This window comes from Pseudoalteromonas sp. NZS11 (assembly GCF_015864765.1).
Taxonomy (GTDB): domain Bacteria; phylum Pseudomonadota; class Gammaproteobacteria; order Enterobacterales; family Alteromonadaceae; genus Pseudoalteromonas; species Pseudoalteromonas arctica.
Map to the genome: position 1 here is coordinate 1 of NZ_JADYWP010000002.1, position 57,671 is coordinate 57,671.

Genomic DNA, 57,671 nt, shown 5'->3' on the forward strand with positions numbered 1-57,671 from the left:
AATTTGTTTGCCTCGCTACCTAAGTAGGTTGGCTGTTAGAACTCAATCTGTACGAGTGCCCACACAGATGATTGCTTTATATTGTTAAAGAACGTTTTGAGTCGCTTTAGCGTCTCAAGGGGTGCGAATAATACACCCTTTATTTTTCGAGTCAACACTTAGTTTTAAACTTTCTTTCGACAATTTAAAACCGAAGTTTTATTTAACTCTCTGAGTAGTTCGTGCCTCGCTATGCGTTGTCCGCTGCGCGTCGCCATATCCTGTCTCAGTGGGGTCGCATTATAGGGAGATTCGAGCGGGGGTCAATGTTTTATTTCAGCTTTTTGACAATTAAATGAATTTAGTATGAAAGCTATACAAATAAAGGGCTGCAGAGCTTTTTCTGCCTATTAAACAACCAACATATGAGCAGTTAAACTACGTGCATAGATAAAACTACAATATTAGGTGCTGTTAGGCTAAGCCAACTACATTTTTTAGTTGGCGTTTAATAAAGTATTACGTATGCAGTTAATTAAAAACTATAATTAAAGCCTGCGTAATAGCGTCGCCCTGAATAGCTTGAATTAAGTAACCGTGCATCTGTATCATCACCTAAACGCGTTACCGATTCCGACTTAGTTAAATTAATAACAGCAGCTGTTAAGCTTAGCCCTTCATACAAATTAACCGATGCATTAACATCAACCTGTTCGTATGGATCTTGATATACATTTAACCCACTATTAATGCCTAATACTGTCTCCCCTCGTTTGTTATATGAAGCGCGCACATTAAAAGCGTCACCTTCATAATAAACAGAGGTGTTGTACTGATACTTTGCACTGCCTATTAATGCCGACTGACCAAACTCTTCACCATTTACTGTTACATCTGCTTTATTGGTTTTGTTATAGGTGTAGTTTGCATAAAAACCAAAACCATTAACAAACGCATGCTGGACAAATACTTCCGCGCCTTTAGATACTGCATCGGTACCATTACCTACAGTACTGTACGGAGCTATATTAATGGTTCCTGCATCTACTATATTATTTTTACCGGCAAAGTTTTGCTCTACATCAATTACCAGTGGCACAACAAAGTTATCTACTTTCTTATGAAAAAGTGCCAATCCAACCGCAGAACCCTTTGCATAATAATACTCAATAGATAAGTCAGCCTGCACCGATTCAAATGGCTTCAAGTTTTTATTACCACCACTGCCGCTAAAACCTGGCTGTTCATTAAATGCAGCTCTATCATTTGCCCATTCATCCGATACGAACGTAATACGCTGCTGCGCACCTAAGTCGCTGTAATCAGGACGAGACATTACTTTTGCTATTGCCCCACGAATAACTAAATCGTCAGTTGCATCCCACGCTATATTAAAGCTTGGTAGTATTTGAGTGTCTTTGTTTTGCTGAGTGACTAATTGATAGTCTTCTACAAAGCGTGCGTCACCAGTTACTGGCTCGCCTGTTTCGTCATTTGTGTGATCTAATTGGTAGGTATATAAGTCAGTAGATGAAGTAAGTGTTTTTGTTTGCACAACACGCACGCCCAAATTACCTCTTACTTCACTAAACTCAAAATCGCCTTGAATATAAAAAGCAGATATTTTTTCTTCAATGTCGTAAACAAAGTTATCTTCAATACGTGTATAAGGTACATAGCTAGTAGTAACCATATCGCGATATTTATCCCAGTCGATACTTGGCATTTGGTTTATATCAAAACCCCCTACTATATTACTCTCACTAGTAAATACATTTTGAGCTAATGGCATTCCACCATTCCATTGGTAGCTGTCAAAACGCGTAATACCTTGCTCGCTTGCTTCGCCCGCAGCAATATCAAAATTAGGATCTAAAAAGAATGTATTGCCAGTTTCACGATGAAGCGTGGAGTTACGGTATTTAACACCGGTTCTAATTGTTTTTAAAAAGCCCCAATCAACATAAAAATCCACATCAGCTTGGTAATAATCTTCTTCTAACTCACTGCGTACAAAACTTGAGTTTGAAGAGCCCGCATCACGACCGCCTCCAATTCCATTTTGCAAGTTAGCTAGTGTATTTGGGTCAATATTAAGTGACACATTATTTTGGTTGAGTGACCAGCCTGCCATTTGAGCAGCATTTTGAATAGCAGTGGCGTTTTCGCCCGCGTTTGAGCTTTTATATGCAGCTTCCCAGCTTTCTTCCGGCCCCCCTTCTGATTTTGTATTACCCACGACAAAACGCGCTTTAAAATTATCGCCTTCATAAGTTAAATTAAAATCAAAGGTATCGGAGGTGGATTCTTCACGTACATAACTGCCGCGCATCCACGGAAACTGCATATCACTCTCAATACCGCTTGCCATCGCATTGTATTGCATACCAGTAACAATAGTTCCCGACTCATCAAAATTTACATCAGTTAAAAAATCAGAATTTAAAGACCACTCAGGTATATCAATCACAGATTCAGTTCTGTCTTGCCCAAGTGTAAAGCCAAAGTAATTAAATCCAAGCTCTAAACGATTTGTTGGTCGCCACTGTGTACTAACTTGAATTCCTTCGCGCTCACGTTTTTCGTTAAGAACTGAGCCTCGCACAACTTGTGGAAACCAAACGCCATCGTAACTGTTGCCGTTTGCATCATTAATAGTATCCCAACCATTATTGTTATTAACTGCGTTACCGTTTATATCTGTAGGTTGTCCACCGCCAGTATAGCGCCATACATTTGCATCAGTTCCTCCCGAAAGTGTCCTGTTTGTTCGTTCCTGATACGTATAGCCAACTAATACACCAAAGTCTTCGTCGTCGTTTTTCCATGAATATAAACCCGTAAACTGCGGTTCGTACTCTTTTGTAACATCAGCGTAAGTACTCTCTACATTAAATACACCTGAGTTTGCATCCATACTCAAAGGCTTTCGGCTGTGCATTAATACAGTACCACCAACCCCTCCTTCATCTAAGCTTGCCTCTGGCGATTTATAAACCTCAACACTTTCAATCATTGAAGACGGTAACAAAGCATAATCAAACGAACGCGAAGGCTCCCCTGGAGAAGACGCAATAAAATTACCATTAAGCTGTGTAAAAGTAAGTTCTGACGATAAACCACGAATACTGACTGATGAACCTTCTCCGCCATCACGCTCAATTACCACACCAGGTACACGCTGAAGAGAGTCGGCAACGTTTTTATCAGGGAATTTTCCAATATCTTCAGCGGTAATTGCATCAACCACAGAGCCTGACATACGTTTTACATCTAAGTTTTCGGCCATGCTTGAACGGATACCACGTACTTCTATTACTTCTATATCTTTTTTTATTTTTGCTTCCTCGGTTATTTCTGCACTAAATGCATTGGCGCAACCTATCGCCGATAAAATAGAAAGACACAATATTGATTTTGAAAGTTTAGACGAAGCGTGTACTGAGTTATTATTATAGCTAAGTGCTGTCATAGGAAGTGCTATTCCGTTTAAAGCTGCTTATGTTGATTCAAGCAAGTTAGTTAATCATTCTGCAGCAATCAAATTGACGCAAAGAAAAAAATTTTGCTAATTTTATACAACCAAACTTAATCTTTTATTAACGAGAGCTTAAAATTAGATGAGCTGCTTTCAGGCAACAGTGAATAAAAAGCTCATGTAGACAGCACCTTTAATACCTAAGCTAATATTTATTTTTAAGGTGTATTAGGTAGATTTTCAAAGAATATAGACTAAAATTATTTAAAGAACTTTATAACTATAAAAAAAATTAACGCAACCCTAAAGAATTGGTTTATGACAGAGGGAGATATTTACTTTTAATTATCGTCTAAATCCAGTCATATGCTAAAACACCACTAAATATAACTGGTTTATATATCGTTGTTTATTCAATATTTTGTATTTTAATACTCGCTTGGATGAATATTCCTAATAAATTAACCTTGAATAGGAGCTTATTTATGAAAAGTAATATTAAATTAATCATTGCTGTATGTTTTATTATTTGGTTTATCAATGACAGCAACGCCCACAGTGCAAAATCTAACTTTGATCTAGATGACAATGGCTTATATGATGACTACGAACGTAAATTGTTACTTGATTTTCTTGGGGGAAAATACCCAGAAATCAACGCTAATTACGACACTAATGATGATGGTAAGGTAACAGTACTAGAGCAAACCACTGGTCGACTCCCATTATCGCTGCGTATTCCCAAACGCGCAATTGATAGCACAACCAAAGTTCCTTGGGCTTTAAACCTTTTTCCTGAGTGGCTTATGTCTGCTTATTTTCAAGAAGACACTGTAATAGGTAATGTAATAAATCATTCTTCTCGCGGAACTATTATAGCTAATGCAACACAAGCAAATCTCTCCCTTCAACCAGCCAAAACAAGAAAAAATAATGGTATTGAATTTACGGAGAATTCTGGGCAATATTTAATAATGCCTGGTCAGCGCGATGCTAGATGGAATTACAGATGGATGCTTTTTACTTTTAGGATCGATGCTAATACAGGTAATAATTCTGAAACGGTTTTATTAGATATTAACCATGGTAAAGGTTCAAATAAGTCATCTCCTAAAATCTGGTATAACAAAACAAACGGTCTAAGTATTCAGTATGTCGGTCTAAATAATAATGGTCTTGATAAACGAATTATGACCACTAAAAATGGCGTGGTCGCAGATGGTAAAACATGGAATGTTATTGTTGCCGGGATCCGCTATGGTCAGATGTTCGCCTCCGTAAATGGTACATTAATATCTAGTGAAACAGTCCAACCAGATCGCTTTTCAGGCGAGTGGATTAGTAATACTTCCTCATACATTGGCGATAAAGATATTGGTAATATGGCTTGGGCATATGATTCATTAGTATTTGGTTTAACTGAACCATCAGAAGCTATGGTTCAAAAAATGACTGGCTGGGCTGCTTATCGTCTTAGTACTAATAAAGCGTTATTTAGTAATGGAAAATCTTCAATTGATCTGCCAAACAAGCATCCATATAAAAATATTAGACCTGTAATGGATGCTGAAGACTTCCCTTATCGTTATATTCATAATGAAAAAGAATGGACGGCTTGGGGGAGCTCTATTAATAGCTCTGAAGTACGCATTAATGGTGGTGGGGAACGTGTACCTACAGACGACTTTGAAAGAGTATTTTATGATGACTTTCGTAATAATCGAGTAAAAGCGAGTTTTAGTGGTGAATCTGACCTTTGGTCTGCCCCTGGGTTTAATCCGGCAGTTGGCGCGAGTGCTCAGCTGATGCCTCCTAGTGAAACATTTAATGTTTATCCCCATGATGAAGATGAAAAAAAACAATCTCTTTTGCTACGAAAACAAAACGAAAGATGGAAAGCGAGTGCTTTTTATAGCGTGAATGATCTTGGACATGGATATACTTGGACTGGGCCAAAAATTTTTCGAATTCGTAGTATGCTTCCTAAAATAAACAAAAATGATTTGCCTGGGGGGTTATTTCCAGCATTTTGGTCTTATAATCCTGATTTTTTGTTTTGGCGAACAGCAAACCGCATCGAAGTAGATTGGTTTGAATTCGATGGGAAAAATGGAGCTTGGTTGAACGGGCTTTCTTCTCATTACCACTATGCTCATGTACCAAACATATTTGCAAAAGATGACTCTAGTTATAAAAGTTACAAAGCATATTGGGGAGAACTGACGGAGCAAAAAAGCAAAATTGAAGGTGGTCTTGAATTTTGGGATGGGCAATACCACACCTGGGAATTTGTTATTGATAATGACATGACTTATATAAATGTGACTATTAAAGATGAAGCAGGGAATGATAAGTGGGTTGAAGTTGGTCGTGTACCAACCGCACCAACTTATCTTGAAAGGCTTGATTTGCAACTTGACTATGCGCTCAGATCTTACGATGGCAATCCGACGAGCGATCAAGAAAGCTTCACCATAGACTCTATTGAAGTACTACAAAAAACATCAAACATAATAAAAATCCCAAAATCCTTTATCAGTAAACCAATTATTACAGGAGAAAAAGTAGTTGGTGGCACCATAACCTGCCAAGCTAATTTACAAGATATTACAGATATTCGTTATTATTGGTTTGCTGATGGTTATCCGTTAACATACACCGCAACTAATACCTACGATATTACGAGTGAAGAATCTGGGAAAGAAATTCGCTGTATGGTAAAAGCGGTTGGCGCACTTAACATGCCAGAAGCTTGGACTGAGAAAGTAGCTATAGCAGAATAATATAGATGATCTATGGGTTATAACGGAGCTTGTATATTTACTTACACAAAATAAACAGCTATTTACTGCGTAATTTAAAATCTACATAGCTCCTTCAGTAAAATTTAACCATTAAAGAACTGCTATTCTTTAATGGTTAAATTTTTCAAACTGGGGATAATTTAATCTCTGTAAAAAGTAGAAATCGCCCCAAAAAAGTTTGTACTGCAGCTATTCAGTATTTATATAGTTATAATTTTCTGATCATTTGTTTAAAGCACATATCCACGCTTAGCATCCTTAGTATTGTGCAAAAAAAGTACTTTACTGAAAATTAACTTATATGAGGTCAACAACCAACGAACTTTATACTACTTCTCTAATTTATTAATAACATCAGAGAGTTCTAAGAGTGTAGGCTTTCCACCATAATAATTGGTATCTATATGATAGCTATTACCCACCCAGAAAGGTGCTTTAGTTGAGTTATGTCCATGTATTGAAAAGTCGACTCCATGACTTTTAACTACCTTATTTTGTTTAACTACTTCGCGATCCCACAATAGAGATTGCACAATCACCGATTTATCATCAGGATAATTTTCCCAATCCCACGATTGTGCAAATGTATGAGACAACCCAACTTTATAACCGCGATATTCAAGTACTATTGAAAGAGGTTTAGTTAGTAACTCATCGCACATAACATTGAGCTTTTCACTCGATACCGACTTGTGCCAATTGCCACCATTGTCAGTCCATAATTTAAAAGCCGCTTTATCATTACTTAATAATGATTCCAACATTAAATGCTCATGATTACCTAATATCATACATGCCCTAATGGCTTGTAAGTATGTAAATAAGTCATATGTTTTATCCCCGCGATCAACAAAATCGCCTAGGCAAAACAAAGTATCTCTTTCAGGGTTAAAATTTACGTTATTAAGTGCGTTTTTTAAGGCAGGTAAATCACCATCAAGATCGCCAATTACAAATACTCGGCACTCATCATTAATAAATATGGCTTGTTTTGAAGATACAGCCTGAATAGCGTTAATACCTATATCCAAAATAGACTCCTATAGAATGCAATCTAAAACTTAGATTAATACTTGAGTTTATAAAGCCTTAAGGTAACACAATATAGTTTATAATTAATGAAGGTAATAAGATTTGATTGAAACTAAAAATGTATGACAGCGGACTTTAACTACAAGTTAAATAAGTAATGTAGATAGTGTTTTTAGCCAATAGTAAAAGCGGCTTAGCAAAATACCTGACCAGTTATTTGCCAGTTAACCGCACAAATTTTTCTGCTAGTTCGTCCAAGGTTTCACGCTTATTCGGATCGGGCTTTATGCAGTCAATAGGGCAAACACTCACGCAAGTAGGTTTATCATAATGCCCTACACACTCAGTACATTTACTAGCATCTATTTGGTATATTTTAGCGCCCATATAAATAGCCTCATTAGGGCACTCTGGGTCACACATATCGCAGTTAATGCATTTGTTATTTATGAGTAGAGGCATTTTTTAGCCTCGTTAATTAAAATTCATATAAAACAAGAACTGAAGAAAAATAGAGCATTTACTGCTTTATTTTAAATTATATGATTAACAGCGTTAAATTATGCATTTTATTGACTTTTTCTTTGTTGATCTTTATCAATAAAAACTTCTGGCTTCTCTAATGAAATTTTAAAGTGCCGCTGTTAATATTGTCTACATCCTAAACAATAAAGTAGTTCTGATGGCAGCTAGTTATTCTCTCGATGATTTACGTTACTTTTGCACCATAGTAAAACTAGGTAGCTTTAAAAAAGCATCAATAAGCCTTGATATGTCACTATCAACTTTGAGCCGTAGAATACGTTTATTAGAGCAAGCTCTGCAATTAACGTTACTAAATCGAGATGCTCATCGGGTAACACTAACGCATACTGGCGAGTTATATTACGATCGCTATCGTAAACTGTTCGATGAAGTAGAGTGTATAGAGCAAGCACTTTGTGATGAGAAAGACCAACCTAAAGGGAAAATTAGGATCTGTGCACCCATTTACATGGGTAAACATTTTTTAAGTGCTATTTTTTGTGATTTTTTACTGCAGTATCCCGATATTCAACTAGATTTACGCTTTTCAAATAACCTTATTGATATTGAAAAAGAAGGGATTGATATAGCGTTTAGAGTAAGAAATCCTGCCATTGATAATTGGGTTATTAGGGAGCTTAAGCTTACTCACAATATATTATGTACTCATTTAGACTATGATTATCAATCCATCACTCATCCTGAGCAATTAGAAGAGCAACCAAAAGTTACGTGCGTTGGGTTGGTACCGTGGCAATTAAAAAATCAGCAAACGAGTGAAGAGTACAGTTTTAATCCAAACAAACATGTTCGATTAGAAGTTGATGAAATTCAAATGATGAAACAAGCCGTTGAGTTCGGTGTGGGTATTAGTTACATCCCTGATTATATAGCATTACCACTTATTAAAGCCGGAAAGATTAAACGTATTCTTCCTGATTGGCAAAGCAAAGGGCAGCCATTTTCTATGCTTTATCGCGACAGAAAACAAATCCCTTATCGAGTGCGATTACTTATAGAGTATACACTGCAACACTTTACTAAAATGTAGCAGTGTAGGCTTTTCACAGCAAAGTAATTAAGCTAATTCGTCTTTTAAAAACTAAGCCTTAGTACAATTACACCTAAAAATGCCGTTGTTAATCCTATAACTTCTTGGCGTGTAAAAGACTCTTTTAGAATGATGCGTGAGTACAGCAAAATAATTAAAATATTCATACCTGAAATTGCCGAAACGAGCCCTGTATTACCAATAGCAAAAGCCGATATTATTGCAACCATGCCAGCCACATTAGTTAAACCAATAAGTAACCCGCATGAAAATGTTTTACCGGCAGACCAATACGCTTGAGAAGAGCCTTGCTCTGCTAGCATTTTTTTACGCTTTACTAACCAACTAACGGCAAAAAGAAAGCTACCAAAACCAAACATAGACGTTAAAGTTGCAAACGTATCCGCCTCAAGAAGCGTTGATTGCTTACCCATTAAATCATTAAATGCAAAGGACAGTGCCGCGAGTAATCCCCATTGCGCGCCTTGTAAATTACTTAATGAGATATCGCTGGAGTAGCGAATAATATAAAGGCCGCCAAAAATAATAAAAAAGCCGATTAATTGAATAACAGTTAAGGTTTCTTGCCATAATAAAAAGGCAAATAAAAGTACAAATAAAGGCGTTAACCCCGACAAGATGCTAATTAAAGACGCTTTCCCAACCGAAAACCCTTTGTGCAAAAACCCATTAGCCGCAAAAGATCCAAAACCTAAAGCGAGCCCAACCGTAATATCAGCCCAGCCGTACCATGTGTGCTCAAACACCACAGTACCTAGCGCACTAATTATAAATCCCACAAAAAAAACACCGAATAATAATAGATTACGATTAATCTTTTTTTGTGACGTCCATTGGTACATTATTCCTCGCGCACCAAAAAAAACGGTTGCGAGTAATGCAAAAATTATCCACATATAAATGAGACCCTTTATAATTTACTTTGATAAACCCGAATAAAAAGTGGTTATTTAACATTGTTGAATGCAATGACTATTACATAAAGGTTCAGCTGTAAAACACGTAGCCACTACAAAAGCGTTACCCGATACCTAGCTTCTACTCTATAAAATAAGCAGCTTAAGCTTCACATAATAAAATACTAGTCACACAATTACACTTTAATAAACAACAACACCAGTATATTTAATCTATAAATATTATAAATAGCCATAAGTGGCACTATAGATCCCATAAATAGCACTTAACTATTTAGTCGCTTAACTTAATCACATAGTGAGCAACTAACACACAGAAATAACAACAATTTAGTGAAAAAAACGAATTTATAAAAACATAAAAAACAGTTTTAAACTGTCATTTTATCGACAATATATTTTTAACCTAAAACTCAATTGACTTTATTTTTAAACTCAATATGATTGATTTAAACAAAGAGGATAATATGTTTAATTTAATCACATACCTGCTAAAAACAAATACCACCTTCGGAATTTAAGCCGAGTGTAACCCTTACACTCGGCAGTTACACTGTACCTTTATATATTTAAATTCGATTTAGTTTTTGTGGGGATTAGTCCGTGCTTTCTTTTCTGTTCGAGCGTAAAAAACCTTTCCTGTCTAAAAATGACTTCACAGACGCAGCGGTACTATTACAACCGCTGAAGCTTGCGTATTTACTACAAGAAGTCGAGTATTCACAGCGGCCTTGGTCAAAATTCAATCCGCATGTACAAATTAATAGCACGGTGGTTATTAAAAATATAACCACCGGTTTTAAGCGCCGTATAACTTTAGTGCCTCCAAACCAACGAAGGCACTTTATTAATGACGTATCATTTCACTCTCCTCTTGGGGTCGCTCTTTTAGGGCATAAAATAAATCATATTATTGAATATAAAGAAGCTGGGGAATCCCACCTTTGGGAAATAATAGCCATTAATATTAAGGAGGAAATATAGAGTAAATTATTTCAATTTTTATTTATTAATTTTATATATTTAATTGGAGTTATTTGTAATGAGTAAAGAAAAACCTAAAAAACATGCAAGCAAAACATTAAAACAAAAACGTAAAGAGCGAAGAGATAAGCTAAAGCAACTTGAAAAATAATTAATATTATTTTAAATAAAGTCGTAAACTCGGGGTTTTATAACCCCGAGTTTTTTGAAAAAACTATATTCAGCTGTAGCTAAACAGCTTGTTTAAATGGATTACGAGTATCTTGATGCTCATCAAGATTACGCATTAAAATAGCGTGCGCTAAGTTAATTGCTTCATTTAGCAGTATTTTTACAATGTGACCGGAGCCTTTAGCATCGCTAATACTTTCGCCCTTTTTGTTTTCCATATATTCAAGCTTAAAAGTAAAGTTACCTTGTGGTGTCATAAGCTCTAAAGAGTGGCCTGTACAAAATTTATTTTTAACGTCTATTTCAACTAATCCATTTTCGCAGCGCCCAAGTACTTCACCCACAAATTGCTGTTTAGTTGATACAGAATGACCGTACTCATAGTTTTGATAATCTTGATGAGCGTGGCGTTTTAAAAAGCCTTCGGTATAACCACGATGCGCTAAATTCTCAAGCGTTTTAAATAAGTTAGTATCAAATGGTTTACCCGCAGCTGCGTCGTCTATTGCTTTGCGATAAACTTGTGCTGTGCGCGCTACATAATAAAATGACTTAGTACGCCCTTCTATTTTTAAACTATGTACCCCCATTTTTGTTAACTGCTCTACGTATTGCACTGCGCGTAAATCTTTTGAGTTCATAATATACGTGCCGTGTTCATCCTCAAACGCAGGCATATACTCACCAGGGCGACCTTGTTCCTCTAGCATAAATACATCGTTACTTGGCGCGCCTTCACCCAGAGTAGGAATCACCTGTTTGGGGTCAATTTTATGCACCATTTCGCCAGTTTCGTTCTCAACACCAGGCTTTACATCGTAATCCCAGCGACATGCATTAGTACATGTGCCTTGATTTGGATCGCGCTTGTTTATATAACCAGAGAGTAAACAACGCCCCGAATACGCCATACACAGTGCGCCATGTACAAACACTTCAAGTTGGGTGTCTGGGCAGAGTGTGCGTATTTCAGTTATTTCTTCGAGCGACAGCTCCCGCGATAAAATAACGCGTTCAATTCCCTGCTTTGCCCAAAATTGTACACTCGCGTAATTTACCGCATTTGCTTGTACCGATAAGTGAATTGGCATGGCAGGCCACTTTTCACGAACAAGCATAATCAAACCAGGGTCTGACATAATCAGCGCATCGGGCTGCATCGCAATAACAGGTTCTATATCACGTAAATACGATTTAACTTTGGCATTATGCGGCGCAATATTAGACACCACATAAAACTTTTTATTTTGCGCATGGGCTTCACTAATGCCGACTTGCAGAGTGTCTAGGTCAAACTCATTATTACGCACACGCAAACTATAACGAGGCTGCCCCGCATAAACCGCATCTGCGCCATAAGCAAACGCGTAGCGCATGTTTTTTAAACTGCCTGCGGGGCATAACAGTTCAGGTATAAAAGAAGTTAAAGAAGAAACAGTTGGCATGTGCGCTCCATACATCGAACCGAGTATAAGTCGGTTGCATGATTAATTAATTTACAAGCGCGGCATTATAAGAGGCTTTTTATTAACTATTTTGATCAAAGTCAATATTGTCCATTTTTTCAAGATAGAAAAAAGGATAGGTTGCCTACTGAACTAATCGTTAGACCTTCTTAAAAATACCTGCCGGTCTTTTCTAGTAATGGTTGATTTCAACTAATTTATTAGCCATACTTGCGCTTATTACCAACTGTAGACAACAGTATTCGGTAACTATAGGAGAGTTAAAATGTTAATTTCAAAACATAACCCTGAAGAAGAGAAGTGGACTTAAATCCCACATAGCGATTAAAAATAAGAGGCTTAGCCTCTTATTTTGCCTTAAACGGAGCAACTGTAGCTGATGGTCAGGCCTTTTTATATATTTTCATTTGCCCTAGCTTCCTTAATTCTACTAACATATATATTCACAATACCCGCTCCGATTATAGCTTCTATAATCGCCTCAATAGTTGCTATATTAGGCTTCACGCTTCAAAAACATATCTCAAGAGAGAAGAACTCTTTGGATTTTGAGGCATCTTATAAGCACAATAAAAAAATAGTCAAAGCTTTCCGTGCCACCAAGGAGCTGAGAACAGCAAAAAAGCTACCTATAAGCAAATACATTCAACTTTCAGACAATCTAGACTTATTACTAAACGAGTGGGAAAGTGTAGCAAATGGTATTTTAGCCAAAACTTTTGATGAAAAACTCTTATACCGAGCATACGGTTCAACCATCATAAACATGTATGACTCATTTCAACCTTACATAATATATTCGCAACAAGAAAATCCAAAATACTTTATTATGTTTACTAGATTGGCCATAAAATGGAAAGTTAGGAGGTTAAAAGAAAAGGCAATTCAATCAAACTTATTGCACTCAAGTTTAAAAGAACTACACACTGCAGCTACAAACTTGAACCTGACATTAAATAAAAACTATCCTTACAATCCCTGTAAGAAACAAGCCATAAAAGAGCTACAAAAAAGAGAACAAGAACTAATTAAAACAATTAAGACTTTGAATTAAAGTTCTAAATGCCCGCTTTAGGATTCTTAATTGGTGTCTTACAAAGCTTTATTTAAAACCGGCATGTACCTACATCACAAAACGGCAACCAAACTGGTTTTTAATAAAATTAGGATTTTTCACTTAAAACGCGTATAATTCGCGCCCGTTAATATTCACACTTTTACTTAAAATTATTGGAGCATAAAGATGGCTTTAGAACGTACTTTTTCAATCGTAAAACCTGATGCAGTTGCTAAAAACCACATTGGCGCTATCTACAACCGTTTCGAATCTGCTGGCCTTAAAATCGTTGCAGCTAAAATGGTTCACCTTTCACAAGAGAAAGCTGAAGGTTTCTACGCTGAACATAGCGAACGTCCTTTCTTCGGTGCTTTAGTATCTTTCATGACATCTGGTCCAGTAATGGTTACAGTTCTTGAAGGCGAAAACGCTGTTCTTAAAAACCGTGAAATCATGGGTGCTACTAACCCTGCTGAAGCACTAGCTGGTACTTTACGTGCAGACTACGCTGATAGCATCGACGAAAATGCTGTTCACGGTTCTGACGCTGTTGAATCTGCTGCTCGCGAAATCGCGTACTTCTTCGCTGACGAAGAGCTTTGTTCACGTACTCGTTAATTCGAATTCGTTAACATATTGAAAAGGGCTTTCGGGCCCTTTTTTAGTCATTACGTAAAGTATTAATCAGAAACTCATGATGTTTTACTTAATGATTAAAGTGAGTGAATTGTGTACAATTCGTCCTCGTAAATTTTATCTCCACCGTCACCGATTGAGGTTGTTTCATGACCGAGCAAAAAAAGATTAACTTATTAGATTTAAACCGAGAAGCAATGCGCGAGCTATTTGCATCGTTCGGTGAAAAGCCGTTTCGTAGTGACCAGGTGATGAAATGGATTTATCATTTTGGCGTAGATAACTTCGACGATATGAGCAACGTAAACAAAAAGCTTAAAGAAAAACTTAAAGCTGAGTGCGAAATTGTAGCGCCGGAAATCACTGTGCGCCAACAAGCAAGCGACGGTACTATTAAGTACGCACTTATTCTGGAAGGCGGCCAAGAAGTAGAAGCCGTTTGGATCCCTGAAAAAGAGCGCGCTACGTTATGTGTATCATCACAAGTGGGTTGTGCTCTTGAATGTACTTTTTGTTCTACTGCTCAACAAGGCTTTAACCGTAACTTAAAAGTATCTGAAATTATTGGTCAAGTTTGGCGTGTAGCTAAAGATATAGGCCTTGATGGTCATAGCGAAAAGCGCCCAGTAACTAACGTTGTAATGATGGGTATGGGCGAGCCTTTACTTAATCTTAAAAACGTAGTGCCAGCAATGGAACTAATGATGGACGATTGGGGCTTTGGTTTATCTAAGCGCCGCGTAACATTAAGTACTTCAGGCGTTGTACCTGCTCTTGATTTACTAAAAGAGAAAATTGACGTAGCACTGGCTATTTCACTTCACGCACCCGATAACGCACTGCGTGACATTTTAGTGCCAGTTAATAAAAAGTACCCTATTGAAGAATTTTTAGCCTCGTGTCGTCGTTATATCGATGGCTCAAAAGCAAATAAAGATGTAACGGTTGAATACGTTATGCTTAACGGTATTAACGACAGCACCGATCAGGCGCATGCATTAGTGCAAACGTTAAAAGGCACACCTTGTAAGGTAAACCTTATTCCGTTTAACCCATTCCCGGGTAATGAATACACGCGCTCAAGCAATAGCCGTATTGACCGTTTTTCAAAAGTATTACAAGCAGCAGGCGTTACCTGTATTGTTCGTCGTACTCGCGGTGACGATATTGACGCTGCTTGCGGACAGTTAGTAGGTGACGTAGTTGACCGTACTAAACGTTTAGCTAAAAAGAAAATGCGTGACGATAACGCAATTAGCGTTAATATCCACCAAGCATAATCTGTAGCCACCCTATGTGAATTAGTCATGTAGGGTGGTTAAGTTGTTTATTTTTAAATAAATGATGCAAGACTAAAGGTTTTAGGTAAGATAGGCGCCATGGACTAAAAATAAAGAGATAAGGTAATGCGATCTATACTTGCTATAACACTATCAACACTTGCCTTAAGTGGCTGTGTTAGCGAAAGTAGTTATAACGGCAGTAATAAGCCCGTCGTCGAAAATAAAATTAATAATACTGGCGCAGCACGAACACGAATTGCTTTAGCCTTACAGTATTTAAAAACGGGTAATAACTCTCAAGCCAAATACAATTTAGAACGTGCAGCTGCATTCGCTCCTGACCTACCTGAAGTACATTACTCTCTTGCTTATTACTATCAACAAGTAGGCGAAAACCCGCTAGCTGATAAAGCCTACCAAAAAGCACTCGAAATAAAGCCTGACGACCCTAATACCCTTAATAACTACGGTGTGTTTTTATGTGGCATTGATGAATACGATCGTGCAACTGATCAATTTTTAAAAGCCATTGAAGTACCAAGCTATATTCGCGTTGCCGAAAGTTACGAAAATTTAGCCTTGTGTGCTATTGAATTTGATGATTTTGAAAATGCAGAAAGTTACTTTCAACAGGCACTTAATCACAGCTCTCAGCGTACATCTACGTTAATTAGTTTAGCAGCGCTGTATTACGCAAAAAGTGACTTATACAAAGCCAGTGAACTTTTAAAACGCTACGAAAGCACAGGTCGAGTATCTTCTCGCGCATTAATGCTTAGCTACCTTGTAAAAAACAGAATGGGCAGAATAGAAGAGGCTGAAAAAATTTCCAGCACTATTTTACAAACTTACTCTAGCAGTAACGAAGCCTATGCATTAAAAGAGAAAAGAACACGTTTTAATGAGTTTGAAATACTGCGAGAAAAATACCGTAAAGCGCAGTTAAAAGAACTAAAAAATGACGAAAGCGGCGCGCACGTTAGTTCAAAACCAAAAATAAAAGTAATCAGAAAGAAACGTTCACCACAAGACGGTTCAACAAGCTTGGTAACAAACGACGAGCAAAAAACAGATAAAAAGATCGCAATAGCAAATAACCAAGATGTAAATCCAGTTATAGTAAGAGAAAAGCAAGCTAAGGCGGTACAAAACACGGTCAGTAAGCAAGCCGATGAAACAGCCGTAATAGCAAAACAAATAACAACTCAAAAAGAAGAAGTTCCTAAAGTCGTAGCGCCAAGCAACCCTACCGATACATCGGCTGTTATGCTTGCACTTACTACTGAGCACGACTCTGCAGATTCCGTAGTAGCTGCACCTAAAAAAGCTAAGCCCGTTTACGAACCTCAAAAAGAAGCTATAGCAGCAAAGCAACCAACTAAAGCTGATGACGAAGTTACAATAATTTCGTTTGGCGCACCTAAAACAGGCCAGTTTAATTCGCAGCAAACTAGTAACTATAGTAATTCAGTTCCTGCAGTTACCGCTCAAAAAAATAGTAGTGACGTGGTATTCTACGAAGCGACTAAAAATACAACTGTATTTGAAAATAGCAGCTATCAAAATGATGCAGATATTGAATTTAAAAGTTACGAAGCAGTACAAAAAACAGAGCTCCCAATGCTTAACCCTAAAGTATCGCCTTTACGCGTGCCATTTCACGTAATTGCTGTTGGCGAAAACCTATTTAGCATTTCGGTGCGATACAATGTTAAACTACAAAAGCTCCTGCAATGGAATGGTCTAAAAGAGTCGGATCGGGTAATGAATGGAAGTAAAATATACCTAAACGATCCAAATATTTATTACGAAATTAAAGCTGGTGATTCCCTTTACGATATAGCTACCCAGCGGCATGTATTAATTGATGAATTAATGCGATGGAATAAATTAAGTCCTGATATAGCACTAAAACCAGGGCACAAACTTTTACTAGTGGATCCAGACTCATACACATTATGAATGAAGAAAATACGCAAACACAGAGCGAACAGCCAACTGTAGGCCAGATATTAAAAAATCACAGAGAACAAGCGAACGTTAGCATAGCGACTATTGCTGCACCGTTAAAGCTGTCTGAACTTCAAATTAAACGCCTTGAAAATGATGAATTTACATTACTCGGCCCTATTACTTTTGTTAAAGGCTATATAAAAAACTATTGCCGTGAATTAAAAGTAGATAGCGCACCTATTTTAGCAATGATGCCAGCCCCACCAGAGCCGGCTAAACCCGCTAATATGCAGAGTTTTTCACGCCGTACAGAAAAAGAAGCAAACGACAGTCGTTTAATGTTTTTTAGCTATTTAATTTTAGCGATTGTTATTGGCTCATCTGCTTTATGGTTTTGGCAAAACGCGACACCTATTGAAGAGCAAACGAGTAACATAAACGTTGCCAACTCAAAAATGAGCGAGCGCCAAGCCGCTCAACCCAGTATTTCAGAGCAACAGCAACAAGCCGAAATTGACGATGAATCATTATTAGAATCACAAAGCACGTCTAGTGAAACATCAACAAGCCCAGAAATAGTTAAAGAAACGGCTCCTATTGCTTCTAACAGCGCAAGTCAAGAAGATGCTAGCAGTACAATTGTCATGAACTTTAATGGCGAAAGTTGGGTTGAAATTTACGACGGCGAAGGCGAAAAAATAGCATTCGGCGTTAAAAAAGCAGGCTACATTATGACCGTAAGCGGTACGCCTCCTTTTTCAGTTGTGCTTGGTAAGCATGACGCTGTAGACATTACTTTAAACGGTGAACCTGTAGATGTTTCTGCATTTCCTCAAAACCGTTTAGCCAAATTTACATTACCACTAGCAGAGTAGTCGCTATGTTTTCAGAATCTCCAATTAAACGCAGAAAATCCACCCGAATCAATGTAGGTAACGTCCCTATTGGTGATGGTGCCCCTATTGCAGTGCAATCAATGACCAACACCGACACCATGGATGTTGATGCAACTGTTGCACAAATACAGGCAATACAAGATGCAGGTGCCGACATAGTCCGTGTATCAGTACCAACAATGGATGCAGCCGAAGCGTTTAAAAGTATAAAAGAGCAAGTAACGATTCCGCTAGTTGCCGATATTCATTTTGATTATCGTATTGCCTTAAAAGTAGCAAAATACGGTGTAGATTGCCTGCGTATAAACCCGGGTAATATAGGTAGTGAAGAGCGTATTAGAGCCGTAGTAGACTCAGCACGCGAGCACAACATTCCTATTCGTATTGGTGTAAATGGCGGTTCACTAGAGCGCGACTTACAAGAAAAATACGGCGAACCAACACCAGAAGCCTTATTAGAATCAGCAATGCGCCATGTAGATATATTGCGCCGCCTTGATTTTGACCAATTTAAAATATCAGTAAAAGCGTCTGACGTATTTTTAGCTGTAGGTGCATATCGCTTACTCGCTAAAGAAATAGACCAACCACTGCATTTAGGTATTACCGAAGCGGGCGGCATGCGCTCAGGCTCTGTTAAATCTGCAGTAGGTTTAGGTATGTTATTAGCCGAAGGTATTGGCGATACCCTGCGTGTATCACTTGCTGCCGATCCTGTTCAAGAAATTAAAGTCGGCTTTGATATCTTAAATTCATTGCGCATTCGTTCGCGTGGAATTAACTTTATTGCCTGCCCTAGCTGCTCACGCCAAGAGTTTGATGTAGTAAGCACCATGAACCAACTTGAAGAGCGTTTAGAGGATATTATTGAACCGGTATCGGTTTCGGTAATTGGCTGTGTTGTTAATGGACCAGGTGAAGCGCTTGTGAGTGATATAGGGCTTGCCGGTGCAAATCGTCGTTCTGGTTTGTATATAAATGGCGAACGCCAAAAGGCGCGCATTGATAACAACAACATTGTTGACCAGCTTGAAGGTTATGTACGCGACTTTATAGAGAAAAAGCAGAACCAAACACCGATTGACATAAAAATAGTCGAATAAATACCGCATAAAGCGCCAAACAGCGGTGTTTGGCGTTTACCTTTATAGCTAAAACGCTATAATGGCGGGTCAATTTTTAGCATTCTTGTTGTGTAAGCATTTTTCATTACACAAAAAAACAGCATTTAGGATTTATCAGTGGCAAAACAAATTCAGGCAGTTCGCGGTATGAACGATTGTCTGCCGGGCGATACACAAGTTTGGCAGAAAGTAGAAAACATTTTACGCGAGACAGTAGCATCGTTCGGTTATCAAGAAATTCGTTTTCCTATTGTAGAATCAACCGACTTATTTAAACGCTCTATTGGTGAAGTTACCGATATAGTAGAAAAAGAAATGTACACCTTTGCCGATCGCAATGGCGACTTATTAACACTTCGCCCAGAAGGCACCGCAGTATGCGTACGTGCTGGCAACCAAAATGGCTTACTATATAATCAAGAACAACGCCTTTGGTACATGGGTCCAATGTTTCGTCACGAGCGTCCGCAAAAAGGTCGTTACCGTCAGTTTCACCAATTTGGTTTAGAAACATTTGGTATTGCTACAGCAGATATAGACGCAGAAGTTATTTTATTAACAGCGCAACTATGGGAAGCCTTTGGTATTACTGACCACGTTCGTTTAGAGCTAAATTCTTTAGGATCTAACGAAGCGCGTGCAGATTACCGTGATGCGTTAGTAGCCTACCTTGAGCAACACATTGATGTGCTTGATGAAGACTCAAAACGTCGTATGTATTCAAACCCATTACGCGTACTTGATAGCAAAAACCCAGACGTACAAGCAATTTTAACTGATGCGCCTAAATTGTCTGAAAATTTAGATGCTGAATCAAAAGAACATTTTGCAAATTTATGTGAACGTTTAGACGCTGCTGGCGTCTCATATACGGTTAATGAAAAGTTAGTACGTGGTTTAGACTACTACAACCGCACTGTATTTGAATGGGTAACCGACAGTTTAGGTGCACAAGGCACTGTATGTGCTGGCGGACGTTACGATGGCTTAGTTGAACAACTTGGCGGCAAAGCAACGCCAGCAGTTGGTTTTGCAATGGGTCTAGAGCGCTTAGTATTATTACTACAAGCACTTGAGTGTGTAGGTGACATTCGTCGTAATGCTGATGTATATTTAGCAGCAATGGGCGACAAAGCAAGCATTCAAGCTCCTGCAATTGCAGCGCAACTACGTAAAGACGTATCGGGTTTACGCGTTATGGTACATGCGGGCGGCGGCAACTTTAAAAAACAATTAAAACGTGCTGATAAAAGCGATGCACTTGTTGCAGTGATTATTGGTGAAGATGAATTAGAAAAAGGCGTTGTGACCATCAAGTATTTACGCGAGCGTAAAGAACAAGTCACATTAGAATTAGAACAAGCTAAAGCGCTATTAGCTGAGCTTATTAACGGCTAAGCGAACATTAGAGGTAAGAATGGATATTTATTCAACAGAAGAACAACAAGCAGAAGCCATTAAACGCTTTTTCCGTGAAAACGGCATTTCACTTGCGCTAGGTATACTTGTTGGCCTAGGTGGCTTATATGGCTGGAAAGCATATAACCAAAACCAAATTACTACCGCTGAAAAAGCATCAGATTCATATACAGCGCTTGTTGAAAGCGACGATGTATTATCTTCAGCTGATGCGTTTATTAGCGAAAATAAAGACACAAACTACGCAACACTTGCTGCATTCGTTGCTGCAAAAGACGCAGTAGAAGCGAAAAAACTAGACGTAGCAAGCGAAAAGCTAAGCTGGGTTGTGTCTAATACGCCAAATAAAGAATTAAAAGCAATTGCGATTACACGTTTAGCACGTGTTCAAATTGCGCAAACTAAATATGACGATGCATTAACAACATTAAATGCACCATTACCTGAAGCGTTCAATGCAAACGTGGCCGAGCTTAAAGGCGATATTTACACTGAGCAAGGTAATAAAGATCAAGCACGTACTGCATACCAAGCAGCAATAGATGCGGGTGGATTAACAAGTAACCCACTATTACAAATTAAGTTAGATGACCTAGCAGTAACTAGCCCAGCGGCATAAGGTTTTAGGCATGAAAAAATTTACAACAGCAGCCCTTGCCCTATGTATGGCAACATTGATGGGTTGTTCATCAAGTGATGATGAAGATGAACTAGTACTTCCTGAAATTGTAAACCAATTTGAAACTGACGTTGTTTGGCAAGAATCTGTAGGTGATGGCGTAGAGCATTATTTTTCTCGTTTAACACCCGCAGTTTACAAAGATACTGTGTATGTTGCTAGCCGCGAAGGCCAAGTAGAAGCGCTTTCGCTTGATAATGGCGATACAAAATGGGAAACCGATGTACGCCAAGATTTATCGTTTTGGCCTTGGGCTGACAACGGTAATGCAAAATTATCAGGTGGTATTTTGCAAGCCTATGGTAAAATTTATATTGGTTCTGAACACGGCTTTATTATTGCTCTTGATCGCGAAACTGGTGAAGAAGTTTGGCGTAAAAACGTACCAGGCGAATCTCTGTCTAAACCAACAGCAGGCGATGGCTTAATATTTGTAAATTTAGGCTCTGGTAAATTGTTAGCACTTCACCCAGATACAGGCGAAGAGCGTTGGAGCTTTGAACAAGAAGTTCCACCACTAACATTACGCGGACAAAGCTCGCCAACCGTTGCTAACGGTGGTGTATTAGTAGGCCTTGAAACAGGCAAGCTAAGCGTATTAATTTCAGACAGTGGTTACTCAGCATGGAGCGCAGAAATTGCGGTTGCTAAAGGCGCATCAGAATTTGAACGCCTAGTTGACGTAGACACTCAACCACTTATTAGCGGTCCGTACGCTTACGCTATAGCTTACAACGGCAACTTAGCCGCTGTAGATATTCGCTCTGGCAATGTTGTATGGAAACGCGAGTACAGCAGCTACCGCGAAATTGCGATGGATGCACAAACAATTTATTTAGTAGATAGCGATGGTGTTATTTACGCATTAGATAAAAATTCAGGTATTGAACGTTGGAGCCAACCCGCTCTACGCGGTTGGTACCTAACAGGCCCTGCAGTTGCAGGTAGCCACTTAGCTTTAGGCGACCAAGAAGGTAACCTACATTGGCTAAATAAAGAAACTGGCGAGCTAGTATCTCGTGAAGACTTTGACAGCTCGGGCTTTTTTGTTGAGCCAGTTGTTGCCGACGATAAGCTAATTTTATACACCCGTGATGGTGAAGTTAGTATGGTAAAAATACCAAACTAAGTTACTAATAGTCATATGGTTTTTTTAAGGCTTCGCACTGCGAAGCCTTTTGTTGTTTTTTAAAGAGGTAGTTTATGCTTCCCGTGATCGCTCTAGTTGGGCGACCCAATGTGGGCAAATCCACATTATTTAACCGTTTAACACGTACTCGTGATGCACTCGTAGCCGATTTTCCAGGTTTAACACGAGATAGAAAATATGGCCAAGCTAGTTACGATGGCTATGAATTTATCGTGGTAGACACGGGCGGTATTGATGGCTCAGAAGAAGGCATCGAAATCGAAATGGCAGATCAATCTCTGCTAGCTATTGAAGAAGCTGACATTGTTCTGTTTTTAGTAGATGCTCGTGTAGGTATGACCGTAGCTGACCAAGCAATTGCTAATCACTTGCGTAAACAAGATAAAAAGTGTTTTGTTGTTGCCAATAAAACCGATGGTATTGATGCAGATTCAAACTGTGCTGAATTTTACCAATTATCATTAGGTGAAATTCATCATATTGCTGCATCGCATGGCCGTGGTATTACGTTATTACTTGAGCAAACACTTCAGCCGCTTATCGCTGAATTAGCTGCACAAGACGAAGACGTAACAGGCGATGACGAAGAGCTTATTAATCTTTACGAAGAAGATGAAGACAGCGATACCGATCACCAGGCATTTGCAGACAAACCTGTAAAGCTTGCGATTATTGGTCGTCCTAACGTTGGTAAGTCAACGCTTACAAACCGTATACTGGGTGAAGATCGCGTAATTGTATACGACATGCCAGGTACAACACGTGACTCTATCTACATTCCGATGACTCGAAATGAAAAAGAGTATGTGTTAATTGACACCGCAGGTGTTCGTAAGCGTAAAAAAGTAAGCGACGTAGTTGAAAAGTTCTCTGTCATTAAAACGCTTCAAGCAATCGAAGATTGTAACGTTGTGTTATTGATTGTTGATGCTCGCGATGGTATTTCAGATCAAGATTTAAGCTTATTAGGCTTTGCTCTTAACTCAGGTCGTTCATTGGTAATTGCAGTGAACAAATGGGATGGCTTAGACGATTACGTTAAAGATCGTATTAAATCAGAGCTCGATCGCCGTTTAGGCTTTATTGACTTTGCACGCCTACACTTTATATCTGCACTACACGGTACAGGTGTTGGTCATTTATTCGAGTCTGTTGACGAAGCGTATGAATCAGCGACTAAACGTATAAGTACTGCAATGTTACGTCGTATTATGGACATGGCTCAAGCCGATCACCAGCCGCCACTTGTTCGTGGTCGTCGTGTTAAGCTCAAATATGCGCATGCCGGTGGTTATAACCCACCACGTATTGTTATTCACGGTAACCAAGTTAAAGATTTACCAGATAGTTATAAACGCTACCTGATGAACTACTACCGTAAAGCGCTTAAAATTATGGGCACACCTATCAAAATCGAATTTAGAGAAGGTGAAAACCCATTTGCTGGTCGTGTTAATAAAGTAACACTGTCGCAAAAGCGTAAAATACGTGCATTTGCTAAAGAAAACCGTAATAAATAAACTTTTCAAGAGTTAGTTTATTACAATAAAAACGGCGTACTTTTTAGTACGCCGTTTTTGTTTTAATATGTTATTAAGAGTTACAAACCAAGTAAAGCTAAGCGCACCAAGTTCTCAACGGTGGTTTCATGTGCACTTTTATTTTTATTAGTTGGCGTAAACCTAGAAGTAGGTGATTTAATAGTTATAAAGCCATGATTGGTGGCCATTTCATGAGCTAATAGCTTTCGCTCTTTAGGTGTTAAATGGTTTTCGTGTATTTTTGCCAGTTCACCGCTATCAAGCCATATGCCTGCACAACCTGGGCATTCGTCTATTTCAACCACTTTAAGCGGTGAAAAATACCGGCGCATCATCACAATACTTGGGCATTTAGGACAATTTACTCGCATTGAGACATCGCCCTCACCTTCAATATAATTACTTAAATGTTTAAGTAATACCTGACCATGCTTTAACGCTGGCGAGCTAAACTTAAAAATTTGGCTGTTATCAAAAAATACGCCGCCTTGCACTGAAGTGTAAACAGTAATACCGCCAATTAATAATGGCTCAAGAGAGGCATTTGTACGTGGGCATAACATTCTAAAAATCCTTTTTATTTTAATACCTAGCTTACACTACTTTATTCAAGCGCTTTATGAATAAGCCCAACAAGTGGCGTTGGCAATTTAATATTACCTGCAAGTACAAACTCATGCGCTTCATCTGACATTTTTTGCCATGTACGGCGAATAATACCAATCCATTTTTCTTCATTGTAATCTGGTTTTGCACTGGCAAACCCAAGCATGTAGTGTTCAATAAACACCAAACTCGCTACATCTTCTACTAATTGGCTATCTGGATTGCGCTTAATATCTTTTTTAGCAACTGCATTATAAACACGGTTTTGGTCTGTATCGTTAAACCCAGCTTGTTTCATTAATTCAACAACTAGTGACGCATGAAATATATAAAGTGCACTGCGCCATTGATGATAACCCTGCTTATTCATTTCAAAATCACTACGTGGCGATTTCCAACGTTGAATATGTTGCGCACGCACTCCAACTTGCATAAGTTCATCGGCATCAGGTTTAAAGCGAGTTAGCATTTCGCTCATACGCTGTGAGTATAAATACTCTTTTGGTAAACTTTCTCCATTGTGCTGCTCAGTATTTGGATCTTGGTTATTAGCTTCATCAATCAGCGCTATTACTTTATTAAACATGACGGTCTTTTATTGTAATTAGTTTTAATCATTCTAAACGCTGATAAAACAATAAACTAGTGCCCCACTCACTTCAGCGGTGAAATTTGTTCAATCAAAAAGTAAAACCAACAGATACAGGTTATAAAATTAAGCGCATTAGTAAAGTTAACTTGTTATTATCTTAGAAACAAAAATGACACATGTGCGTAAACTAATAAAAATTAACGCGCTAAAAATGAGAATTATATGTTTAAAAAAACAATTTTAGCTATTTGCTTAGCTGTAGCTTCACTGCCGAGCGCAGCCGATAGTAATGCAGATTTAAAAACCATTCTTGATAACCATTGGCAAAATGCAAAAGCCGAAAAAATATTTTTTCGTACCGACCCTGATGGTTGGAAACCCAGTGGTACATTACCAAATTGGACCGAGCAAGCCATTGCAAAGCGCCAAGCATATAATAACAGCGTATTAAAAAGCTTAAATAAAATAGACTCTAAAACGCTGAGCAGCTCGCAACTAATGAACTACCGATTATTTAAATATGAGCGAGAAACAGAGCAGAAAAGCTACCTTTTTCAAGATAAGTATTTTCAGGTAAATTTTTTAAGTGGCTGGCATACTTACTTTGCAGAAGCACCAGCTAATATGGCATTTTTAACAACCGATGATTACAACGCATTTTTAGTAAGCCTTGCCGACTACCCTCGCTTTAATCAAGAAAACATTAACTTGATGAAGGAAGGGATTGAACTAGGGTATACGCACTACTGCAAAACATTTGAAAATTACAGCCAGAGCATTAACGCTCATATAGTTAAGCAACCTGAAAACAGCGCCTTATACGAGCCCTTTACACGTATACCAAATACGTTTACAGCAGAGCAAAAGACCACATACCAAAACAAAGCAAAAGCCTTAATTAGCTCAAAAGTAGTTCCGGCTTATCAACACTTTTACGACTTTTTTGAAAACGATTACATGCCTAACTGTAGAACAGAGCCGGGTATTTCAAGCGTTAAAGGCGGGCTTGAGTATTACAAATATGCAGTTAATTACTACACTACAACCAATACCACACCAAAGCAAATACACGAACTTGGCTTAAAAGAAGTGGCGCGTATAAAAACGCAAATGCAAAACATTATTGATAAAGTAGGCTTTGATGGCACTTACAGCGATTTTTTAGAATTTTTAGCAACCGACGAGCAATTTTACGCAACAGACGCGCAAGACTTACTTGAAAAAACAGCCTTTATTACGCAAAAAATGTATGGCAAGTTACCAACCTACTTTTATCATTTACCGCGTAACACCTTTACAATAAAAGGCTCAGCGAGTCGCGGCGCGTTTTATATGCCTCCTGCTGATAACCGCTCCCCTGGCACTTACTTTTTAGCCTCAACACCTAAACTACAGCCATTATATAATTTAGAAGCACTTAGCCTTCACGAGGCAATACCAGGGCACCATTTACAAAACGCCATTGCAATGGAGTTAGACGTACCCCAGTTTAGACGCACACTTAGCCACTCAGCATTTGGCGAAGGTTGGGCACTTTACACCGAACGTTTAGGTAAAGAAGCCGGCTTTTATCAAGACCCATACAGCGACTTTGGTCGTTTAGGTTACGAAATGTGGCGTGCAGTGAGGCTTGTTGTTGATACCGGTATTCATGCATTTGGTTGGAGCCGCCAAAAGGCTATTGACTATTTGGCAGATCACACTGCTTTGCCACAAAGCGCGGTGGAGGATCAAATAGATCGTTATATTTCATGGCCAGGCCAAGCGCTTTCATACAAAATGGGCGAAATAAAAATACGCGAACTGCGCGCAAAAGCTGAAAAAGAACTAGGGGCTAAGTTTGATATTCGCAGCTTTCACGACACCGTAATCGGCCAAGGCTCGCTGCCTATGGAAGTGCTAGAAGACGTAATAAACGATTGGATAGCAAAACAAAAATCGGCTATTTAACATTCAAGGAGGCGGTATTATTTGCCGCCTCTTTCTAAATGGACTTTTTAATGAAACACCTACTTATTTTTATATCACTCATTTTATTTAGCAGCCAAGCAAATGCTTTTTGTTTAGACGCATCAAACTACATAGAGGGCGTAAAATATGGCGTTTGTGGTGAGCACACGGATTCTATTGTGCTCACTTACTATTTTATTATATGGATGCTTTTAAATGTGTTATTTGGGCAGACCCTTAATAAACCAAATATACACATAGGTTTTAAATATTTACTTTTTCTCTGTGCATTCCCACTCAGCCCGTTAGTTCTTTTAATGAATTTAGCTGGAATGATGGTATCTCGGCTTTATAAAAAACACTTAAATACGACAGAAAATAAAACCCAACTTAACCCTGATTATGCAAAATCCGTCATTAAAAAAACTAGAGTGAATCAGCTAATAATTGGCGAGTACACTTTTGACGGTATGCAGCAGTCTTTAATTAAAGAGGATGCCCACTACACATTAGAGCCCAAATGCATGCAAGTACTTAGCTATTTAATAGAGCAACAACCAAGAATTGTTAGCCTTGAAGAGTTACATAATAACGTATGGGAAAATCAAATTGTAACCGACACTGCAGTAAGGCGAGTTATTAGCAAACTGCGTGTGGCCCTTGGCGATAACGACACAAAAAACCCCAAATATATAAAATCTATAATGAAGCGCGGATACCAACTAATTGCTGAAGTAAAAACACAAGCAACTGATTAATAAGTATTTATAAAAGTTATAACCATACTTATGTCATGGTTATAACTTTGTAATAACTAACTATCAGCTTTATTATCGTTATTTTTTACCTGACGTTTTAATTTATTACTGCGGTGTACATCACCCATTTCAAATTAAACAATTAAGGAAGAAAATATGAAACACTTATTACCTCTATTACTAGTATTAATCATAACAGTAATTACATTAAGCCTTATCAACAGCAACGAGTGTATAGAAATAGGTAACGCATCTATTGCCAGTATTTCATTTGGCACTTGTGATTTAGCTAACTCTCAATCAAACATATCACCACTTTTAGCTTTCTTTTGGTTAGCCATTAGCGTTTGCTTTGCAATCACATTACCTAAATCAACTATTGCTAATAAGTACAAAATTGCCTTATTTATACTTGGTTTACCACTAACTGTTTTTGTTTATTTAATTGCCTATATATCTGAAAACATACGCCAAGCAACTCAATCTTTTAAGTAAGCCTATATGAGCAAGTAGTACTTGCTCATCCTTTCTTAATTAAATACAAGCGAAAATTAATCCTCACCCGCTTTTGCTTCGTACCACTTTAGAGTTTTAAAACCTGAGCAAACCTATGAGCAAACGTATTTTATATTGGCTACAAAACGATTTACGAATAGACGACAACCCTATTTTAAGCGAACTTGCTACTGAGCAATGTGCGCTCGATATTGTATTTGTAATAAATCCGCATTGGTTTAAAAATAATAACTACCAACAAAAGCCATATGGAGTGCATAAACAACAGTTTTTAATGCAAAGCTTATTTGAGCTGCAACAAGCACTTATTGAACGCGGGCAAACACTGCACGTACTTGAGGGTGAACCTGTTAGTGTTTTGAAGCAGCGCATAGCTGAGCAACACATTGACGAAGTGGTGTGCAGTGAACATGTTGGAACATACGAGCAGCGCCAACTTGCGCGACTAAAAGCACATTGCCCACACGTCATATTTAAAACAACTCAACAGGACACCTTATTTAAACAAAGCGACCTCCCTTTTGATTTAAACGAGCTGCCTAAAAGCTTTACTCCATTTAAAAAAAAGGTAGAGGCGATGAACATACCTATAACAACCTCAACTCTGCCTAAAGGTTTACTTCCTCAGCCTATAACATTATGTGCTGCAAACCCAATTGAGCTTAATGAGCATACTAATTATAACAACGCAGTAATGCATGGCGGGCTTAAAAGTGCGCAAACACATTTAAAGCAATACTTTTCAGGCTTGCTACCAAGTACTTATAAAACAACTCGAAACGAGCTTGATGGCTTTAATAACACCACAAAATTTAGTACCTGGCTTGCTTTTGGCTGTGTAAGTGCGCGGCAAGTTTATAAAGCCGTTGAACAGTACGAACATAACCAAATAACAAACGAGTCTACCTACTGGATTAAATTTGAATTGCTATGGCGAGAATATTTTAAATGGCATGCACTTAAAGCAGGTAAAAACCTATTTAGTTTTAAAGGTCAAAAGCAAACAAAACCCCTTACTACGTTTATGCCAAACCGATTTGCTGCGTGGCGTAATGGCTCAACACCTTACCCATTAGTCAATGCCATTATGAATGAGCTTAATGCGACCGGTTATATATCAAATAGAGCAAGGCAAGTTGCAGCAAGTTGTTTAGTTAATGAACTTAGCCTTGATTGGCGCTATGGTGCGGCTTATTTTGAACAACAATTGATTGATTACGATGTAGCAGCAAACTGGGGTAACTGGCAATACATAGCAGGTGTAGGCGTAGATCCGCGTGGCGGTAGGCACTTTAATATTGAAAAACAAACGTTACAGTTTGACCCGCACGCTGTTTACACTAATAAATGGCAAGGCAATGAAAATTCCAGCACGCAACTGGATAATGTAAACGAAGTTGATTGGCCAATTTAAGCCGCCAATCTAGTTAACCTGAGTTCTGGATAATAAATCTATCTCAAGCAGCTATTTTTAGCGCTAACTGCGTTGAATTTACTTGCAATAGGCCAGCTATTGACGCGTAAGTTCGCCTTGTTTTCAACAAAAATTTCTAGCCAGAGAGAAACAAGCTTAAATATCGTTATTATTTATAGCGTTTTTAAATCTCTTAACCAGAATTCAGGTTATTCATACAAAATTTAAAATAGTTCAGCAATACCCATATTAATAGCGTAACCACCCAAGGTTAAAAACAAAAATAAACAGCCTGCTAATAACAGCGGTTTTATACCAGCTTGGCGAATAGCGCCAACATGTGTGCGTAAACCTAAAGCCACCATCGCAATGGTGAGTAATATATTATCAAACCAAACAACTGCGCTTGTAGCCACTTGAGGAATAACTGATAGCGAATGTACACCACTTGCCACAATAAATAACACCGCAAACCAAGGGATCGTAATACCTGCTTTTTGCTCGCCGCCATGCACGTTATTGTTTGTTTTAGCATGCTTTTTACTTTGCCAAAACGATAAGCCCACTAAAAATGGCGCAAGCATCATCACGCGTAGCATTTTTTCTATAACGGCGGTATCAGCAGCATTGGCGCTTACGGCTGTACCCGCTGCAACCACTTGCGCTACTTCATGAATGGTTGAGCCTACAAAAATACCGTATGCGTGCTCACTCAGTCCCATGTAATCAAACATGATTGGGTAGGCAAACATACTTAACGTGCCAAACACCACCACCGTTGCCACCGCTACTGATACTTTATGCGCCTGCGCTTTTATTACAGGCTCGGTTGCCATTACAGCTGCTGCGCCACAAATAGAGCTACCTGCGCCAATTAATATTACTGTTTGATCATCAAGCTTAAATACTCGCTTACCAAGCTGTATTGCTAATATAAACGTACCGCTGAGCATAACAATATCGGTTAATAACCCACTCCAGCCAACGCCTGCTACCTGTGCAAAGGTAATTCTAAAACCAAATAAAATAATACCCGCTTTGAGTAAAATACTTTTAGCGTAATCAACACCTATATCGGTTTGCGTAGCAATACGCGAAAACACACTGTTACCCACAATAATGCCAAGCACTATACCAATAGTTAAAGAGCTAAACTGGGCACTTTGCATTACCGGCAACTTACTCAGCGCAACAGCAACACCCGCTAAAACAATAACCAATAGTATTCCTAGCCACCAACGCGAGTTGGTATACTGCTTAGTATTAATACTAAAAAGCTGTGGCATATCTTTAATTGCACTAAGCATAGTCATCCCTTAATAAAGTCATCGTGATTAATTGACTTCATTTTAAGAAAGCGCAAAATATAACTCCAATACATTAAAATCATGATTCGATAACTTAAGGTTATGTGATTTGAGAGGCACAATGAACTTGCATGCACTTCGGGTGTTTTATACGGTTGCTAAATTAGGCAATTTTTCAGCAGCAGCTGAGGCGCTTTTTATAAGCCAACCAGCTGTGTCTAAAGCTTTAAAAGAGCTTGAGTATCAGCTAAATATACAACTTATAGAGCGTGCATCTAAAGGCAAAAAACTTACCTTAAGCGAGGGCGGCCAAGCCTTGTATGATCATGCTCGTAGTATTTTTGCTATTGAAAAGGCAGCCATTGAAGATATTAAATCACGCACAGGGCTTAAGCGCGGCACACTCGTTATAGGCACCAGTACAACCATTGCCAGCTATTGGCTACCGCCCTATTTAGCCAATTTTTGCGCGCAGTACCCCCATATAAAAGTAGAAGTACAAGTTGCCAATACCGCGCAAATTGAGCACGCCCTACTAGAATGCACTATCGATTTAGCACTGGTTGAAGGCACACCAACCGAGCCACATATTATAAGTAAGCACTGGCAAAACGATTTAATGAGTATCGTTATACCCAGTAACTTTAAGCCCACGAAAGACTTAAAACCATGGTTAAACAAACAGTTTTGGCTACTGCGCGAACCAGGCTCGGGCACTTTAGAGGTCTCGGTTAAATTACTACAGCAACATGGCATTACAGCAAAAAACAGTATGCAACTCGGGAGTAACGAAGCAATAGCAAGGGCCGTCACTCAAGGCATGGGCGTTGCTTTATTGCCTAATGTAGTCACTGAGGATTTAGTACAGCTAGGTAAATTAACACGGCTAGAACAGCCAAATAACGTCGAGTTATCAAGACCATTATACCAATTACACTATAAAGACAGACCCTCTTCACATGCCGCACAAGCATTCGAAAAAAGCCTATTTAGTGAATAATGTTTGATCTGAGCTGTAAGTCGAGTAAGAAAATGGTTGTGTAACATTAATCGCTTGTTGTGGTGTTACCTTAATTTATTATATATAAGCCAACTAGTTAAACCCATTGAAAGTACTAATAAATGAAGAACCAATGTTGCACGATTAAATTCACTAAAAAGACTAAGTAAAAAAACTGGAAGTATACTTAAGATTAAAACTACAGGTAATTTAAATAAATTTAACTTTTGGAGTAATAAGCTAATAGGTAATCCGTAAATGAACATTAAAGGATAGAAATAAAATAAACTTCCCATACCTATTGATACACCAAAACCAACACCTGAAATTAATGAACTAAGAGAAGTATAATTTTCTATACCCGCATAAAAATAACAAAAACCAAGGACTGGTAATACAATTAAAGGGCTAAGAATCGCAGAAATCAAATTTTTACGTAGATCCTTAGACATATTAAGAAACACCATAACGAGCTTGTAGATTAATTAGTTTTTTATTTGTTTTAATTGATATGCAAACCATAGCTGAATTCCTATTTTGGCTCAGCCAAAGGGGGAAAATTTTGGCCTTACACATTAAAGTATTCATGGGCTACTCATAGCAGCACACCTGCTAACTTATAAACCTATTTGCTAAATCGTTAACCCCAAATACGAACAAGCTCTATTTACAAACCCTGCGTTAAATCTTGTGCCAATGTACCCGTTGGCTTTTCAATTACGCGTACTAACTCTTTACCATCGTCTTTTACTATAAACGTAGGTGTGTATTGTAAATCGTTAGCTTCTGCAATGCCTCCATCGTCTTGCTTGTTGTAACCCACCGCCACATAGTCAATGCTTGCAAGTTGTACTTTCGATGCATCAATTAACTTAATGAGTTTTGGTACTTCGCGCTCACTGTCGTGGCACCATGTACCAAATAATACTATTAGCTCTTTGCCTTCTAGCTTTTGCATTAGGGCAATGTCTTGTGCTGTTGGCGTAAACGCTTTGTATTGTTCGTTAAACTTGTCGTAGTCGCTTAGCAGTACATCAGTGGAAATTCCGCCCGAAAACGGTGCATCAGCAGCGCAGCTTACAAGCGGCATGCTTAAAGCGCACAGTAAAATTAATTGTTTAAACATAAGGTTGCTCTTAATTTAGGTATTAATTTAGGTATTAATTTAGGTATTAAACGACTATACCCAATATTGAGCGTGGAGTGAATAACTCTCAGGCGTTACTTTTTATCCATAAAAAAGTTTACTTGCGATAAGTTAGTTAAATATTCTCGCCTTACGTCTTTATTCTCAGCTAGCTTGTCTAAATCACCAATCAAGGTAACTAGTTTATTATGAGAATGGCTGCTTGTTTTTTTAAACTCATCTTGTTTTTCGTCGCTCTCAACACGCTCTTTTTTATTCATGTTGTAGCTGTTTTCGTTTTCTTCAAGCCAAATATCATCAATTAAGCGAATGTCACTTTTGCTAATGGTTTGCTCTTGCATCGCCATTTGCAGCTCGTATTGATTAGTTTGCGGATTAAACTCAAACATTTTTGTATCAACATCAACCTCGTGAGACTGATCAAGCCCCACAAGCTCTTTATTTTTAACGGCGGTGTTTACGTTATAACTCTCTTCTTTGTCGTAATAATCAGGGCGACTGTATTGATAATCAAAGTGGCTGCTTACATTTTTACTTTGCGTTACACCGCTAAGCTCCCCTAATTGGGCTTGTTCAGTCGCTTGGCTTAGCTCAATTGTACTTTTAGGTTGATAATCGCCGTTATCCAGCGCATAAGAAAATGTAGCATCAAAATCAGCGAGCTTAGAAATCCCCGCACCCAATGTATTTGGCACTTTATTATTAAGCCCTTGGTAACGGGCATCGTTTGTAATCATGTTATCAACCAAATCGGCAACCATGGCGCGCCCGTCATTAAAGTGCTGTTCTGCAAGTGACTCCAAATTGCTATAACGCTCAGCAGCCGACGACATGCTCGCAAAAGCGCCTTTAAACAATGCAAAACCTTGCTGCATTGCCTCATCGCCGTTGCGCCCAAATGCCGACTCTTTATCGTCTTCGGTACTGTTTACTCGGCTATCTTCTAAGCTTTGATCTAGCGACGCTAAATACTGCTGCATTTGCTGCGCGTCTTTAGCGCCAATGGTTGACATATCGAGTGCAAAATCAATGTCGTTTTGCCCACCTACTGCTTTAAACACAAGTGCTTGCTGGTTTGATGCTTCATCAATGGAGTAACTTAAATCAAGCGTATTCTGGGCAGTATCAAGCGCATCATTTTGCGTTGTCGAAAACGACACATTAAAACCGGCTAACTGTTCACTATTAAAGCCCGCTAAAAAATCTAAGCTCATGTCTGTTTGATTTGGGACTATAAGAGGATTGAATGAATTTTCACTCACTTTAAAAAACTCATCGGCCATTTCGCCAACACCCGCCATAACCTGCGTTAAAGCCGCATGTTCAGCCTCAGATAAATTGCCATTAACTTCGTAACTTATGCCAAAGCCATCTATCGCTTCACCTGTTTTTTCATCATAACCTTGCGATGAGTTAAAGGTAATGTTTATAACATCGCCTTCTTTAGTTTTTACCGAGAGCTCAAACAGGTAGTTATCGTCATCCTCGTATTTTGCGCGATTAAGGCTTTCCATGTATGGATTCAGTGAGCGCTCAACACGTTGCTGGCTTGAGGCTAAAAACGTTTTTTGCTCATGCCCAAGCTGACCTAAACTCGATAAAATATCGCTGGTATTAGCATAAGCACCCTGAATATTTTTAACTGACGTATTTAATCGCTCAATTAATTGGGTACTGTTTTCGTTTTTTAATAACCCCTCATGCTGAGAGCTTATTACGGTGCGCAGGGCAAGTTCTTCATCGGAGAGTTTATAGTTAAGCGTGCTTGAAATAGTAAATAACGAGGTAAGTTGCTGCTTTAAAACGTCCTCTACTTTTTGATTACTGGCTAGTGCTTCATCAAGAGTTTCGTTATTTAGCTGGCTTAATAATTCATCGGATATTTTGGGGGCGTTAGTTTGTAAATCATTAATAGCTTGAAGGTCGCTACCGGTTAGTAGCGAAGGACTCACAGAGGTTTGGTTAGCGTTATTAACTGATTGGGCAAGTAAAGTGCTTAAATTAGACTGGCTGCCAAGTGCATTATTAACCATGATTATCCTTAATCGCTAAACCCTGTTAAGTAATTTATCGGTCACAGCATTAAAAGCTTTAGCTTAAGGAGACGTTTTTTACCTATTATTTATACAAACAACCCATTAATAAATTAAATAAACATAAATGACGTAAATCTAAACCGGATAAATCCAAATCGGATAAGCGTAGGTCGGATAAGTACAGCGCCATCCGACAATTCACCACTCTATTTATTTACAACACGCCTGACTCTTAAGGGCTATTCTGTTCGCTTACCACTTTCATTTGTTTCTTTTATTCTTTGTACTAAAAAGTCGACCGCCGCTTTTACCTTTGGTACTAAATAGCGCTGCTTTTGATACAACAAATAAACCGCCATGGTCGCATTTTGGCTTATCGCTAACTCATGCTCAAATTTAAGCTCTTGTAACTGGCCAGACTCAAGGTATGAGTCGAGCGCCCACCGAGTTGACATTAAAATGCCCTCACCATTACATGCTTTTTTAGCCAGCCACGATCCGTTATTTGAAATAGCGACCGCAGGCCCAGAAACGTCGTGCCATTGCTCATCCACTTTACATAACCACGGAGTTGGCCCCGCTGGCGTTTTAAAATAAAGGCCACTGTGGCCCTTTAATTCCATAACATTAGTAGGTACACCGTATTTTTGTAAATAACTCGGTGACGCAACAGGAATAAAGCCGTTATCCATCAGTTTTATTGCCAACACGCGCTCATTTGGCGCATAGCCACCGCGAATAGCAATATCAACATCGTCACGCCCGAGTGTCGACAGCTCATCACTTAAGCTAACATCTAATATAATTTCGGGGTATAGCCCGCTAAATTCATCAAGCAGTGGCAGTAATATTTTGTCACCAAAACTCACCATTGAGCTTATACATAATCGCCCCATGGGTGTTGTTTGATAACTGCGCACAGCTTCGTGGCTTTGCTCTAGCTGATTTAATATCTGCTGAACATCGTTATAGTAAATTTGCCCAACTTCGGTCAATTTAACTATGCGGGTCGAACGCTTTAAAAGCGTCGCCCCTAGGCTTTTTTCTAAATCAGCAACTCGCCTCGACAACGACGAGGGCGGCACATCAAATGCTTTGGCGGCTTTGGTAAAACTGCCCGTTTCAACCACCTTAATAAAATACCGTATGGCTTTTAGTTGATCCAAGTCGCTTCTCCATTACATAAAATGCTTTATTGTCTTAAAGACAAAAGTGATTCGCATTTTCCCCTATATATAAGCAAATTAAAACAAGTAATAATGTACTCAACCTAAAGACAGGGACTTAAATTGCATTTTTTGGCAATTAAACACCTTCACTTAATGATGGAAAGCTGACTTATGATTACTTTGCACGGTTTTGCTGCTAGCAACTATTACAACCTAGTTAAACATGTACTTTTACACAAACAATTGCCATTTACAGAACACCTTGTTTACGGCGGTAGTGAAGAGTTACTAGCAATAAGCCCTGCAGGCAAAGTGCCTGCAATCACAACAGCTAACGGCCTTAATATTTCAGAGTCGAGTGTTATTTGCGACTTTATAGAAGAGTCGTACCCACAAACCCCGCTATATCCTGAAAATGCAGGTGAGCGCGCAGTTGTACGTCAAATTATGAAAATGGCAGAGCTTTATTTTGAACTGCCAAGCAGACGGTTCATCCCTTATGTATTTTCAGGCGCTGAAGTAACCGACACAACTAAAGCCGAAGTACGCCAAGTATTAACGCGTGGCGTAACCGCTTTGAGTAGCGTGTGTAAGTTTTCACCTTGGATTGCAGGCGAGCAATTTACAATGGCAGACATTTACGTTTATTACGTAAACACCATTGTTAGCGCCTTTGGCTCAAGCCAGCTTGATTGGGATGTACTTGCACAAGTACCCGGTATGAAAGAGTGGAACGAATCAATGAGCCAATTAGCCATTGCCCAAAGCATAGAGGCCGATCGCCAATCAAATATGGCTGAATTTATGCAAAAAGTAAAAGCGCAAATTCAAGCAGCAAACGCTAAATAACGCGTAGCTATAAAAGTAATCTATTCTAAATTTCAATTACTAACTCAGTATCGCCAATACAATAATGTGATTGGCTTAACAAATTTAATTCTTTGCAGGAGACACCTATGACAGATAAAAATATCCAACTTACTTCAACTATCAGCGAAGACAATAAACTAACACTTGCCTTAAAAAACATCGAGATGCCAAAGCCGAATGCCGATGAAGTGGTTATTCGCATTGAAGCTGCACCATTAAATCCATCAGACTTAGGCGTTTTATTCAGCGCAGCTGATATGTCTACTGCAAAGCAATCGGGTACTGATGAAGACCCGGTAATTACTGCCGATGTTCCAGCTCAATTTATGCCATCACTTAAAACCCGTGTTGGAAAAGCAACACCTGTAGGTAATGAAGGCGCAGGCATCGTAGTGGCAGCAGGCTCATCACCAGCCGCACAAGCATTAATGGGTAAAACCGTTGCAGTAATTGGCGGCGGTACGTATCGTCAATTTATATGTGCCAATGTACAAAGTTGCCTAGAGCTAAAAGAAGGGACTACTGCTAAAGAAGGTGCATCATCTTTTGTTAATCCACTTACCGCACTAGCAATGGTAGAAACCATGCGCGCTGAAGGCCATAAAGCTATTATCCACGCCGCAGCGGCCTCTAACCTTGGCCAAATGCTAAACCGTATTTGTATTGCCGATGGCGTTGATTTAATTAATATTGTTCGCAAACCAGAACAAGAAAAATTACTGCGCGATATGGGTGCAAAATATATTGTTAACTCAAGCAGCGACACTTTTCTTGCTGACCTAACAGCTGCAATAATCGAAACCGGTGCAACTATAGCGTTTGACCCTATTGGTGGCGGCCAACTAACAAGTGACATACTTAACTGTATGGAAGTTGCAGCTGCGCGCGATATGAAAGAGCACACAATTTATGGCTCTGATACATTTAAACAAGTGTACATTTATGGCGCACTAGACCGCGGCCCTATTACATTAAACCGTAACTTTGGCTTTGCTTGGGCTGTAAACGGGTTCTTGTTATTTAATGCTTTAGGTAAATTAGGCACAGATACAGTAATGAAAATGCGCAAACGCGTTGCTGATGAAATTACCACTACATTTGCGAGCAACTACACGCACGAAGTGTCATTAGCTGAGGTGTTACATTTACAATCAATCGCGGCTTATTCTAAACAAGCAACAGGCGAAAAGTACTTAATTAAACCTCAAGCTTAACTAAATATTCTTCGTTAAAAATTAAAAAGCAGATGCTAATTAGGTATCTGCTTTTTTGTCGTATTAAAAACTTTAAAATATAATGAATGCGCAATAGGCTCACTAATTGTTATTGAATTTATAATTTTTAATACACTCAAGCCATCAATGAAATTCTGGTATAAATGAATATCTAAATTACTTAACGCATTTAAGAACGTATCTTTAGAAATATCACCTGGAATCACCTTCTAGCATTATAAAACTTCAACAAAGATCCTCTTTGATCAAACTACTCAATAATTATACTAATTAATGCAATTAGTCATAAATCTGTAACTTTGATCCGCGATAATCTCTATCCGATAAATGAATAGACTCAAGAAGACTAAGTAAGATGAGTACACCCTTAGTGCAACTAACATTTGCACTGCAATCATTTGATGATTCTATGTCTGCGGCGATGAGCCACGCTATGGAATATGAAAAGCTATCGCTAAAAGCCAATGCTGCGCATAACATTACGCTGCAGTGTGTGTTGCCTGATGGCGCAAATGAGAGCGATGTTATTTCACTAAGTGCAACGCAGCCCAGTGCGCGTGGGGCGCAGTATTTTACTGAAAAAACGCTGAGCAATGCAGACCTTGAATCAGGTACTGTAAACCTAACTTTAAATAACATTACACAAAGCCAGTGTTTTGTAGTGCAAATGATGCTGCACGGAAAAAACACGACCTTAAAAGAAAGCCAGCAACTCGATGTGTACATTAAAGCATTTGAGCAAGGCTATATTCCTGAGCAAATAAAAACTGAACATACCAAGTCACAGGGCGTTCGTAGCTACTTTGCGAGTATGGGTTCTACGTTTTTATCGCTGTTTTAGTGCTGACTGCACTTAAATTACGCGATGCGACAAGTTATTAGTCTGCAAAACTTACTTTACCCATAGTAACTCCCGCAATACCTTGTGCAGTATTACTTAGGTGTTGCTGCTCTCCTGCTAGGCATTCGTTTGCTAAAATAGCAAATAACACAGCCTCTTTTGCGTCGGGGTTAATACCTAAATCGTCGGTGTTTTTAAAAGCATTAATGCGTGGGCAAAGTGCTGTAAGTTGCGCCATTAGTAACGGGTTATGAATACCGCCACCACTTGCATACACCACACAATTTTGTACGCGCTCTGCACACTCGTTTAATGCATTTGCTATAACGGTTGCAGTAAAGGTATTTAAGGTGGCCATTACATTTTCATGGCTTAAATGGTGAGTATTTGTAAGCTGCTGTGCGGCGTTTAAATACGCTAAGTTAAATATCTCAGGCCCTGTGGTTTTAGGCATTGGAAGTTTAAAAAATGCGTTATTACATAATGCATTTAGTAATGGTGTATTTACCTTGCCTGCTTTTGCTATTTTTGCGCCATCGTCATAATGTAGCCCAGTAAAATGTTGCTGTACGTAGGCATCCATAATGGTATTACCGGGGCCAATATCGGAGCTAAACACGCCGTTTGCATCACCATTTTTGGGTAAAAACGTTAAGTTAGCAATGCCGCCCATATTTAGCAAAATCCGACTCTCAGCAGCGCTCGAAAAATACAAATAATCGCCATACACAGCAAGCGGTGCGCCCTCGCCTCCTGCGGCTATGTGTTTTTGCCTAAAGTCACCAATGGTTGTAATACCCGTAGTAACGGCTATTTGGTCGCTATCGCCAATTTGTAAGGTGCCATTAGTAAAGCTTTTGTGGGTATGCTGCGACTGCGGGCAGTGGTAAATGGTTTGCCCGTGGCTTGCTATTACATCAATACTTGCTGGGTTTATATTCCACTTAGCTAAGCACTGATTAACCATATTGCCATGGAGTTTACCTACCCACGGGTGCAGTAAAGTAACAAGCTCTAAATCGCATTCTCGCTTAGCAAATACCTGCTTTATTTTAGTTTTATAATCGTCGTTGTAATCAACAGTGGTAAAATTTAAAACCTCAATGTGTGTATTTAAGCCCGCGCCCGTTACTTTACACAGTGCAACATCAAGCCCATCCAACGAGGTACCGCTCATTAAACCAATAATTAAACGGCTTGGTTTTTGGGCGCTGTTATAAAGCGCTTTAATGTGAGGGTGCATAGTGGCATCTAAAATAGGTGTAATATTTTGCTTATATTAGAGGACTTTAAAACAAAGTAATAGCCGTAAACCGTTTAATTTGGGTTCTGATTGTTTAACTCTCAAATGATTGTTAAGTTAGTGTGCATACTAAAAATTTATGAAAAAATATGATCACCCTCAGAGAGTTTAAAGCCCAAGACGCGCCTTTTATTATTAATACCTTAAATGATGAACAGGTAACGCGTTATTTATCGTCAAAAATTCCGTTTCCGTATACGCAAGCCGATGCTGATTGGTGGATAAACCAAGGCTCAAAAAACGGCGTAATTGATGCAACAGTTAAAGCCATTGAGGTAAATGGGCAATTTGCGGGCTGTATTGGTGTAACTCCCGGCGAATTTGAATACAGCCACAGTGGCGAAATTGGTTATTGGCTAAATAAAGCCTATTGGGGGCAAGGCATTATTACTCGCGCTATTGAACTTATATGCAATGAAGCGCTTGCAAGCTCACACATAAACAGAATTTTTGGCGCTGTGTTTGCTGGTAATACCGGCTCTATGAAAGCACTTATTAAAAGCGGCTTTGAGCAAGAGGCTGTGCTTAAACAGGCCATTTATAAAAACGGGGTGTTTTACAATAGCCATATTTTTAGCAAGCTAAAATAAACCATTTAGAATAAATACTCTGCAAAGGTTGAATTATCAACCACCCGCCCAAAACTCCTTTATTAAGGTACGCATTGTACATATCCATACTGCTTAGCCGCGCATTATTGTTTAGCTGAACACGATTTTTAAAGCGTAAACATTCGGTAAGTAGTTTATTTATATTAATAGGAGATCTTTTATGTCTACGACTAGTCGCCAACTTACTCTTGAATCACGCCCTAATGGCGCTCCAACAGATGAAAACTTTAAATTAAAAACGGTAGAGCTTCCTGCATTAAAAGACGGCGAAGTTTTACTACGCACTATTTACCTATCGCTAGACCCGTATATGCGTGGTCGTATGAGCGATGCTAAATCGTACGCTGACCCAGTTAATATTGGCGATGTAATGGTTGGCGCAACAGTGTGCCAAGTAGAAGAGTCTAAAAACGATAAATTTAGCGAAGGCGAGTGGGTCCTTGCCTACACAGGTTGGCAAGACTACGCCATTACCGATGGCGAAGGCTTAATGCAATTAGGTAAAGAGCCTGCAAACCCTTCATACGCATTAGGTATTATGGGTATGCCTGGCTTTACGGCTTACATGGGTTTACTTGATATTGGCCAGCCTAAAGAAGGCGAAACCGTAGTTGTTGCAGCAGCAACAGGCCCAGTAGGTGCAACGGTTGGTCAAATAGCTAAAATTAAAGGCTGTAAAGTAGTGGGTGTTGCTGGTGGTAGCGAAAAATGTGCACACGCAGTTGAAAAACTAGGGTTTGATGCCTGTATTGATCACAAAGCTGATGACTTTGCAGAGCAGTTAGAAAAAGCCTGCGATAAAGGCATTGATGTTTACTACGAAAATGTGGGCGGTAAAGTATTCGACGCCGTATTACCACTATTAAATACCGCAGCGCGCGTACCATTGTGTGGTTTAGTATCGCAATATAACGCAACTAGCTTGCCAGAAGGCCCAGACCGTTTAGGTATGCTAATGGGTCAATTGCTTACTAAGCGTATTAAAATGCAAGGCTTTATCATTTTTGATGATTACGGCGACCGTTATGGCGAGTTTGCACAAGACATGCAAAAATGGCTACAAGACGGAAAAATTCAATACCGTGAGCACATGGTAGAAGGCATCGAAAATACAGTAGGCGCGTTCAACGATATGATATGCGGTAAAAACTTTGGTAAAACTGTGGTTAAAATTAATAACCCACTTTAATTTTAAACGGCTTGTAAGGCCAAGTCCTTACAAGCCAAAAAAGGACTGACATGATCAAACTACACCATTTAAATAAATCACGTTCTAAACGCGTAATTTGGCTTTTAGAAGAGCTAAATGTTGACTACGAAATTGTCGCTTATCAGCGCAACAAAGACACCTTCCTAGCCCCTGACGAACTAAAGCATATTCATCAACTTGGTAAGTCACCAGTGATTGAAGACGGCGGTTTAATTATTGCTGAGTCAGGCGCTATTACCGACTACCTTATTACTAAATACGGTAACGGTAAATTTGCTCCAAAAGTAAATACCGCTGAATATGTTGACTATCAACAATGGCTCCACTTTGCAGAAAGCTCAGCAATTTTACCGCTTTTACTTAAAATGTTTGTACTAAAAGATGGCGCTAAAACACAGTTTCTAGAAGGCTATGCCGACGCTGAAACAGCTAAAGTAATTAGCTACTTTAACGACCGTCTTGAAGGTAAACGTTATTTAGTGGGCGATACCCTAACGGGCGCTGACTTTATGATGTCGTTTATTGTTGAAATAGTTAAAAACTCAGGTCAATTAGCGCACTTTAAAAACCTCGTTAAATACGACGAGCAATTACAAAGTCATGAGAAGTTTCATACAGCTAATGAGCTAGAAGCAAAGTACGACTAAACTTTTATATAATATTTTTATATAACACTAAGGGGCATTTAGCCCCTTTTTTAATGCCTGAAAAACACTCCCCATTAAAGTTACGCTTGTAAACTAAATTAACAAACAATCCCTTATTGCTAATAAAACTTTAATTAATAAGGCATAATGCTGCTATTGTTTTAGAATAATCACTAATAATACAAGCTGCTCTTGCGCGTATTGACTCACACTTGGGATCAACCATGACCATAAACATGCGTTTAACGACCGGCTTTGGCGTAATTTTATCAATGATGCTTATTTTAACCATTATTGGCATTTCGCGCGTTAGCCTCATTAATAATAACATTACCCACATGACCGACGTAAATTCGGTAAAGCAACGTTACGCAATTAACTTTAGAGGCAGTGTACACGACAGAGCAATAGCCGTGCGCGATGTAGTGCTAATTACCGATCAAAGCAGTTTAAGCTCCGTGTTAAAGAGCATAAAAGAGCTAAACGCATTTTACCAAACGTCAAGCCGATCTATGGCCGAGCTAATGGGTAATATGAATAGTGAAGAACGCGCTCTGATTAATAAAATAAATCAAATAGAGCAGCGCACTCAGCCTTTTATTCAAGGTGTAATAAAAGCTAAAAATGCAGGAAACCTAAACGAAGCTGAGCGCATTTTATTAACCGATGCGCGCCCTGCGTTTACCCAGTGGCTAAATGTTATAAACCAATTTATAAACCTGCAAGAGCAAGCAAATCAAACCACCACTATTGATACTCTCGATATTGCCAGCTCGTTTAAAATTTGGATGATTTCGCTCACCGCACTTGCCTTTTTAATAGGTATAAGCGTTGCGTATGTTATTAGCCAACTGATCAGAAATTCAGTAGGTGGCGAACCACAAGAAGCCGCTGAAGTAATTGCCCTTATTGCGCAAGGCGACTTAAGAGGTGATGTACAGTCGTGTTGCCCAAATAGCATGATGGCTTCTGTAGGGGTGATGCAATCTAAATTAAAAACCATTGTAGATAGCATTATTAACTCATCTGAAGAGCTTTCTACACACTCTGCAAGCGTAGCATCTGGCTCGCAGCAAGCACTTAGTGCCGCTGACGCACAAGTAACTTATACAAACTCGGCAGTAAGCAGCCTAGAAGAAATGAGCCGTAGTATCCATGCTGTAGCCGACTCAGTTAGGCAAACAGAAGATAACTCAAAAATAACCGCGCAATTATCGCAGCAAGGTAGTATTGCAGTGCAAAAAGTAGCGGCCGAAATTGAGCAAATCTCAGTAACCGTAAAAGCCACAGTTACCCAAGTAAACGTGTTGCAAGAACATGTAAAACACATTGGCGATATTTTAAGTGTGATCCGCAGTATTTCCGATCAAACAAACTTGCTTGCGCTAAATGCGGCAATAGAAGCTGCAAGAGCAGGCGAAACAGGCCGAGGGTTTGCTGTTGTTGCTGACGAGGTAAGACAACTTGCCCAGCGCACTGGCGACGCAACAGGCGATATTGAAAAGATGATTTTGCAAGTACAAGAAAACACGCAAGCGTCGGTAACAGCTATGGAAACCACAGTACCACAAGTAGAAAATGGCCTAACGCTTACTCACGAAGCAAACGAGTTACTGCATCAAATACAGCAACAAGCTAACGATTCATTAAGTAACGTGCTTGAAATTGTTGAATCAACATCAAACCAAGTAGCCACCGTGGCGCAAATTAGTACTGGCGTAGAAGAAATTGCCAGTATGTCCAAAGAAACCAGCATGTCGCTTAACAGTAACGCACAAGAAGCTGTTGCATTAGCTGACCTTTCAAACACACTTAAAAAGTATATTAGCTACTTTAAAGTTTAATTTTTATAGTAAGCAATAAACAAAGGGGCTTTTAAGCCCCTTTGTTGTTTATGTACATTAATAATAGCGGACTATATACCCGCTAAATCGCGCTCGGTAATACACTCACCCGACGCCATTTCAAACTCGCGACATACTAATGGGCGGTTTTCGTAAATAGAGCACATAAGCGTATTACGGTCGAGTGCTTGACACCAGCCGTCGTCAGCGCGCTTCATTACTTCGCTGCCCCATTTATCGTATTCAATGTAGTTAAAAGGCACGCCGGTGTCGGTTACTATGCGCACTTCTAATTGGCAACAACAGGCTTGGCAGTTAGCACACGTAACGGGCTCTGGGGTAGTAGAAATATTTTCAACGGGAATAACAATATGAGGCATAGTGGCTTACTTTTTTGAATAAGCCACTAGGATACAGTAACTAATTTAACGCGCTAGTAGTTTTGCTTTAATATCGCTGTAACGCATTTGCTCACACAGTGCAAAACCACTCAGCTGGCGCACTTTATTACGCGCAAATAACGGCACACTCATCCCCGCTAAAAAGCGGCATTGGGTTTCAATACCCACATTATGATTACCTTTATCTGCCATATGCGCTAAAAACTCATCTACCTTTTGATAAATAAGTTGCTCGTCAATATATGCAGGCTCTATAGAGTATTCAAGCTTAACCGCATGGCCTCTACACACACTACAATGCCCACATTGCTGTGGTGCATTTTGATCGTCAAAATAGCGCGCTAAGTTATAGCTTAAACAACTTTGTAGCTCAAAAAAGCGTACCAGTGCAGCAATACGTTTAATTTCGGCTTGTTCTTTATCACTAAAGTAGTCGTGTAGTTGCTGGGCAAGTTCTGGGTTATTTATAACCTCGCTATGCACTTTGTATACTTGGGTAATACGTTTGGTTTCGAGCGTTATTAGGTTTTTTTCGGCTAGGTAATCAAGAGCAGCCACTACGCGTTTTCGATCAACCTGCGCAGCTTGTGTAAGGGAGTCAAAATTTAGCGTGCCCCATATTTTTTTAAAATCGGTATGGCTAAATATTTGTGTTAAAAATGCTTGGCGTTGCTCATCAAAATGACCAAGTAGCTCGTTTTTATCAACCAAAAATTTATATTTAAAATCGGCGTAGTAAGCATATTGCGGCGTTATAGCGCCTTGCATTTCAAGCTGTACAAGTAAGGTTTTAAGTGCCAGTTGCCTAATATTACTTTCGCTCGATAAGCTGTATTCTTGCATTTCCCATTGCTGGTGGCTTTGGCGAATATCGTTAATTACGTATTCAATACCGCTAAGCTCAGGGGTGTCGCCATATACAAAGTTTTCAACCGTATTTAGGCCGTCCAGGTTAGCAAGCGTGTAACAATTTGATGGATTGCCATCGCGCCCTGCTCGGCCAATTTCTTGGCTGTAATTTTCTATCGATTTTGGTAAATCGTAATGTATAACAAAGCGAATATCCGATTTATCAACGCCCATACCAAAGGCTATGGTTGCCACTACGACGTTAATTTTACCGCCCATAAAGTCATCTTGAATTTGCCAGCGTAGCGTATCTTCAAGCCCCGCATGATACGCCACCGCGTGCACACCTTGAGCACTTAGCGCATTAGCAACTTGCTCAGCGCTTTGCTGTAGCGTTACATACACAATACCTGGGCCACTTTGCGCACGCACTATGTTGGTAAGCTCGGTGTTTTTATCGGCGGTTTTAACGCTCAACACACTTAAATCTAAATTAGCGCGGTAAAAGCCCGTTTGCACAATGCACTCAGGCGCAATAGCAAAGCGCTCTGCCATATCGCGTTTTACTTTTTTAGTCGCCGTTGCAGTAAGTAACAACACTAAAGGAATATTAAGCTCTTCGCGGTAACGCGGCAATTTAAGGTAGTCGGGTCTAAAGTTATGGCCCCATTCTGATATACAGTGCGCTTCGTCGACCACTAACATCGAAAGTGCCACTTGGCTTATAAACTCTCTAAAACGCTCGTTTTTAAAGCGCTCAACCGACACCATTAGTACTTTAATTTTACCATTTCGCACATCATTCATTACGGTGCTGCTTTGCATTTGATCTTGGCTCGAATCAAGGCTTGCCGCGTAAATACCTTTGCTATTTAAAAAGCTAATTTGATCTTTCATCAATGCAAGCAAAGGCGAAACCACTAAGGTTAAATTTGGTAAATGCAACGCAGTTAATTGATAGCACAACGATTTACCCGAGCCGGTCGGAAATATAGCCAACGACGATTGACCATTTAAAAGCTGCTCTATAGTCTGTTGTTGCCCTGTTCTAAATTGGCTAAAACCAAAGTGCTGCTCAAGTGATTGAATTAGTGGCGTGGTCATAAATGTCCTTTTGATGGCTAAACAATAGTCATGCTTATAAAAATGCGGTGTAGATGAAATATTTGCATGTATACCCAAACCATCTCAAGATGAGAGTTTCAGTTGGAGTTAAAAGCGATTTAGGCAAGGCATTGATTGCAAATAATAGTGGTTCTATTGTTAAAATCAATAACGCAGTATAAATCGCTTTTAAACCAACCCATTGGGCGTTTCACAGGCACTTACTCTCATCGTTGTTACTTCTTAAAAGGGGGCTGCCATTCTTGCAAAGTAACGCCTTGATATTAAGCCCCTGTGAAACGCTGAATTCTGCATATTGAGACGGTTTGGGTATAAGTATACAACAAATAACATTATTTATTGCTGACATCGGTTTTATTTAGGCGCAAACTAGGCACCCATAAAATGAGTAGTAACTACTTGTTGCCAAAATAATTTATTGATACCCAAGTCACCTTAAAAAACTAATAAAAAATACAGATCACTTGGGTATATTATTTTTAAGGGCAACGTTATGAGTATTACAATACCTAAAATCGTCGTTATTGGCGGTGGTGCTGGCGGATTAGAACTTGCAACCCAACTGGGGCATAAGCTAGGGAAAAAAAAACAAGCAGATATACTGTTAATAGACAAAAACCGTACCCACATATGGAAGCCGTTACTGCACGAAGTAGCGACAGGCTCTATTGACCCTGATTTAGATGGCGTTGTGTATTCAGCACATGCCGCAAAGCATCATTATCGTTTTCAACTTGGTACTTTTTGCAATATAGACCAAAGCAATAAAACAATTACTCTCTCCCCACTTAACGATGAGTTAGGTCACACTATTTTACCTGGTCGTACAGTACGTTACGATCACCTTGTTATTGCCATTGGTAGCGTAAGTAACGACTTTAATACCCCTGGTATAAAAGAGCACTGCTACTTTTTAGACTCAAGCCAGCAAGCAGAGCGCTTTCAGCATTCATTACTAGATAGCTTTACGCGCCTTCATCAAGACGACAACCAACAGCAATCACTTAATATTGCCATTGTAGGCGGCGGTGCTACGGGTGTTGAACTCTCAGCTGAGCTTTACCATGTATCTGAGCTATTAAAGCTTTATGGTTTAACAAATATGTCGTCTAAGCGTTTGCATATTCATTTAATAGAAGCCGGCCCGCGTATTTTACCTGCATTACCAGAGCGTATTGCCGTAAGTGCCAAGCGTGAGCTATTAAAGCTTGGCGTAAACGTGCGCGAGCAAACGCAAGTAAAAGAAGGCACCGCACAAGGCTTTATCACCAAAGATGAAGAACACATTGATGCCGATATTATGGTGTGGGCGGCAGGCGTAAAAGCACCTGATTTTATTAAAGACTTAGGTGTTTTTGAGCTTACTCGTAGCAACCAAATTCAAGTAAACGAGTTTTTACAAAGCACCGTTGACGAAAGCATTTTTGTATTAGGCGATTGCTGCGCATTTACCCAAGCCGACGGCAAGCAAGTACCACCACGCGCACAATCGGCGCATCAAATGGCGTTGTGCGTTGAAAAAAATCTCATCGCAACATTAAAGCAGCAACCACTACGCGGCTTTAAATACAGCGACCATGGCTCGCTAGTTAACTTATCGAGCTACAGCACCGTGGGTAACTTAATGGGTAACCTAACCAGCAATACCTTTTTTATTGAAGGTAAAATTGCCCGCTTTATGTATATATCTTTATACCGTATGCACCAACGCGCCATACATGGCAGCGCAAAAACCTTTGCATTATGGATAAGCGAAAAAGTACTGCGTGTAGTGCGCCCAAAAATGAAGTTACATTAAAGGCGATTTAAATTAAAGGCAGTGAGCGTTATCACTGTCTTTAATTTTTAACATAGTCTGTGTAGAGTATTTAAAACAACTAAGGGAATTGGGTTATGACGGGTAAAACGCTAATTTTTAACTTTGACGGCACAGGAAACGAGCCCCGTGACGCAGAACAATTTAGCTCAGATCATTTTAAAGAAGACTCTAATATTACAAATATTCTAAAACTGCATTTGCTGCTTGGCGGTAAATTAGAAGACTCCCCCGTTACTCCTTTTGCTAACCAACTCAGTTTTTATTATCAAGGTATTGGTACTAAAGGCAGCCGCCTTAAACGCATTTTAAACCAAACTCTTGCACCTCGTGGTGACGACGTAGCCAGTATTTTAAATCAAGCGTTAAGCGACTTTAAAGCTCACTATCAATTAGGCGATACCATACTGCTAACGGGCTTTAGCCGAGGCGCTGCGCTTGCCAGACGTTTTGCTAAATGTTTAGAACCCTTAATAAGCAACAACGTGTATGTATGTGTGTTTGATACCGTCGCCTCTATTGGCTTGTCAAAAGTAAGTAAAGCCACACGTGGCGCAGAGCATGTTATTTTTGAAAACCACACCATTGCCAGCAACATTACTCACGCGCTGCACTGCGTAGCCCTTGACGAAAAACGCCGCGCCTTTGAACCCACACTCATGAACCATCAAAACAATATTACCGAGCTATGGTTTGCAGGTGCGCATTCAGACATTGGCGGCGGTTACTACCGCGATGGCCTAGCCGATATTAGCTTGCGCTACGCACTTGAGTGGTTAATAGAACAACCGCTTAATATATCGTTACTCACTAGCCACGACATAGATTACGAAACCCTACTCCCCGATAGCAACTTAGTAGCACAAGATGACGTAACCGTAACGCCCGATCCACTCGCATTAAGTCACCAACAAAATTACTTTTGGTTTAACCCGTTTTTTAAATTAGTAGATAGAGAGTGCTATGTATTAATTGATGACGAAGCTAGCAACCTTGAGCCTTTAGTACACTATAGCGTAGCCGAACGCATTAATAAGCTAACTAGTTACCGCCCAGAATCGCTTAAAAAACTGCATTACAAAATTAGCTATAACGACAACACCACACTTAGCTTTATTGGTTTAAGCCAACATATAGAACTGGCTAATCAAAACATGAGTGTGCTGAGCATTAACCAAAGCCAAGATGTAATGGTATTTGCCTCTGAGCAATACAACGCAACCGGCCTCATGCTAGAGCAAGGCGCTACGTACCGTTTTACCCCATACCCAAATCAATATTGGTTTGACGATGGCATAAAATGCACGCCATTAGGCTGGAACCGCGACAACGTACAACTTGGCGTAAAAGAAATCCCAATGGCCGTACTCGAACCATTTAGACGATTTCCTCGCGCACAATGGTTTTCACTCATTGGTGCTATTAATAAAAACGACGACCACCTTTTTGAAATAGCCAACGGCGCCGATATTAAAATAGATAAATCAGGCGAGTTTTGCCCATTCGCAAACGACCTAAGCCGCTTTTACGGCGCTAATGCAGGTAAAATAAAAGTGAAAGTAACGCGGCTGGAATAAGAGGTTGCACAGTATTTAAAATTGTAGGCGTGAGTTTATCTCGCGCTTTGGCTTTATAAGAACACCCGCGAGGTACAAAACCTCACGAACCACCGCACTCAACAAAACCGTAGGTGCGATTTTACATCGCGCTTTGACCTCTAGTAACGGCTCATAACTCCCAATCAACACTGCAAAGCCCGCCTAAACACCTGTAGGCGCAAAGCTTGCTCGCGCGAAAAGCGAAGCTTTTAAATGGTAGGTGCGATTTTACATCGCGCTTTCGCTTTATAAAAGCACCCGCGAGGTATAAAACCTCACCTACAACAATTCAAACACCTATTCGCCTCACACAGTGAGGCGAATAGTATGTGTAATTGCCTCATTAGGCAATTTTGTAACGTGTACTACGCCCACCTGCGGCGGTTTTTGTTAAAAACCCAAGCGTTTGCAAGTCCGATAAATGGCGTGTTGCGGTTGCACGGCTAACCTTAGCTACCTTTTGATACTGACTCGCACTAATACCCTGTTCAAATTGGCCATCAAGTAACTTATTAAGCACTTTTACTTGCTGCTCACCTAACTTTGTTTGATCTTTACTTGCCCAGTAATTAGTTTTAAAAATTGTTTGCTCAATATTATTAAGCGTATGGTGTATCGCATTATTAAGCGTACGTAAAAACCACTTAATCCATTGGGTAATACAAAGATCTCCACGTTGAGTGGCTTCAAGCACCTCGTAGTAGCTTTTTCTGTCTTCTAAAATAGCCACCGACATAGCGTAAAACCGAATTGACTCAGCATGTTCTTGCGCTAATGCCAGGTCGGTTATAAGGCGTGTAATACGCCCATTACCATCCTCAAGTGGATGTATTGTTACAAACCATAAGTGTGCGATAGCTGCCCGAATAAAAGGGTCTATTTGAGGAGCGTTTTGCGTTTTGTTAAACCAGTTAAAAAATAGCGACAGCTCTTTATTTACTAACTCTTTTGGAGGCGCCGTAAAATGTAATACCGGTTTATCTAAGCGCCCCGATACCACTTGCATTGGCTCGTCACCACGCAATTGCCCGCCCTCAATTTTAGTAAATAAGCTTTGCTCACCTGCAAATAATAAGCGATGCCAATTAAGCACTCGCTCTAAATTAAGCGGTGAGTCTGTGTTATTTATTGCATCAAGCATAATCTCTGCAAGATTATCGCTTTGCACTGTTGTTGGGTAAGGTTGCTCATTAATATTGAGCTTTTTAGCAAGAGAAGAGCGAACCGAAAATGCATTAAGCTTTTCACCCTCAATCGCACTGGAGTGAATAATATTTGCTAGTAAGGTATCAAGGGCCTGCTGCTTTTGTTGAGCACTTTGCGCGCCCATACGCCCTACTAATAAACCTTGATTATATGAAAGCTCCCTTAGTAAAGGAGCAAGCGCCGCAGCATCCCACGTAAAGTTTGGCCAGTTTTGCTGTTGCCATATCCACATAGTCTTTAGTCCTAAAGGTAATTAGCTTCAGTCTATGTTATTTATTTGCCTCATGCAATGAGGCGAATAGAAGAGCTAATTGCCTCATTACTTTTAAGCGTTAAACAGAACAATAATTCATTTTTCAATGGTAAAAACAATCCATTTATAAGCGAGGTATAAAACCTCACCTACAATAATGTAAACACCACTCTTAACAAAAGCGTAGGTGCGATTTTATATCGCGCTTTGGCTTTTAAATTGTAAGCCGGAATTTATCTCGCGCTTTTAATTTTAATTTGCAAATATCGCGTTGATGCTGGCAACCAAAATATGAATTACTTACTCAAAATGCGTGTATTTATTTTCTAAAATTTAAATAAATGCATCCATATTTGGTAGTTGTATTATTTGCTCATTCAGCTTATTTGCAGCTTTATTAATTATTTTTATGCACAAATCAATGTGTGCTAATTCAGCAGTAGACAAGTTATTTTTAACAGCAGAAACTTTAGCCGTATCAATTGCAGCTAATACAGTGTCAACGGTTTGACTCATAAGTAGTTGCATCCGTGGTAGTGAAATAGCAAATTCATCAGCAAAATCAGCTAACATGTAAGCTGTAATCTCATTAGTAAAATTGCCTGCACTTTGCGAATTATGCTCGCCCACTGACATAGCATAACACCTTGATATTTTGGGCTGTAGATAGCCCATATCACGGTCAATGCTTCCCTGCTCAATAATAGCCTCTATATTTACCAAGTCGTAAAACGGCGTAAGCTCTAAACCATTTTTACCAACAAAAAAACTAATGTTTTTGCCATGAGCATCGTAATTACGTACTAAAATATTAAATGTCATCCAACGAATAAGTTGAGCCTCATACGCCTGCACATTCGTTGTTTTAATATTAAAAAGTTTAGCAAAAGAAACGCCATCTCGAATATAAATCCCATCCCCATCATCACCATGCTGACGCTCATATTTATAAGAAGGAGGTAAATTAGTGGCTTGGCAACCATCAATAATATGACGACGTAATACACGGCTTTGATCTTGTGTAACGCGCCTATCAAAGCGATCTATTACAAACACTCTTACATCTGCGTAAGTGCGCAACTCAACATGGGGAACATTGAGCCCCGACTCTTTTGCCAAAAGCATGGTAAAAAGTTCATTTACTGCAATGAAAGGAGCGGTACCTGTTTCAAATTTAAAAATTTTATTAGAACATAGCTCCCCTTCACCAAATCCTAATTTACTATCGATTTCGAGTAGGTTTAGTTTGTCTTGAACGCCAGCAACAGAGAGCCGAGTTCGGCCATCCCAATGAGTAATTGACTCGCCAACTTGTACAAAGCGTTTAAGTTTTTGGCTTAGCTCATTATTAGTTACTTCACGAAAAGATGTTTGCTTTAAAGCACTGTTACTTGCTCTAAACGACAAAGCGCCTGACGTTTCCTCGCCAATTACTTTAATCAAACCAAACGTATTATTTTTAGAGATAGTAGTACTACTTATAATCTCATCAAGACCTTTGCCCTCGGGTAATAAGTTTTGTAAATAATTACGCACATCACGGGAGTCAAAATTACCATTGAGCGGTAAGTGTGGTGAAATAGCAAAACCCTTATTAATCCACTCAGGCTCATAGGTAAATGTAATTTCATTTTCAGAGCCTATATCAAGGGCTATCGCACCTATCTTCTGCGTATGCCCAATAAATACATCTAAGCTATTTTTTTTAATACCACTGCTCATCGCTCACCTCATCCTTGTTATTGTGGTGCGACTCGTCATCACTGACAAGGCTAAACGACAACCCCAAGTATTCCATCACTTTGAGTACATTAAAAAACTGCACATTCACATCACCTTTTTCTATTTTTATCAGCGTAGGCTTTGAAATATTAAGTGCTTGCGATACATCAACCAGCGTAAGCTTCATGCCTGTTCGCTTTGAAGTAATCGCTTTAGCGAGTCGCACCGACGAAAACGGCTTTGATAGATCAGGCATTTCAGTGCGTTTAACAACTCTTCCAAGTGTTTTTTTTGCTGGTAATTCACTCATTAAAGGTCAACTATAGTTTACTTATACAATTTATTTTAGGGTAGCCTACCCAAAAGTCAAATATAACTTACTTTTAAGTTTGAACGTATATTTACTTCCTATAAGCAAACTTTACTTTACTTATAGGAAGTAAAATAAAATACAACCCCATAAGTAAAACATAAATCACTTATGGAAAGTTAATGACATTTTGAGCTTAATAGCCAAGCTAAAGACCTGTAAGCGCCCAGCTTGCTCGCGCAAAAAGCGCAGCTTTTAAATTGCTTTACTATCGTTTAAGGCTCGCTGCACCACTTGATAGCAAATAGCACGCTGCTGCTCTTGATTTAAGCTAACTTGTCGCATTGAAAGGATAGTTTTAACTATTTGTTTATGAGAAACGATTGGAAAGATTGGTCTCTGCTTTAGCTCCACAAACCAACCAGGAAAGCATAAAACAGGTAAAACCGGAGTATTAAAACCGGTTGATTCATAAAGCCATTTATTCACCCAATTAGCTTGATTTTGAGCTTGCTCTAACGGCTTGCTTTCAAACCAAGAGGGAAATGCTAAATGGTTATTTTCAAATTTAACTTTGTAATTTGTATCGTCTTTTATTCGTTTATGTCTGCCTTTGGTTTCAATAGCAAATATCCCATTTGGCCCAACAACCAAGTGATCGATATTAAAACCATCTGCTTGTATATCATGAAATACCTGATAACCGTGTGACTGTAATTCTATAAGCTCTGAAGCAACTGCTAATTCTGCATCACGTCCCAGTTTTAGTTTTATTAATTGATTGGCTGCTACCCAGAGCTTTCGAACAATATAAAATAAACATATCGTCGTTGGAATAATAAATATGTAATTAGGTTTACCCCTTGCGACCATTTCAGAAATGCCTTTTATAGCAAATGGCATTGTAATGATTAAAACGGCGAAGAAGAAAAATCCCATAATACTGATTATTTTTTCATTCACTTGCTCATTGAGTGTTTGCGCCGCAACCCGTTTTAATTTATTCCGGTCTATTGGCAACTTGGCATTTTTTTGGTGAGACCATACCCTATAAAATAAAACGCCAATTAACACATAGACACTACCAATAACAAATAAAAGGCTTAAACCTTGGTTTAATAAATCATCCATGATGAGTTCCTATAATCACAATGTTTACTTTATACCTTAAAAACAGGTACATGTCGCATTATTCAAACTCACGCTACAAAGCCCACCTAAACACCTGTAGGCGCTCAGCTTGCTCGCGCGAAAAGCGTAGCTTTTAAAATAATTTACAAATATCGCATTGGCGATGACAACCAAAGAGAAGTAACCGCCGACTTCTCTTTGGAATCTCTCGGCGCCACGAGGATCACACTAATTCCTCAATTTAAATTAATGATATGAACGTAACCAGCGTAGATAGGCCATCCATGGCCAAGCTACGCTTTTAACAGCATCCATGCTGTTAATTACTCATCATTAATTTAATTTCGGGTGTGATCACGGGGGATGCCTTAGCTGTCGCGTTTAAGCTAAATTTGTCGATGTACTTAGAGTTAGGTATATTAAATTTAGACATAATTTGAGTAACTTAAATGGCTAACCAAAAACAACAAGGTGAGTGGTTTTCAAGCAAAGAAACGATAAAGCTCTTAAAAATATCAGACTGTGAGTTAATGCATCGCCGAGAGCGAGGTGAGCTTAAGTTTGAGAAGCGCGGGCGAGCATTTTTTTATTTTATTGAGAGCAAGGGCGAATAAATGCTATTTCAAAATATAGTGCTAGAAATGCAGGCAAATAAGCAAAACGTATCTTCTGCACAAAGCTTTCAAAAATATGTAAGTACCAATAATTTAAAGGCAAACACAGCAGCATCAATATCTATAGATTCGAGAAAAAAGCTGCCAAAAACTTTACGAGATTATAATACGATGGTACTTAGGCTTGGCTCTCGCTTAGGCGATAATCAAACTTATTTTTCGCTTGTAAAATCAAGTGATATAAACGATTTCTTTTTTAATGACCAAGCGCTGTTTGGTCAATTACAACCTGAACTATTTTTACCGAACGTATCAATAAGAAGCTTATTTGCATTTCAGCTCCTGCCTAAAGTTACTGAAACCTCCGTTGTTAATCTAGCTATAGCATCAGGTCTAATGGCTGAAGCACTTAACTTAAAAGATGACAAAACTATAGTAGTCCCAGCAACTGGGCAAAGTACATTCACGTTTAAATTTAAGCCACTCGATAACGAAGATGTTGTCCTTGAGCATATAAATGGCCAAGTTGAAATCGATGCTGTATTTGTTGCTAAGCGGGACGGTAAAGAGCATTTATTTGTAATTGAGGCAAAGCATGGCGATAAATTTGATTCGCTAGCAAAACACAAATTGCTTTACCCTAGTTTAAGCTTATTGCAAAAGCTTCCTTCATCTATGCCTATAGTTCCCGTTTACTTAAGAAGTATAAAAACAGAAAATGGTATCAACTTTTATATTGCAGAGTGTCCTTGCATTGTAAATCAACAAGATGAACTATATAGTTTGGATACATTAAGCCCCTGTAAAGTGCAGGCACTACATTTAGCAAATTATTAAACTATGAACGCAGAGCAATTTAAGCAGCTTGTAAAAAAAGTAAAAATAGCAAAAAAGCTACCTGATGCAATCTATTTCCATAAAGATGCATTTGCAGATGCACCTGCCGATTTAGTTAAATTTATTAAAGTTGTTGCGCAAGCTTTAAAGATTGATGAGTCCGATTTCGACTTAATCAAGCTGTTTAAAAGTGACTTTAGACTTTCACTGTTAAGCTACCCTACTTTTTATGATGATTCATACCCCGCGCTTAAACAAAGCGTAACTGTAGATCTAGCAAAGCTTAGTCATAAAATCACTAAGTACGATAACAGCGAAAATCCACCTATATTGCACCGAAAAGAAACCATGGTTTCGCCAACTAATAAACACTACCAATTATTTTGTGATTTAACTGCAGAGGGAGAACAGGCAGGTTTATACGATAATACCCGTATGATTGGCTTTAGAGGCTCGTGGGAGCGCTTGATTGCTAAAAAAGGGTATGAGCTAGTTGATGGTCGTTTATTTCGAAACTCTGCCGTACAAAGCCCTGATGATGATAAAACAATAGATCGACATTTAACGGCTATTGTACGGCATGAGCT

49 protein-coding genes (1 of these 49 running past the window's edge) are annotated in these 57,671 nt (G+C 39.2%); 30 read left to right on the top strand and 19 right to left on the bottom strand.

Annotated elements, in window-relative coordinates:
• Window positions 1-514: 514 nt before the first annotated feature.
• Window positions 515-3,451 (bottom strand): TonB-dependent receptor, encoded by a 2,937-nt coding sequence (locus I6E82_RS03820; protein ID WP_197116797.1) that lies wholly within the window; start codon window positions 3,449-3,451, stop codon window positions 515-517.
• Window positions 3,452-3,942: 491 nt separating this feature from the next.
• On the opposite strand from I6E82_RS03820, the gene I6E82_RS03825 reads away from it, so the two are divergent.
• Window positions 3,943-6,240, top strand: coding sequence for a hypothetical protein (locus tag I6E82_RS03825; protein ID WP_197116799.1), 2,298 nt, complete (start codon window positions 3,943-3,945; stop codon window positions 6,238-6,240).
• Between the two features lie 350 nt (window positions 6,241-6,590).
• Here I6E82_RS03825 and I6E82_RS03830 read toward each other — a convergent pair whose 3' ends face one another.
• Both I6E82_RS03830 and I6E82_RS03835 read right to left on the bottom strand, forming a co-directional pair.
• Window positions 6,591-7,292, bottom strand: a complete 702-nt coding sequence (locus I6E82_RS03830; RefSeq protein WP_197103440.1) for a metallophosphoesterase — start codon at window positions 7,290-7,292, stop codon at window positions 6,591-6,593.
• A gap of 214 nt (window positions 7,293-7,506) precedes the next feature.
• Window positions 7,507-7,755 carry a YfhL family 4Fe-4S dicluster ferredoxin gene (locus tag I6E82_RS03835; RefSeq protein ID WP_197116801.1) on the bottom strand — a complete coding sequence of 83 codons (249 nt, stop codon included), beginning with the start codon at window positions 7,753-7,755 and terminating at the stop codon, window positions 7,507-7,509.
• A gap of 220 nt (window positions 7,756-7,975) precedes the next feature.
• On the opposite strand from I6E82_RS03835, the gene I6E82_RS03840 reads away from it, so the two are divergent.
• Window positions 7,976-8,869 (top strand): LysR family transcriptional regulator, encoded by an 894-nt coding sequence (locus I6E82_RS03840; RefSeq protein WP_197116803.1) that lies wholly within the window; start codon window positions 7,976-7,978, stop codon window positions 8,867-8,869.
• Window positions 8,870-8,913: 44 nt separating this feature from the next.
• On the opposite strand, the gene I6E82_RS03845 is transcribed toward I6E82_RS03840, so the two are convergent.
• Window positions 8,914-9,786 carry a DMT family transporter gene (locus tag I6E82_RS03845; RefSeq protein ID WP_024591184.1) on the bottom strand — a complete coding sequence of 291 codons (873 nt, stop codon included), beginning with the start codon at window positions 9,784-9,786 and terminating at the stop codon, window positions 8,914-8,916.
• 624 nt (window positions 9,787-10,410) lie between these two features.
• Here I6E82_RS03845 and I6E82_RS03850 point away from each other — a divergent pair.
• Window positions 10,411-10,791, top strand: a complete 381-nt coding sequence (locus tag I6E82_RS03850; RefSeq protein ID WP_101216258.1) for a GreA/GreB family elongation factor — start codon at window positions 10,411-10,413, stop codon at window positions 10,789-10,791.
• Between the two features lie 230 nt (window positions 10,792-11,021).
• On the opposite strand, the gene trhP is transcribed toward I6E82_RS03850, so the two are convergent.
• Window positions 11,022-12,407, bottom strand: a complete 1,386-nt coding sequence (gene trhP, locus I6E82_RS03855; protein ID WP_197116805.1) for a prephenate-dependent tRNA uridine(34) hydroxylase TrhP — start codon at window positions 12,405-12,407, stop codon at window positions 11,022-11,024.
• 400 nt (window positions 12,408-12,807) lie between these two features.
• Here trhP and I6E82_RS03860 point away from each other — a divergent pair, with 400 nt between their 5' ends.
• From I6E82_RS03860 to der, 10 genes are all read left to right on the top strand, one after another.
• On the top strand, window positions 12,808-13,482 hold the full coding sequence (locus tag I6E82_RS03860) for a DUF4760 domain-containing protein (RefSeq protein ID WP_101216260.1): 675 nt from the start codon (window positions 12,808-12,810) through the stop codon (window positions 13,480-13,482).
• 189 nt (window positions 13,483-13,671) lie between these two features.
• A complete protein-coding gene (gene ndk, locus I6E82_RS03865) occupies window positions 13,672-14,103 on the top strand; it encodes a nucleoside-diphosphate kinase (protein ID WP_007377442.1) in 432 nt (143 codons plus the stop codon).
• Window positions 14,104-14,270: 167 nt separating this feature from the next.
• Window positions 14,271-15,401 (top strand): bifunctional tRNA (adenosine(37)-C2)-methyltransferase TrmG/ribosomal RNA large subunit methyltransferase RlmN, encoded by a 1,131-nt coding sequence (locus I6E82_RS03870; protein WP_007583420.1) that lies wholly within the window; start codon window positions 14,271-14,273, stop codon window positions 15,399-15,401.
• A 126-nt stretch (window positions 15,402-15,527) separates the two neighbouring features.
• Window positions 15,528-17,366, top strand: a complete 1,839-nt coding sequence (gene pilW / locus I6E82_RS03875; RefSeq protein ID WP_101216261.1) for a type IV pilus biogenesis/stability protein PilW — start codon at window positions 15,528-15,530, stop codon at window positions 17,364-17,366.
• Window positions 17,363-18,232 carry a RodZ domain-containing protein gene (locus tag I6E82_RS03880; RefSeq protein ID WP_101216262.1) on the top strand — a complete coding sequence of 290 codons (870 nt, stop codon included), beginning with the start codon at window positions 17,363-17,365 and terminating at the stop codon, window positions 18,230-18,232. Before pilW ends, I6E82_RS03880 begins: the two co-directional genes overlap by 4 nt.
• 5 nt (window positions 18,233-18,237) lie before the next feature.
• The gene (gene ispG / locus I6E82_RS03885; RefSeq protein WP_197116807.1) at window positions 18,238-19,356 is read left to right on the top strand and encodes a flavodoxin-dependent (E)-4-hydroxy-3-methylbut-2-enyl-diphosphate synthase; all 1,119 of its coding nucleotides are present in this window, start codon (window positions 18,238-18,240) and stop codon (window positions 19,354-19,356) included.
• A gap of 138 nt (window positions 19,357-19,494) precedes the next feature.
• Window positions 19,495-20,775 carry a histidine--tRNA ligase gene (hisS, locus tag I6E82_RS03890; protein ID WP_197116809.1) on the top strand — a complete coding sequence of 427 codons (1,281 nt, stop codon included), beginning with the start codon at window positions 19,495-19,497 and terminating at the stop codon, window positions 20,773-20,775.
• A gap of 19 nt (window positions 20,776-20,794) precedes the next feature.
• Window positions 20,795-21,415, top strand: a complete 621-nt coding sequence (locus tag I6E82_RS03895; RefSeq protein WP_197116811.1) for a YfgM family protein — start codon at window positions 20,795-20,797, stop codon at window positions 21,413-21,415.
• Between the two features lie 10 nt (window positions 21,416-21,425).
• Window positions 21,426-22,604: an outer membrane protein assembly factor BamB gene (bamB, locus tag I6E82_RS03900; RefSeq protein WP_007583433.1), complete on the top strand. Its 1,179-nt coding sequence runs from the start codon at window positions 21,426-21,428 to the stop codon at window positions 22,602-22,604.
• Between the two features lie 74 nt (window positions 22,605-22,678).
• A complete protein-coding gene (der, locus tag I6E82_RS03905; RefSeq protein WP_024592997.1) occupies window positions 22,679-24,145 on the top strand; it encodes a ribosome biogenesis GTPase Der in 1,467 nt (488 codons plus the stop codon).
• 80 nt (window positions 24,146-24,225) lie between these two features.
• Here the strand turns inward: der and I6E82_RS03910 are convergent, their stop codons facing one another.
• Window positions 24,226-24,729 (bottom strand): TFIIB-type zinc ribbon-containing protein, encoded by a 504-nt coding sequence (locus I6E82_RS03910; RefSeq protein WP_197103434.1) that lies wholly within the window; start codon window positions 24,727-24,729, stop codon window positions 24,226-24,228.
• Window positions 24,730-24,770: 41 nt separating this feature from the next.
• On the bottom strand, window positions 24,771-25,358 hold the full coding sequence (locus I6E82_RS03915; RefSeq protein WP_197116813.1) for a DUF4202 domain-containing protein: 588 nt from the start codon (window positions 25,356-25,358) through the stop codon (window positions 24,771-24,773).
• 228 nt (window positions 25,359-25,586) lie between these two features.
• On the opposite strand from I6E82_RS03915, the gene I6E82_RS03920 reads away from it, so the two are divergent.
• The 4 genes from I6E82_RS03920 to I6E82_RS03935 all read left to right on the top strand — a co-directional run bounded on the left by I6E82_RS03920 (window position 25,587) and on the right by I6E82_RS03935 (window position 30,002).
• On the top strand, window positions 25,587-27,314 hold the full coding sequence (locus I6E82_RS03920) for a DUF885 domain-containing protein (RefSeq protein ID WP_197116815.1): 1,728 nt from the start codon (window positions 25,587-25,589) through the stop codon (window positions 27,312-27,314).
• A 50-nt stretch (window positions 27,315-27,364) separates the two neighbouring features.
• Window positions 27,365-28,072: a winged helix-turn-helix domain-containing protein gene (locus I6E82_RS03925; RefSeq protein WP_197116817.1), complete on the top strand. Its 708-nt coding sequence runs from the start codon at window positions 27,365-27,367 to the stop codon at window positions 28,070-28,072.
• Between the two features lie 156 nt (window positions 28,073-28,228).
• On the top strand, window positions 28,229-28,567 hold the full coding sequence (locus tag I6E82_RS03930) for a transcriptional regulator (protein WP_197116819.1): 339 nt from the start codon (window positions 28,229-28,231) through the stop codon (window positions 28,565-28,567).
• Window positions 28,568-28,682: 115 nt separating this feature from the next.
• Window positions 28,683-30,002: a DASH family cryptochrome gene (locus I6E82_RS03935; RefSeq protein ID WP_197116821.1), complete on the top strand. Its 1,320-nt coding sequence runs from the start codon at window positions 28,683-28,685 to the stop codon at window positions 30,000-30,002.
• Window positions 30,003-30,226: 224 nt separating this feature from the next.
• Here I6E82_RS03935 and I6E82_RS03940 read toward each other — a convergent pair whose 3' ends face one another.
• Window positions 30,227-31,309, bottom strand: a complete 1,083-nt coding sequence (locus I6E82_RS03940) for a YeiH family protein (protein WP_197116823.1) — start codon at window positions 31,307-31,309, stop codon at window positions 30,227-30,229.
• Window positions 31,310-31,430: 121 nt separating this feature from the next.
• Here I6E82_RS03940 and I6E82_RS03945 point away from each other — a divergent pair, with 121 nt between their 5' ends.
• Window positions 31,431-32,309 carry a LysR family transcriptional regulator gene (locus I6E82_RS03945; RefSeq protein ID WP_197116825.1) on the top strand — a complete coding sequence of 293 codons (879 nt, stop codon included), beginning with the start codon at window positions 31,431-31,433 and terminating at the stop codon, window positions 32,307-32,309.
• A gap of 65 nt (window positions 32,310-32,374) precedes the next feature.
• Here the strand turns inward: I6E82_RS03945 and I6E82_RS03950 are convergent, their stop codons facing one another.
• The 4 genes from I6E82_RS03950 to I6E82_RS03965 form a co-directional block, all read right to left on the bottom strand.
• A complete protein-coding gene (locus I6E82_RS03950; RefSeq protein ID WP_197116827.1) occupies window positions 32,375-32,761 on the bottom strand; it encodes a hypothetical protein in 387 nt (128 codons plus the stop codon).
• A 215-nt stretch (window positions 32,762-32,976) separates the two neighbouring features.
• Window positions 32,977-33,435: a thioredoxin family protein gene (locus I6E82_RS03955; protein WP_197116829.1), complete on the bottom strand. Its 459-nt coding sequence runs from the start codon at window positions 33,433-33,435 to the stop codon at window positions 32,977-32,979.
• 95 nt (window positions 33,436-33,530) lie between these two features.
• Entirely contained in the window at window positions 33,531-35,489 is a 1,959-nt protein-coding gene (locus I6E82_RS03960; protein WP_197116831.1) for a hypothetical protein, read from the bottom strand.
• A 242-nt stretch (window positions 35,490-35,731) separates the two neighbouring features.
• Window positions 35,732-36,658 (bottom strand): LysR family transcriptional regulator, encoded by a 927-nt coding sequence (locus I6E82_RS03965; protein ID WP_197116833.1) that lies wholly within the window; start codon window positions 36,656-36,658, stop codon window positions 35,732-35,734.
• A gap of 174 nt (window positions 36,659-36,832) precedes the next feature.
• On the opposite strand from I6E82_RS03965, the gene I6E82_RS03970 reads away from it, so the two are divergent.
• From I6E82_RS03970 to I6E82_RS03980, 3 genes are all read left to right on the top strand, one after another.
• A complete protein-coding gene (locus I6E82_RS03970; RefSeq protein WP_197116835.1) occupies window positions 36,833-37,510 on the top strand; it encodes a glutathione S-transferase family protein in 678 nt (225 codons plus the stop codon).
• A gap of 107 nt (window positions 37,511-37,617) precedes the next feature.
• Window positions 37,618-38,745: a zinc-binding dehydrogenase gene (locus I6E82_RS03975; RefSeq protein WP_197116837.1), complete on the top strand. Its 1,128-nt coding sequence runs from the start codon at window positions 37,618-37,620 to the stop codon at window positions 38,743-38,745.
• Between the two features lie 376 nt (window positions 38,746-39,121).
• Window positions 39,122-39,607 (top strand): hypothetical protein, encoded by a 486-nt coding sequence (locus I6E82_RS03980; RefSeq protein WP_165735990.1) that lies wholly within the window; start codon window positions 39,122-39,124, stop codon window positions 39,605-39,607.
• A gap of 37 nt (window positions 39,608-39,644) precedes the next feature.
• On the opposite strand, the gene I6E82_RS03985 is transcribed toward I6E82_RS03980, so the two are convergent.
• Complete coding sequence (locus tag I6E82_RS03985; protein ID WP_197116839.1) at window positions 39,645-40,850, bottom strand: anhydro-N-acetylmuramic acid kinase; 1,206 nt, start codon at window positions 40,848-40,850, stop codon at window positions 39,645-39,647.
• Between the two features lie 149 nt (window positions 40,851-40,999).
• Here I6E82_RS03985 and I6E82_RS03990 point away from each other — a divergent pair, with 149 nt between their 5' ends.
• The 4 genes from I6E82_RS03990 (at window position 41,000) to I6E82_RS04005 (ending at window position 45,222) form a co-directional block, all read left to right on the top strand.
• Window positions 41,000-41,500: a GNAT family N-acetyltransferase gene (locus I6E82_RS03990; RefSeq protein WP_197116841.1), complete on the top strand. Its 501-nt coding sequence runs from the start codon at window positions 41,000-41,002 to the stop codon at window positions 41,498-41,500.
• A gap of 181 nt (window positions 41,501-41,681) precedes the next feature.
• Entirely contained in the window at window positions 41,682-42,710 is a 1,029-nt protein-coding gene (locus tag I6E82_RS03995) for an NADP-dependent oxidoreductase (protein ID WP_101163360.1), read from the top strand.
• Window positions 42,711-42,760: 50 nt separating this feature from the next.
• Entirely contained in the window at window positions 42,761-43,378 is a 618-nt protein-coding gene (locus tag I6E82_RS04000) for a glutathione S-transferase family protein (protein ID WP_165735986.1), read from the top strand.
• A gap of 224 nt (window positions 43,379-43,602) precedes the next feature.
• A complete protein-coding gene (locus tag I6E82_RS04005) occupies window positions 43,603-45,222 on the top strand; it encodes a methyl-accepting chemotaxis protein (RefSeq protein ID WP_197116843.1) in 1,620 nt (539 codons plus the stop codon).
• A 71-nt stretch (window positions 45,223-45,293) separates the two neighbouring features.
• Here I6E82_RS04005 and I6E82_RS04010 read toward each other — a convergent pair whose 3' ends face one another.
• Together I6E82_RS04010 and I6E82_RS04015 are read right to left on the bottom strand one after the other, a co-directional pair.
• On the bottom strand, window positions 45,294-45,602 hold the full coding sequence (locus I6E82_RS04010) for a YkgJ family cysteine cluster protein (protein WP_010554993.1): 309 nt from the start codon (window positions 45,600-45,602) through the stop codon (window positions 45,294-45,296).
• A 45-nt stretch (window positions 45,603-45,647) separates the two neighbouring features.
• Complete coding sequence (locus I6E82_RS04015; RefSeq protein WP_197116845.1) at window positions 45,648-47,576, bottom strand: RecQ family ATP-dependent DNA helicase; 1,929 nt, start codon at window positions 47,574-47,576, stop codon at window positions 45,648-45,650.
• A 514-nt stretch (window positions 47,577-48,090) separates the two neighbouring features.
• Between I6E82_RS04015 and I6E82_RS04020 the strand changes: the two genes are divergently transcribed.
• Both I6E82_RS04020 and I6E82_RS04025 read left to right on the top strand, forming a co-directional pair.
• Window positions 48,091-49,395 carry an NAD(P)/FAD-dependent oxidoreductase gene (locus I6E82_RS04020; protein WP_007583476.1) on the top strand — a complete coding sequence of 435 codons (1,305 nt, stop codon included), beginning with the start codon at window positions 48,091-48,093 and terminating at the stop codon, window positions 49,393-49,395.
• Window positions 49,396-49,490: 95 nt separating this feature from the next.
• Window positions 49,491-50,990, top strand: a complete 1,500-nt coding sequence (locus I6E82_RS04025) for a phospholipase effector Tle1 domain-containing protein (RefSeq protein WP_197116846.1) — start codon at window positions 49,491-49,493, stop codon at window positions 50,988-50,990.
• A gap of 364 nt (window positions 50,991-51,354) precedes the next feature.
• On the opposite strand, the gene I6E82_RS04030 is transcribed toward I6E82_RS04025, so the two are convergent.
• The 4 genes from I6E82_RS04030 to I6E82_RS04045 all read right to left on the bottom strand — a co-directional run bounded on the left by I6E82_RS04030 (window position 51,355) and on the right by I6E82_RS04045 (window position 55,633).
• Window positions 51,355-52,449: a Fic family protein gene (locus I6E82_RS04030; RefSeq protein WP_197116847.1), complete on the bottom strand. Its 1,095-nt coding sequence runs from the start codon at window positions 52,447-52,449 to the stop codon at window positions 51,355-51,357.
• A gap of 354 nt (window positions 52,450-52,803) precedes the next feature.
• A complete protein-coding gene (locus I6E82_RS04035; protein WP_197116848.1) occupies window positions 52,804-54,192 on the bottom strand; it encodes a HipA domain-containing protein in 1,389 nt (462 codons plus the stop codon).
• On the bottom strand, window positions 54,176-54,502 hold the full coding sequence (locus tag I6E82_RS04040) for a helix-turn-helix domain-containing protein (RefSeq protein ID WP_029753647.1): 327 nt from the start codon (window positions 54,500-54,502) through the stop codon (window positions 54,176-54,178). Before I6E82_RS04040 ends, I6E82_RS04035 begins: the two co-directional genes overlap by 17 nt.
• Window positions 54,503-54,757: 255 nt before the next feature.
• Complete coding sequence (locus I6E82_RS04045) at window positions 54,758-55,633, bottom strand: nuclease-related domain-containing protein (RefSeq protein ID WP_197116849.1); 876 nt, start codon at window positions 55,631-55,633, stop codon at window positions 54,758-54,760.
• A gap of 449 nt (window positions 55,634-56,082) precedes the next feature.
• On the opposite strand from I6E82_RS04045, the gene I6E82_RS04050 reads away from it, so the two are divergent.
• The 3 genes in view from I6E82_RS04050 to I6E82_RS04060 are tightly spaced (at most 3 nt apart) and all read left to right on the top strand, a layout consistent with a single transcriptional unit that may run on beyond the window.
• Entirely contained in the window at window positions 56,083-56,247 is a 165-nt protein-coding gene (locus I6E82_RS04050; RefSeq protein WP_165740897.1) for a hypothetical protein, read from the top strand.
• Window positions 56,248-57,084, top strand: a complete 837-nt coding sequence (locus I6E82_RS04055; RefSeq protein WP_197116850.1) for a DUF6997 domain-containing protein — start codon at window positions 56,248-56,250, stop codon at window positions 57,082-57,084.
• Between the two features lie 3 nt (window positions 57,085-57,087).
• Window positions 57,088-57,671, top strand: partial view of a DNA phosphorothioation-associated putative methyltransferase gene (locus tag I6E82_RS04060; RefSeq protein ID WP_197116851.1) — the beginning only. 1,447 nt of this gene lie beyond the right edge of the window; only the first 584 of its 2,031 coding nucleotides appear in the window; the start codon lies at window positions 57,088-57,090; its stop codon lies off the right edge, out of view.

Excerpts from the sequence above, each read along its gene's own strand:
- I6E82_RS03820 (WP_197116797.1), bottom strand. The coding sequence starts at position 3,451 with ATGACAGCACTTAGCTATAATAATAACTCAGTACACGCTTCGTCTAAA.
- I6E82_RS03825 (WP_197116799.1), top strand. The coding sequence starts at position 3,943 with ATGAAAAGTAATATTAAATTAATCATTGCTGTATGTTTTATTATTTGG.
- I6E82_RS03835 (WP_197116801.1), bottom strand. The coding sequence starts at position 7,755 with ATGCCTCTACTCATAAATAACAAATGCATTAACTGCGATATGTGTGAC.
- I6E82_RS03840 (WP_197116803.1), top strand. The coding sequence starts at position 7,976 with ATGGCAGCTAGTTATTCTCTCGATGATTTACGTTACTTTTGCACCATA.
- I6E82_RS03845 (WP_024591184.1), bottom strand. The coding sequence starts at position 9,786 with ATGTGGATAATTTTTGCATTACTCGCAACCGTTTTTTTTGGTGCGCGA.
- trhP (WP_197116805.1), bottom strand. The coding sequence starts at position 12,407 with ATGCCAACTGTTTCTTCTTTAACTTCTTTTATACCTGAACTGTTATGC.
- I6E82_RS03860 (WP_101216260.1), top strand. The coding sequence starts at position 12,808 with ATGGTCAGGCCTTTTTATATATTTTCATTTGCCCTAGCTTCCTTAATT.
- ndk (WP_007377442.1), top strand. The coding sequence starts at position 13,672 with ATGGCTTTAGAACGTACTTTTTCAATCGTAAAACCTGATGCAGTTGCT.
- I6E82_RS03870 (WP_007583420.1), top strand. The coding sequence starts at position 14,271 with ATGACCGAGCAAAAAAAGATTAACTTATTAGATTTAAACCGAGAAGCA.
- pilW (WP_101216261.1), top strand. The coding sequence starts at position 15,528 with ATGCGATCTATACTTGCTATAACACTATCAACACTTGCCTTAAGTGGC.
- I6E82_RS03880 (WP_101216262.1), top strand. The coding sequence starts at position 17,363 with ATGAATGAAGAAAATACGCAAACACAGAGCGAACAGCCAACTGTAGGC.
- ispG (WP_197116807.1), top strand. The coding sequence starts at position 18,238 with ATGTTTTCAGAATCTCCAATTAAACGCAGAAAATCCACCCGAATCAAT.
- I6E82_RS03895 (WP_197116811.1), top strand. The coding sequence starts at position 20,795 with ATGGATATTTATTCAACAGAAGAACAACAAGCAGAAGCCATTAAACGC.
- bamB (WP_007583433.1), top strand. The coding sequence starts at position 21,426 with ATGAAAAAATTTACAACAGCAGCCCTTGCCCTATGTATGGCAACATTG.
- der (WP_024592997.1), top strand. The coding sequence starts at position 22,679 with ATGCTTCCCGTGATCGCTCTAGTTGGGCGACCCAATGTGGGCAAATCC.
- I6E82_RS03910 (WP_197103434.1), bottom strand. The coding sequence starts at position 24,729 with ATGTTATGCCCACGTACAAATGCCTCTCTTGAGCCATTATTAATTGGC.
- I6E82_RS03915 (WP_197116813.1), bottom strand. The coding sequence starts at position 25,358 with ATGTTTAATAAAGTAATAGCGCTGATTGATGAAGCTAATAACCAAGAT.
- I6E82_RS03920 (WP_197116815.1), top strand. The coding sequence starts at position 25,587 with ATGTTTAAAAAAACAATTTTAGCTATTTGCTTAGCTGTAGCTTCACTG.
- I6E82_RS03925 (WP_197116817.1), top strand. The coding sequence starts at position 27,365 with ATGAAACACCTACTTATTTTTATATCACTCATTTTATTTAGCAGCCAA.
- I6E82_RS03930 (WP_197116819.1), top strand. The coding sequence starts at position 28,229 with ATGAAACACTTATTACCTCTATTACTAGTATTAATCATAACAGTAATT.
- I6E82_RS03935 (WP_197116821.1), top strand. The coding sequence starts at position 28,683 with ATGAGCAAACGTATTTTATATTGGCTACAAAACGATTTACGAATAGAC.
- I6E82_RS03940 (WP_197116823.1), bottom strand. The coding sequence starts at position 31,309 with ATGCTTAGTGCAATTAAAGATATGCCACAGCTTTTTAGTATTAATACT.
- I6E82_RS03945 (WP_197116825.1), top strand. The coding sequence starts at position 31,431 with ATGAACTTGCATGCACTTCGGGTGTTTTATACGGTTGCTAAATTAGGC.
- I6E82_RS03950 (WP_197116827.1), bottom strand. The coding sequence starts at position 32,761 with ATGTCTAAGGATCTACGTAAAAATTTGATTTCTGCGATTCTTAGCCCT.
- I6E82_RS03955 (WP_197116829.1), bottom strand. The coding sequence starts at position 33,435 with ATGTTTAAACAATTAATTTTACTGTGCGCTTTAAGCATGCCGCTTGTA.
- I6E82_RS03960 (WP_197116831.1), bottom strand. The coding sequence starts at position 35,489 with ATGGTTAATAATGCACTTGGCAGCCAGTCTAATTTAAGCACTTTACTT.
- I6E82_RS03970 (WP_197116835.1), top strand. The coding sequence starts at position 36,833 with ATGATTACTTTGCACGGTTTTGCTGCTAGCAACTATTACAACCTAGTT.
- I6E82_RS03975 (WP_197116837.1), top strand. The coding sequence starts at position 37,618 with ATGACAGATAAAAATATCCAACTTACTTCAACTATCAGCGAAGACAAT.
- I6E82_RS03980 (WP_165735990.1), top strand. The coding sequence starts at position 39,122 with ATGAGTACACCCTTAGTGCAACTAACATTTGCACTGCAATCATTTGAT.
- I6E82_RS03985 (WP_197116839.1), bottom strand. The coding sequence starts at position 40,850 with ATGCACCCTCACATTAAAGCGCTTTATAACAGCGCCCAAAAACCAAGC.
- I6E82_RS03990 (WP_197116841.1), top strand. The coding sequence starts at position 41,000 with ATGATCACCCTCAGAGAGTTTAAAGCCCAAGACGCGCCTTTTATTATT.
- I6E82_RS03995 (WP_101163360.1), top strand. The coding sequence starts at position 41,682 with ATGTCTACGACTAGTCGCCAACTTACTCTTGAATCACGCCCTAATGGC.
- I6E82_RS04000 (WP_165735986.1), top strand. The coding sequence starts at position 42,761 with ATGATCAAACTACACCATTTAAATAAATCACGTTCTAAACGCGTAATT.
- I6E82_RS04005 (WP_197116843.1), top strand. The coding sequence starts at position 43,603 with ATGACCATAAACATGCGTTTAACGACCGGCTTTGGCGTAATTTTATCA.
- I6E82_RS04010 (WP_010554993.1), bottom strand. The coding sequence starts at position 45,602 with ATGCCTCATATTGTTATTCCCGTTGAAAATATTTCTACTACCCCAGAG.
- I6E82_RS04015 (WP_197116845.1), bottom strand. The coding sequence starts at position 47,576 with ATGACCACGCCACTAATTCAATCACTTGAGCAGCACTTTGGTTTTAGC.
- I6E82_RS04020 (WP_007583476.1), top strand. The coding sequence starts at position 48,091 with ATGAGTATTACAATACCTAAAATCGTCGTTATTGGCGGTGGTGCTGGC.
- I6E82_RS04025 (WP_197116846.1), top strand. The coding sequence starts at position 49,491 with ATGACGGGTAAAACGCTAATTTTTAACTTTGACGGCACAGGAAACGAG.
- I6E82_RS04030 (WP_197116847.1), bottom strand. The coding sequence starts at position 52,449 with ATGTGGATATGGCAACAGCAAAACTGGCCAAACTTTACGTGGGATGCT.
- I6E82_RS04035 (WP_197116848.1), bottom strand. The coding sequence starts at position 54,192 with ATGAGCAGTGGTATTAAAAAAAATAGCTTAGATGTATTTATTGGGCAT.
- I6E82_RS04040 (WP_029753647.1), bottom strand. The coding sequence starts at position 54,502 with ATGAGTGAATTACCAGCAAAAAAAACACTTGGAAGAGTTGTTAAACGC.
- I6E82_RS04045 (WP_197116849.1), bottom strand. The coding sequence starts at position 55,633 with ATGGATGATTTATTAAACCAAGGTTTAAGCCTTTTATTTGTTATTGGT.
- I6E82_RS04050 (WP_165740897.1), top strand. The coding sequence starts at position 56,083 with ATGGCTAACCAAAAACAACAAGGTGAGTGGTTTTCAAGCAAAGAAACG.
- I6E82_RS04055 (WP_197116850.1), top strand. The coding sequence starts at position 56,248 with ATGCTATTTCAAAATATAGTGCTAGAAATGCAGGCAAATAAGCAAAAC.